This is a genomic window from Gordonia lacunae (genome assembly GCF_002149015.1).
Lineage (GTDB): Bacteria > Actinomycetota > Actinomycetes > Mycobacteriales > Mycobacteriaceae > Gordonia > Gordonia lacunae.
Map to the genome: position 1 here is coordinate 114,240 of NZ_NGFO01000001.1, position 56,709 is coordinate 170,948.

Here is a 56,709-nt window from a genome sequence, read left to right on the forward strand (position 1 = left end):
GCCGACGACGTCCTGCAAGGTGTCCATCTGCGGGATCCGCGGTGGGGTCAGCACGATGAACCGGTCTTCGGCGAGGTTGTCGTCGGTCGCGACGATCCGGACGGCGGTGGTGTCCGAGGGGAGTTCGTCGGTGTTGTACCGGAGGTTGCGCCACGACGGACGTGGGCCCGGGTCGATGAGTTCGGTCTCGCCCGCGGCTTCGAGGTCGGCGTCGCGGGTGCCGGGACCGATGGGGTCGGCGGTGTACTCGAGCATCACGTTCGGGTTGTCGTACTCGCCGGCCACCGCCATCGTGAGCAGCGGACGGTCTCGCCAGTCCGCGGGCAGCGCGTACCAGCCGGAGGTGAGGCGGGCCGGTACCTGGTCGAGCTTGGAGTAGCTGCCCATGACCGGGGTCGAGGCGGGTTCGAGGAAGAACGGGAGGGCTGCCGTGCTGCCGTTGATACCGGGTTCGGAGATCTCGCCGCCGCCGGTTCCGCCGGGGTTCGAGTTGACGATGTCGGGGGACCGCCACACGTCGCCCGACAGCACGCCGAGCGAGCCTTCGCTGGCCGTTGATTCCAGTGCCGTCGGCACGCCGTTCGGGTAGAACCCCGAGGTGGCCGGCGAGCTGTCGGGTGCCGGCGGCGGTCCGCCGAGCGGGTTGGACAGGGTGGGATCGACCGGACGGAGCATGTCGCGGTTGGGATCGGATTCCACCCAGACCTTGTCGGCCATGCCGCACGGGTGACCGGCCACGGCGGCGAAGTTGGAACGCGGGACCGAGTACGACGAGCTCTGGTGGATGCCGGCGAAGATCGCGGTGACGATCTGGAAGACGACGACCGCCATCGCGAGATAGGCGAGCGGGGCGGCTGCCATCGAGGTGATCAACCGTCGGTACCAGCGCTGATGGGCGGTGTCGTCGGCGGTCGACTCCTCGACGTGTGGATCGGTTCCGGTGAACGGCTCGCGGAAGTGGAACCAGAGCGCGACGAGCAGGAGGGCGAGTGCGGCGTACAGCAGCACGCTGCCGAGCATGATGCCGCCGATCTTGACCTGCTCGGCTCCCCACGGCATGCCCCACGCGGAGTAGTAGTAATACGAGTTCGGCGCGGTGAACGCGAGACCGCCGATGAACAGGACGAGCGCGCAGAACAGAGTGCGGTTGCGCCGGGAGTGCATCGACTGCTGGCTCGCGGCGATCGCCGCGATCGCGGCGAGGGCGGCAGCGATGCCCGCGAAGACGCCGAAGTGGTGGGTCCACTTGGTGGGCGTGAACATGAGGAAGACCAGCGACGCGAAGGTGATCGCGACGATCCGGCGTGTCGGACCGATGGCGGTGCCCGGGATGCGGTTCTTGCGGATCAGCACTGCGGCCGAGACGACCAAGCCCAGGATCATGGCCAGCACGGCGAATCGCCGAGCGATGGAACCGTCGGCGGAGAACGCGAAGAGAGCCGAGTAGCGGCCGATCTCGTTGTACCAGCTCATCGACGGCCCGAGTGCCGACTTCATGCTCGACGCCTCGGCGAACGACCGCAGGGTCAGGTTCGAGAACACGACGAAGATCACGAAGGTGCCGGCGGCCAGGATCGGCGCGATCAGCGCGACGAACGACCAGCGCAACGAGCGCCTGCGGTCATGCGCGGCGGCTGCCGGGTCTCCGGACCCCGAGGTGGCGGAATCCGATTCGGCGGAGGACAACTCGGCGACGACGCGGGCACGCTTGATGAGCGCCATGATCATCGGTCGTGCACCGGCGATCAGCGCGGCCACTGCGAGCAGACCGGTCGGCCCGGCGGCGATGCTGAATGCACCGATCAGGCAGGCGACCGCGGCCGGGAGCAGGCGTCCGGTGGCGATCGCGCGTTCGACCGAACACCAGGTCAACAGGGCGCCCAGGCAGATGATCGGTTCGGGTCGCAGGCCGTTGTTGAACGGGAACCAGCAGGCGAGGAACGCGAATGCCGCGGTCCAGGCAACCATGGGCCTGGTCAGCGCGGCGCGGCCGAGACGGGGCAGGACTTCGTGACTCACGATGAGCCAGACCAGGATTCCGCAGAGCAGGGCGGGCAGGCGCATCCATGGACTCGCCACCGATACGTGGCTGAGCAGACCGAACAGCTGGTAGTACCAGCCGAAGGGCGCCTCGGGCGCGCCGTACCAGCGGAAGTAATTGGCGGTGTAGTCGCTGTCCTGGGCGACTCGCGACATGGTCAGCAGATAGCCGTCGTCGGAGGTGTTGGGCCCGATCATGTGCCACAGGATCAGCGCCCCGATGACGACGTAGTCGCGTGCGTTGAGACGCCACCATCGGGCCGGGAAGATCCGTCGATGGCGACGACCGTCGGTCGAGTCGAGCGCGGCCAGCGCGGCCAGGGACAGCAGCGTCGACGCCACCCCGACGATCACGACCAGCCACTTCGAGATGGTGGGCGCGGTGTTGTAGCGCGAATCGATGGTGACGTGGGCGTCGAGGCCCGCAATGTCGGCGGCGGGGCCGGACAGGTCGGTGAACAGGCCGGTGACCTGGGGGCGCTGATCGGGCCAGTATTTGAAGGCCTCTTTGTCCTCCGTCGTGCCCGCGAGTGGCTCGTCTTCGCCGTGCTCGTTCTGGGTTCCGCTCGTCATGCCGACGAACTCGGCGGTCACCGCGTCGGAGTCGGCGTGCACGACGATCTCGCGGCACCCCTGGTCGCGCATGTCCTGCAGCGTCGCCGAGACCAGTGAGACGTTGCGGATCACCACCTCGACGCCCTGGCGGTCCAGGGGCGCATCGGCAGCACCGGTCTTGCGGATGAACAGGCCGCGCTCACCGGACTTCGGTGCCTGCTTGGGCGTGGTGGACAACAGCACAGACCCGCCGGGCGGCAGGTCGTTCACTGCGGTGCAGGGGATCGAGACGTCGAGGTCGACGGGTGTGTAACCGATCAGCGGCGACGAGACGGAACCGATCTGGCCGTTCTGTGGCCAGTCGATCTCGGCGGTTCGCTGTGACACGGGCATGAGTGGCGTTGCGAGCGCGAGGAGGAACCCGAGCAGTCCGGTGACGATGGCGACGATCCTCGCTCGTCGAACGGTCTGCGATGGCACAAAGAGAGATGGTAGCCCTACGGATGTCTCGCCCCGGTCGGTGGCGGTGCGGGTACGACGCCCTGGCTCCCACACGTGTGTAGGGACGTCGGAGACTCGCCGACCGGCAGGTCAGGGCCAGTAAGGTGAACGCCATGTCCGACGCCGAGGTGACCGACCGTCTGCCGATCCTGCTGCTCAACGGTCCCAATCTGAACATGCTCGGCACCCGGGAGCCCGCTGTCTACGGGTCGGACACCCTCGCCGACGTGGTCGACCTCGCCGAGCGCACCGCGGCCGAACTCGGCTTCGGGGTGCGCGCCGCGCAGACCAATCACGAGGGGCAGATGCTCGACTGGATCCACGAATCCGTCGGCAAGATCAGCGGCATCGTCATCAATCCCGGTGGATGGACACACACTTCGGTCGCCCTCGCCGACGCACTCGTCGTCCCTGACGTTCCCGTGCTCGAGGTGCACATCAGCAATGTGCACCGGCGCGAGGCGTTTCGCCATCACTCCTATGTGTCCCCGATCGCGGCCGGGGTGATCGCCGGTTACGGCATCCGCGGGTATGAGTTCGCGATCCGCCGACTCGTCGAACTCGTCGTCTGACTCATCCACCACATCGTCGACTGTGCACCGTTCTTCGTTGACTGTGCACTGCTTTTCGTTGACTGTGCACTGCTTTTCGTTGACTGTGCGCGTACAGACCGTTGGCGGGGCCTAGGCGAGTCGAGTCACGGTGACTCGACGGATGATTCGAGAGCACGGTCGAGGATCGTGCGAAAACCCCTGACCAGTGCCTGGTGGGAATGAAGCGTGCCGCTCTCGAAGCCGATCAGCAGATACATCGCCGCGGTGGCGAACTCCTCGGCTTCCTCGCGATTGTGGAGCACCTCGTCGTAGGTGGCCGCGATGATGTCGCGACGCTCTCGGTCCACGGTGTGCTGAATGGCGAGCACCTCGGGGTCGTGCGCGGCCCACACGCGGATGGCGGCCTCGGTCGCGTGCGGTAGCCGCAGGCCGATGTCGGTGAGGGCGTCGAGCCGCTCTCGTGGGTCGGCGATGTCGCGAGCACCGGCGATCAGTCGCTGGCTCTGTTCGTCGCGCCAGTGACGGATGAGGGCGGATCGATACTCGGCCCAGTTGCCGAATGCGTGGTAGAAGCTTCCGGTGGTCGTGCCGGTCGCTTCGCAGATCGCCGCCAGCTTCAACCCGGCATGGCCATGATCGGTGAGGATGCCCAGGCCGGCGTCGAGGTAGCGCCGTTGCGTGTACTCCGACGGCTTCGCTTTCTTGCCGGTGGCCATCAGTCCAGTGTGCTTCACAAATCTCGAGGTCGACGCCCGGGTGCATACCAGTCCGGGCCGCTAGCAATCAGAATGTGACCCCTTGCACATTTCTATAAGTCGACTTACAGTGACGTGGCACTCACCGAGGAGGACATGTGATGGGTAAGGCGACACGTAACCGGGGGCTGGATCCGGAGACGCAGTTCCACGAGATCTACCGGAACCTGTCGGTCTTCGACTTCCCGTGGGACATCAATCAAGCACTCAGTTTCGCCCTCTTCCGCACGTATGCGGTACCGAGTATCGGCCGGTTGCTCGACAAGACAAGGGCTTTCACGGCCGATACGCAGAAGCGCTACGACGACACCTCGCTTCTGTTGGAGGTCCCGCTCCTGGACGGATTCGACAGTGGCCGGGGCAAGTCCGCGATTCGGCGCATCAACCAGATGCACCGCATGTACGACATCACCAACGACGACATGCGTTACGTCCTGTCGACATTCGTGGTCGTCCCGAAGCGGTGGATCGACGACTACGGCTGGCGGAAGCTGACCGACGACGAGGTGACCGCGTCGGTGAACTACTACCGGGCGCTGGGCCGTCACATGGGGATCAAAGAGATTCCGGCGGACTACCGCGCCTTCGAGACCCTGATGGACGCCTACGAGCATGAGCACTTCGCTTTCGACGAGGGCGGTCGCCGTGTTGCCGATGCCACCAAGAGTCTGCTCGCGTCGTTCTATCCCAAGCCGCTCGCGCCGGCGATCGATGTCTTCAGTAGATCGCTGATGGATGACGCGTTGCTCGAGTCGTTCCGCTACCGGCGACCTGGACGTGTCGCGCGGTTGCTGTCGATCGGTGGGCTCAAGGCGCGGGCCCGGGTCGTGGCGGCCCTGCCAGCTCGTCGCACACCGCAGTACGTATCCGAGATGCAACGAATTCGCAGTTATCCGAACGGTTTCGACATCGAGAAGCTGGGCACGTTCGCGGGTGGCTGCCCGGTTCGGCACCTTCCGGCCGAGCCGGCACAGCACTCGGCTGCGGCCGGGAGCTAGGGCCGGTTTGCGTCTCCCGTATTCGTGGAGATGTTGTTTCGTTCGCTCCGGACCGTTGCGCAGCGGAGGCATAAGTGCAACCATAGGGTTGCAGTAAGAATCCGCAACGAGGGAGTACCGATGAGTGAGAACACGGATGCACACGACGTGTCCCGTTCGGCGGCAGCCGAATTCGATCGGATCGAGCGTGAGGTCTCGATCGACGCACCCGCCGATCGGGTCTGGTCTCTGGTCAGCGAGCCGGGGTGGTTCATCAACGACAAGGCGATCACCGAGCACCGGATCGAGCGGAACGGAGACTTGTCGACCATCCACGACCCGGTCCACGGCGCGTTCACGTTCCGCACCGTCGAACTCGACGAACCGCGGTACGCCGCGTTTCGTTGGCTCGCCGACTCCTCTGACCCCCAATCGGATTCGACGCTTGTCGAGTTCTGGATCACGCCGTCGGACTCCGGCGTTCTCCTCAAGGTCGTGGAGTCCGGGTTCACGTCGCTCCCGGGAACGGATGCCGAGCGGCGCGCGCGGTTCGACGGCAACAACGAGGGCTGGACCATCGAACTCGAGCTGGCGCGGACACATCTCGGCGGTGTCCATGCCTGACGTGGCTCCGGTCGAGGTCTTCGCCGCGCTGTCCGACGAGAGCCGATGGCAGATCCTCACGCGACTGGGTTCGGAACCCGCGTCCGCGTCACATCTCGCGGACGAGCTCCCGATCAGTAGGCAGGCGATCGCGAAACACCTCCGCGTGCTCACCGAGGCCGGGCTGGTGACCTCGTCACGGGTCGGCCGCGAGATCCGCTACGAAGCCGTGGGGGCACAGCTCTCCCGGGTCGCGCATCGGCTCGACGCCATCGCACGTGGCTGGGATCGCCGTCTGGCCGACATCAAACTTCGCGCCGAAGAGGGTTGAGCCGCGTTTCCGCCGCTCCCTGAGGAGCGCCTGGAGCTTGCGGTGGGCCGTGTTTCCGCCGCTCCCTGAGGAGCGCCTGGAGCTTGCGGAGGGCGCGTCACGAAGGGTTTGCCCCGCATCTCGCCAGACCCTCCGTGACGCTCGCAAGCTCGCTCCTCAGGGAGCGGGGTGACGCTCGCAAGCTCGCTCCTCAGTGTCAGCAGCCTGACGGCCGTCATGGACTACGAAAGAACACTCGTGAGCGTCCGAAATTCTTGCTCCCTGAGGTGCGAGCGAAGCGAGCCACGAAGGGTCTCGCATGGCATCTCACCAGGCCCTTCGTGGCTCGTCGCTTGCGCTCCTCGCACCTCAGGGACCAGTATGTGTGGTTCTTTCGGATTAGGGATCGGGGTTCTTGCACCCTCAGGGAGCGGGAGAGTTCAGCACCTCGTCGATCGCTCGGGCGGTGTCGGCGGCGTGGGGTGCGCGGATCATCGAGATGTGATCGCCGGAGACGTCGTGAAAGGTCACCTCGCCCGACGACATCTGCCGCCACAGATCCGGGTCGTCAGGGTTGGTGCGCGCCCGGATGACGCCGACGGGGCCGCCATAGTCCCGCGGCCGGTAGCGGCGGATCATCCTGGTGCCCAAGCGGAAGAACACGACCCACTGCACCGGCGTCGGGAGCTGCACCATCCCGGCGGTGGGGACGAGGACGGCCAGGACCACCTCCTTCACCAGTCGCTGAGGGAGGGGTTCTCTCGCGGGGGCGGGATCGTCCCCGGTGCGGTCGGGGAGGGCCGTGTCCTGGGTGTCGCCGCGTCGGGCGCGCAACCGGTCGAGGACTCCCATCCTCTCGCCGCGGACCCGGCGCGCCAGGGCCGGGTCGAACAGCGAGTCGAGGACGACGACCGGATCGCATGTCTCGCCCGCGGCGGTCAACCGCGCAGCGAGTTCCATCGCGACGAAACCGCCGAGGGAATAGCCGCCGACCTGATACGGCCCGTGGGGTTGAACCGACCGGATGTCGTCGATCGCCCGTCGTGCCGCGGCGCGAACGGAATGATCGGCGCGGCCACGCTTTTCGACGCCCCGCGACTGGATCGCGTAGACCGGACGGTCGGTCTGCAGTGCGCGGACGACCGGTGTCAGGCTCGTCGCGAGGCTGCCGGCGCCGGCGACCAGGAAGATCGGTCGGCCGGTACCTTTCCGCAGCGGGATGAGGGTGGCGCCGGAGGCATTCGCCGAACGCTCTCTGGCGGCGGACTCGATACGTTGCGCGAACAGCGCGATGGTCGGCGCCTCGGCGAGCATCGCGGTGTTCACGTCGAGTTGGAGGTGATGCTGAACCTCGGCCAGCATCTTTGCCGCGGCCAGCGAGTCGCCGCCGAGCTCGACGAAATCCTCGTTGCGGCCGATGGATTCGAGACCGAGGATCTGGCACCAGAACCGATGCAGCGCCATCTCGGTCATCCCGCGGGGCGGTTCGTGATCGGGGCGGGCGGGCGGCGGTGGCAGCGCGGCCCGGTCGACCTTGCCGCGCTCGTTGCGGGGGAGTTCGGCGAGGACAACGATGTCACGCGGGATCATCCACGGTGTCAGCGTCTTCCCGAGCTCCTGCCGGATCTCGGCCGGCGAGGGTGACCACTTCTCCGGGTCCACGGCGACGTGGGCGGTGAGTCGGGCTTCGTCGCGGTCGGCGGTGACGACCGCGTCGGTGGTCCAGGCCAGGGCGCGGATCGCGGCTTCCACCTCGAGTGGTTCGACGAGGTAACCGCGGATCTTGATCGCGTCGTCACTGCGTCCGAGGAGCGCGAGTTCGCCGAACTCGTCGAGTCGACCGAGGTCCCCTGTGTGATAGCGGGTCCGGCCGTCGGGCAGAGGGATGAAGCGCGCCGCCGTCATCTCCGGATTCCGGTGATACCCGACGGCGATGTGCGCGGAGTCGACGAGGACCTCGCCGGTGGTGCCGACGGGCAGATCGTCACCGTTCGCGTCGACGATGCGAACGGACTTGTCCGATGCCGGTACACCCACGGGTATCGCGCCCGGTTCGATGTCCCGGTCGGGCGGGAACAGGTTGAAGGCCAGGTTGCCGACCTCGGATGCGCCTGCCCAGCAACAGAAGACTCCGTCGGCGAGGATCGTGTCGCGAGCGAGCTGCACATCGGCCCGATGGGTCGGCTCGCCGCACGTGGACAGCAGACGGAGGGATCCGACGGCGTCGTCGGCCGACAGTTCACCCAGCCACGAGCGGAGCAGCGACGGGGTGCAGTGCGCGGTTGTCGCTTCCTGCGCGACCAGCCAGTCCCGCAACCCGGTGGTGGTGCGGCGGCGGACATCCCACAACAGCATGGTCGACCCGTTGAGCAGGCTCATCGCGAGCGCGTCCAGGCCGCCGCCGAAACTGAGCGGCAGCAGGACGACGGCACGATCCGCCGGCCGCATGCCGAGGAACCGCCGGCCGTCTCGGGCGTGGTTGACCGGCATCTTCTGCGACAGCACAACGCCCTTGGGGGTCCCGGTCGATCCCGAGGTGAACAGCAGGACCGCCGGATCGCTCGGTCCTGGCTCGACGACGTCCGTCGATCCGGGCACGGTCTCGGCGGACCTGTCCAGCAGCTGCGCACCGGAGCGTTCCAGCAGGACGTCGCGTCGGTCCGGCGGCAGGAACGGGTCGAGCAGGACGAGGGGTCGCCCGGAGCACAGCACGGCGAGCATCGCGATGACCGAGTCGATGTCGGACTCGATCTCCACTGCGACGGGTCGGCCCGGGTCGGCGGTCGCGGTGATGGTGCGCGCGAGGTCGTCGACTCGTCCGGCGGCATCCGCGAAGGTGATGAACTGCTCGGGCGTCCTGATCGCGATCGCATCGCCACGCGCAGCAGCCACTGCTCGCCAGCGGGCGGCAGCGGTGTGCGCGGTGTCGGTACCCGGGAGGTCGGTGACGACCGGGCCGTCGGGGCGACTCACACGTGTCTCGAGAGGGTTCTGGCTGGTCATGTCCTCAAACTTCCGCGGAGGCGGGAACGTCGACGGTCATGGACGGGCCACGGAACTCAGAAGCCCGGGCAACGGTGCCACGCCGTGCGGGACTCGGCCCCTCCTCCGGCCCCGCCAGCTTGCTAGGTAAACCTACCTTTAGTTGCGCGATGCGGCACGATCGGGAGCCTTCGCACAGCGTCGTCCATATGCCCGAGATGGCCGAATGTAGCCTGTTCACTGGTCGCTGGACAGTGTGTTCAGCCTGGCCCGCAGACGATGTCCGGGTCGTTCGACTTGGTGCGAGGAGAGATCGACGATGCAGTACGACGAAGTGATTCTGGGGCGTCGCAGCATCCGCGGATTCACGCCGGATCCGGTCCCCCGGGAGCTGATCGAGGAGATCCTCGCCCTCGCGATGCGGGCACCGTCGTCGATGAACACGCAGCCGTGGAACTTCCACGTGATCACCGGCGAGCCGCTCGATCGCATCCGCGCCGGTAACACCGAGCGCAATCTCGCGGGTGTCCCTCATTCGCGAGAGTTCCGGACAGGTGCGGAGAAGTTCACCGGCCCGCACCGCGACCGCCAGGTCCAGGTCGCCAAGCAGCTGTTCGGTGCCATGGGCATCGCGCGCGAGGACACCGAGATGCGGCAGGACTGGGTGCTGCGCGGTTTCCGCCAATTCGATGCCCCGGTGTGCGTGATCGTGACCTACGACCGCATCCTCGACGGCAGCGATGACACGCCATTCGACTGCGGCGCGGTCTCGACGGCACTGGTCAACGCCGCCTGGTCCCGCGGTCTGGGCGCGGTGATCAACAGTCAGGGCATCATGCAGTCACCCGTGGTCAGAGAACACGCGGGGATTCCGGACGATCAGGTGATCATGAAGAGCATCGCGCTGGGCTGGCCCGATGACACGTTCCCGGCCAACTCCGTCATCTCCGAGCGCAAGTCGGTCGAGGAGGCCGCCACCTTCGTGGGCTTCGAGCAGTAACGGCGAGCCGGGGTGAACGCGCCGGTGCCTTCGGCCACGGCGTCACCGGGGAATCTCGGATCGGACGGCGTCGATGCCGGCCGACTCAGCGCGACAGCGCCTCACGTGCGGCCGTGGCGACTCCGCCGCGATGGATCGGGCCGTGGCCCGGGAGCAGGATGTCGGCCTCGAGCTCGGTGAATCGTTCGACGCTGCGTCGCGCGGTCGGTTCGTCGTGCTGGAAGAGCGACGGGATGCACTGTGGGCCAGTGGTCGACGAGATCTCGTGCCCGCTCACCAGCGCATCGCCGGACACGAGGGCACGCCCGTCGGCGACGAGGTAGGCGCTGTGTCCGTCGGTGTGACCGGGACTCGCGACGGGGACGGGCGCACCCGGGAGATCGAGTGGTCGCCGCTCGTCCGTGGCGCCGTCGATGGGGAAACCCGACGCCTGTGCCAGGCCCGCCCGGCTGAGGACACCGAGCGGAGTGGTCTTGGCCAGCCATGCCCACAGTCGCGGATTCGCGACCTGCGGGGCGAGGTCGAGCACAGTGGCCTGCTGAAGGTGATGGCGAAATGCGTGATCCACCTCAGCGGGGTCCATGTAGACGTCGAACCCGTACTGCGCCTGCAGCTTCACGAGGCCGCCGAGGTGATCCACGTGGCCGTGGGTGAGCAGCGCGCCCCGCACATCCTCGGGCGTACGGCCGATCCGTTCGATGGACTCGACGACCTGACCGGCCTGCCCCGGGTAACCGCCGTCGATAAGCGTCAGTTCGCCGTCCTCCTCCAGGAGGATCCAGTTCACGACGTCGGTGGAGACGAAGTGGGTCGTCGAGGAATCCCCGTCGACCCGGGTGATCGTCATCGGACGCGAGGTGCCGAACGGGAGCCGCATCGCGATCACTTCCGGACGACGAGCACGAACGGACCGCGCTCGGTGACCTCGAAGCGCGGGTCGTCGAAGACGGTCGGGTCGAAGGTGACGGTGTAGCGCTTCACGTTCGGGTCGTTGGGATAGACGTCCTCGGCGAGGCGGAGTGTGTAACCGTCTGCGCTGTACCGGAACAGGAAGACGTTCGGCGGGGTCCACGGTGAGCGGTCGAGGGCGTCGACGAGTTGGTCGGCGTTCTCGCTCTCCGCCCATCGCGCGATCGCGGCTGCGCGCTTGTCGAACTCGGCCAGCGGATTCGCGTAGTGCGAGGTGAGTCCCTGGAAACCCCAGTAGGGGTAGATCGACAGGAACCCGAAATCGGCGGTGAGAACCACATTGTCGGTGCGCGGCTTGCCGGTCTGCTCGCCGATCAATGTGTCCAGCTCCGCGAAATACGACTCAGCGCCGGCCGGGCGGGCATCGGCGCGTTCGCCGTACCCGTCGGTGTCGGTGTAAGCGGTGGTGATCTCGGTACCCAGGTGGCCCGGGATGCCCTGTGCCATGGCGATGGCCGAGAGAACGGCGAGCGCCCCCACGACGACACGCACGTCGCCGAACCGGCGCACCGCCCAGTGCGCGAGATCGACGACACCGAAGACCCCGGCCGCACTCAGGGCGGCGACCAGGATGGGCTCGAGTCGGAACGAGAGCAGGGTGGTGCCCAGCGCGGTCATCAGCATCGACAGCAGGCAGAACAGGTAGACCGTGACGACCGTGACGCCCATCGCCAGGGCGACGGTGCGTGTGCGGAAGCGCAACAGAATCCACAGGAGGCCGATCATCGTGATGGCGCCGACGAGGTCCAGGCCGAACATCGGGAGCGGCAACACCGAACCGCGCTCGGGCAGATAGTGTTCGGCGGTCCCCCCGCTGGCGGGGGTGTTGGTCAGGCGCGCCCACAGGTAGGGTGCCCAGACCAGCAGTGCGATCAGTCCGGAGATGACACCGACGGCGGCCAGGCGACGGATCACCGCGAGCACGACTCCGCGTCGTCGGCTCCGGACGGCTGCCGACGGAGTGGCCTTGTTCGACGCGCCCAGCCAGCCCTGCACGGCGAAACAGCCGGCCAAGAGGACGGCGGTGAGGGCGAACAGGCCGGTGTAGAGCGTGTAGGTCGCGGCCGAGATGCCCAGGAACACACCGGACGCCACCACTGCCGGCCAACTCGTCGCGCCGAAGAGCGGACCCACCGGGCCGTCGGCGGCTCGGGTTCGTCCACGCAGCGCGTAGGTCAGGGTGATCAGCATCGGCACGCCGATCAGCACCAGGATCGCTGCGTACGGCTCCGGCGAGGCGTAGAGGAGGGTGACGGTCGTGACCGCGAGACCAAGCGCGACACCGCGATCCGCGCCGAACATCCGGATGAACAGGATGACGCCCACGGCTGCCGCGATCGCCATCGACACGATGGCCCACGTCTTGTAGGCCTCCCAGCCGGGTTGGCCGAGCAGGTTGGCGAAGCGGCCGCCCCACCAGAACCAACCGGCCGGGTAATAGGGCGCCAGGTCGGTGTAGGTCATGTCCGCGAGGTGTGGGCTCGACGTCATCCGGGTGAGGTATTCGGTGCGGAACTCCTGATCGACCGACAACCCGAACAGGTAGAGACGTGTTGCGCCCAGCGGCATTCCGATGGTGACGGTGACGAACCCCGACATCGCGGCCGCGGACAGCACCGGCACGAGCAGGCGTCCCTTGCCGTAGCGGTAGAGCAGCGCGGCCACCACCAGGATGGCGATGGCGAGTACCTGCCCGGCGGTCGTCAGCGACCGGGTCACGTTGGAGGAGTTGAACGCCGGCCAGTCGACGGTTCCGATGGCCGTCAATCCCGCCATCGACACCACGCCGCCGACCACCACGGCGATCAGCAGTGACAGTGCCGTCCGCCCGTAACCCTTGCGGCCGTGAGGTGCGGGCGCTCCCCCTTCCGCTCCCTGAGGTGCGGTGGGTGAGTCTCCGCCTGCTCCCTGAGGTGCGGTGGGCGCTCTCCCCTCCGCTCCCTGAGGTGCGGGCGCTCTCCCCGGTGCGGTGGGCGCTCTCCCCTCCGCTCCCTGAGGAGTCCCGGAGCTTGCGGAGGGACGTCTCGAAGGGTCAGGTCGGTTCATCACGTCCACTCAGACTCGGCGATTCAGCGATCAGATCGGCAGCTTGCGGAAGATCGGCCGCGGGATGTGGCGGAGCACCATCATGATGTAGCGGAACGGTCCCGGTACCCAGACGATCTCCTTGCCCTTGGTGGCCGCGGCCACGGCGAGGCGTCCCACGTCTTCCTTGTCGACCGTGAGCGGAGCTTCCTTGACGTGCGCCGACAACCGGGTGCGCACCTGGCCGGGGCGGATGACGAGGACGCGAGCGCCGAAGGGGCGCAGCGCCTCTCCGAGTCCGAGGTAGAACCCGTCGAGTCCGGCCTTGGTGGACCCGTAGACGAAGTTGCTGCGACGGACGCGTTCGCCGGCGACCGAGCTCATGGCGATGATCTGGCCGTGTCCCTGTGCCTTGAACTTCTCACCGAGCAGCACGCCGACGGAAACCGCCGCGGTGTAGTTGATCTCGGCTTCGGCGACGGCGAGGCCGTGATCCTGCCAGGCCTGCTCGTCGTCGCCCTGGATGCCGAAGGCGACGATCGCCACGTCGACGTCTCCGTCGGCGAACGCCTTGTCGATGACTGCCCGATGGGTGTCGGTGGCGCGGGCGTCGAAGTCGATCTGTGTGACCGAGGTGGCGCCGGCGTTCTGGGCCTTCTCGATAGCCGCGGCGGCGGTGGGGTCACCCGGCAGGGTGGCGAGGATGACCCGCGCGGGGCCCTTGCTGAGGTATTCGGCGGTGATGGCGAGCCCGATCTCCGAGCTGCCGCCCAGGACCAGGATGGACTGCGGGGCGCCCACGGCGTTCAACATGTGTGTACTCGCTTTCGATGACATTCAGGTCGGTGAGGTGCGTCGGAAAGGCCGGGGGTCAGGCGAGTTCGAGCCGCCGGCCCATGTCCGACATGAACACCCGGTTGGGGTCGATGCGACGACGCGTGGCGATCCAGTCGTCGATCTTCGGGTACATGGCGTGGAAATTCTCGGCCGAGGTGCGTGAGTCCTTGGCGGTGTAGAGGCGTCCGCCCATGGCCATCACGCGGCGGTCCAGGTCGTTGAGGAACTCGGCGAGACCGGCCTTGACCGGGAAGTCGAGGCAGACGTTCCAGCCCTTGAACGGGAAGCTCAGCGGTGCGCGGTTGCCCTCGCCGAAGAGCTTGATGACGTTGAGGAAGCTGACGTGGCCCGATGCCTGGATGTGCTCGATGAGCGCGGTGAACTCGCCCTCGTTGCCGGTCGGGACGATGAACTGGTACTGGCAGAAGCCGCCGCCGCGTCCGTAGGCGTTGTTCCAGTCACCGAACACGTCGAGCATGTGATAGAACTGCGCGAGATTTTTGACCTTGCCCTCGCTGGGCGGTCCGATCCGGTAGTAGGCCTCGCCGACCGCGGAGAAGCTGAGCTTGTTCGCCAGTCCGCGCGGGAAGATGTCGGGGAACCGGACCAGTGGCTTGTTGTTGAACGACAGCGGGTTGTCGCGGTACTTCTCCGGCAGCTCGTCGACCCGGGCCAGGTTGCCCCGGGAGAAGGTGCCGCGGCCCAGCTTGGGCGGTGCGCTGATGGTGTCGAACCAGCCCGAGGCGTACTCGTACCCGTCCTCGAAGCCGTCCTGGAGGTGCAGGTCGAGGGTTTCCTGCAGGGAACCGGTACGGGCGGTGTCGGCGATGAAGAACGCGCTCTCGGTGCGTTTCATCTGGATCGTCGCGCGCAGCACGACGCCGGTCAGTCCGATGCCGCCGATGGTCGCCCAGAACAGTTCGCCGGTGGGATCGTCGGCCGAACCGTCCGGGGTGAGGGTGAGGATCCGACCGTCGGCGACGAGGAGTTGCATCTCGACGACGTGGTTGCCGAAGCTCCCTTGGCTGTGGTGGTTCTTGCCGTGGATGTCGTGCGCGATCGCGCCGCCCACCGTCACCTGTCGGGTGCCCGGGAGCACCGGGACCCAGAGTCCGTGGGGGAGTGCCGCCTGCATGAGCGTGTCCAGGGAGACGCCGGCGTCGACGTCGACCGTGGCCGATTCGTCGTCGATGGCATAGATCCTGGTCAGGGGGGTCATGTCGATCGTGAGCCCGCCGCTGTTCTGGCCCGACTCGTTGTAGGAGCGACCGAGCCCGCGGGCGATGACGCCGCGCTTGAGGTAATCCGGCTTGTCCGCGTTGTCGTCGGCCACGCGGGCAACCGCCTCGGCGATGACCTCGGGGTACGGGGTGGACAGGACGTGACCCTCGATCGGGGTGGTGCGAGACCAGCCCACCAGCTTGCGGGTCGTGATCGGCAACAACTCTTCAGTAGACATCGCTAAAGAGGGTACCTGGGCGAGGTGCCCGCACCGACCGTCATGCCGGGGCCGGGATCGGGAGCGCGCCCGGAGACACCGGACTGTCGGTGCCATCGTTAAACGAACCATTGACTGATGGCACGATCCGTGGTGGCATGCATCACAGACGCAGTCCCGCGTACGACGAGGAGCCCGGCATGGAAGCGCTCAGAGATGTGACCCGTTCCGACGACGGGATCGACGAGGTGTCGCAGCGCCTGCTGGCATCCGCCGCGCGGCTGTCGCGTAACGCGCTGACCGAGATCGACTGGGATGCGCCGCTCGACCCGGACAAGTACGGCTGCAGCCCGGAGTGGTCGACGCTCTACGGCACGGCCTACTGGGATGAGATGACCGAGCAGCAGCGGATCAGCCTCACCCGGCACGAGACCGCATCGATCATGAGTATCGGCATCTGGTTCGAGATGATGCTGCAGGAGATGGTGATCCGGGATCAGTACCTCGGGGACTACCACCGCCCGGAGTTCCAGTTCGCCCTGACCGAGGTCGCCGACGAGTGCCGGCACTCGCTGATGTTCGCCAAGACGTCCCACAAGCTGACCGGGACGAGTTACACCCCGCACCCGCGCCTCGGGCGCTTCGGCAAACTGTTCATGCGGGTCGCGGGGAGCGAGGTGGCCTACGCCGGAATCCTTGCCGCGGAGGAAGTCCTGGATGTGCTGCAGCGTGGCTGCATGCGCGACGACCGTGTCCTGCCCCTCGTCCGGACCGTCAACGAGATCCATGTCCTGGAAGAGTCCCGCCACATGCGGTTCGCCCGCGAAGAGGTCCGCCAATCCATGCAGGAAGCCAATTGGGCTCGGCGACAGCTCAGTTCGGTGATCACCGCGATGGCGGTGTCCTATATCCTCGTCAGCCTTGTCCGTCCCAAGGCCTACGCCGACGCCGGTCTCGACCACCGCCGCGCGGTGGGGGAGATGCGCCGCAACCACCATTTCCAGTCGATGGTCCGCTCGGGGTGCGCGCACCTGATGGGCTTTCTCGACGACGTCGGCCTGCTCACGCGGCCCGCGGCCCGCATCTACCGCAAGGTGCACATGCTCTGACCTCGTGATGCGGCATCTACTCGACGGTGTCGGCCGTCACGACCGGGTGGTCGACAACACCCGTACCGCCTTCGGTGAGCTGGGCCCGCGAGGTGTCCTTGAGGGCGACTCCCGAACGTCCCAGTGTGCGGGCGCCGACGACCAGGGCCGCGGTGATGGCGGCCGCGGTCGAATAGTCGAGGCCGTCGGGCGGATGGATGTTGGAGATGCAGTTCCGGTCGGCGTCGCTGCGTCCGGGTCGGGGGAGGTGGGTGAGGTAGATCCCCAGGCTGTCGGCGACCGACAGGCCGGGACGTTCACCGATGATCACGATGACGGTCTGCGCACCGAGAGCCTCGCCGATGTGATCGCCCAGGGCGACGCGGGCCTGGGTGGCGATCACCGGGGGAGCGATCGAGAAGCGTGGACCCAGTTCGTCGATGAGCGCCGCCAGCAGTCCGCGCCCGTGGTCGATGAGCGCGCGGGGTGACAGACCGTCGGCGAGCACGATCCCGACGTCCGCGCCGGTGTCGGGGAGATGTGCGAGGTCGGCGGGCTGCCGCCCGAGGTCGGGTCGTCGGAGGTATTCACCACGGGACCCGGCTCGGCTGGAGACGTGCAACGCCGATTCGCTGCCGAGGTCGCTGATCTGCTGGGTGAGGTCGGCGACGTCGAGTGGTTCGTGAACGGCATCGCGGGCAGCGGAGTGGGCGGCCTTGAACTCGAGCACCCGCCGCGACGGCAGCGAGTTCCCCGCCCGACCGAGTCCGATGCGCGCCTGGGTGGTCTGTCGCAACTCGGCCCAGGGGTCCTGCGCCGGCTGGGAGGCGGCGTTCATCGGGCCACGGTCAGTGATCGCAGTGGCGAGGTGTCCAGGTCGACGGGCATGATGCGCCCCTCGGGGTCGACCATCCCGAGTCCGGCGAGCCAGGTCTCGAACTCCGGAGCAGGGCGAAGGCCCAGAGTGCGGCGAACGTACAGCGCGTCGTGGAATGACAGGCTCTGATAGCCGAGCATGACGTCGTCGGCTCCGGGGACGGCGATGACGAAGGCGGCCCCGGCGACGCCGAGCAGGGTCAGCAGGGTGTCCATGTCGTCCTGGTCCGCCTCGGCGTGATTGGTGTAACAGACGTCCACGCCCATGGGGAGGCCGAGGATCTTGCCGCAGAAGTGGTCCTCGAGGCCGGCCCGGATGATCTGCTTCCCGTCGTACAGATATTCGGGCCCGATGAAGCCGACCACCGTGTTGACGAGCAGAGGTTCGAGGATGCGGGCCACTGCGTAGGCCCGCACCTCCAGGGTTTGCTGATCGACGGGTTTGCCGCCGGTGCCCAGGTGTGCGTTCGCGGAGAGCGCGGATCCCTGCCCGGTCTCGAGATACATGAGGTTGTCGCCGACCGTCCCGCGATGCAACGAGCGCCCGGCTTCGTTGGCTTCGCGGAGGATGGAGATGTCGATCCCGAAGCTGCTGTTGGCGCTCTCGGTCCCGGCGATCGACTGGAACACGAGGTCGACCGGTATGCCCTGATCGATCATGTCGATCGTGGTGGTGACGTGGGACAGGACGCAGGATTGCATCGGGATCGCAAAGCGCTGCCGAATGTCGTCGAGCAGGCGCAACAGGTCGGCGGTGGCGTGTGGTGAATCGGTTGCCGGGTTGATTCCGATGACCGCATCCCCGCATCCCATCAGCAGCCCGTCCAGGGTTGCCGCAGCGATGCCGCGCGGATCGTCGGTGGGGTGGTTGGGTTGTAGGCGGGTGGAGATGTGTCCGGGCAGTCCGATGGTCGTGCGGAACGCCGCGGAGACCGTTGCCGCCGACGCGGCCAGGATCAGGTCCTGGTTGCGCATGATCTTCGACACCGCGGCGACCATCTCTGGTGTCAGTCCCGGTGCCACCGCTGCGATTCGAGCGGCGCTGTTCTCGTGTACCGCGGTTTCCAGGAACCAGTCTCGCAGGCCGCCGACGGTGAGGTGTGCGATGGGTTGGAACGCGCGGCGGTCGTGGGTGTCGATGATCAGTCTGGTGACTTCGTCTGTCTCGTAGGGAACGACGGGGTCTTCGAGGAAGGTCGTCAGCGGGAGGTCCGCGAGTTGCCATGCCGCAGCGGCACGTTCGGCATCGGACTCGGCTGCGCATCCGGCGAGTTCGTCGCCGGAACGACGCGGGGTGGCCTTGGCCAGGAGGTCGACCAGCCCGTCGAATGTGTATGTCGTGCCCGAGATCGTCTGGGTGTAGCTCATCGGAGATCTTCCTCTGCCTCGGCGAGGGCGGCGAATTCCTCATCAGGAGAGTTGGCCACCAGGTGATGACGGCTGTACAGCGCGAAGTACAGCATGAACAAGGCGAACACTCCGAGACAGCACAATGCTGCCACCACGTCGACCAGGAATGTCGCGATGACGGCGATCATGGCGACGACGAGGGCGAAGCCGGTGGTGACGACGCCACCAGGGGTGCGGTAGGGGCGATGCATGTCGGGTTCCCGCCGCCGCAGGATGATGTGACTGACCATCATCAGCACGTAGCTCGAGGCCGCGCCGAAAACGGCCATGTTCAGCAGCAGGTCACCTTTCCCGGTCAGCGACAGCAGGAACCCGATGATGCCGGGCACGATCAACGCCAGCGTCGGCGCCTTGCGCTTGTTGGTCACCGACAGCACGGGCGGCAGATAGCCGGCTCGCGAGAGCGCGAACAACTGTCGCGAGTATGCGTAGATGATCGAGAAGAAGCTCGCGATCAGCCCGGCCAGTCCGATGTAGTTGACCACCTTGGCCATCGACGAATCCCCGAGCGCCTCGACGAGCGGATTGCCCGACTCCGACATCGGCCCGGCACCCCCTGCACCGGTGGTCAAGAACAGCACGGTCACGCAGGTGACGAGCAGGACGCTGATCGCGGCGATGATGCCCCGCGGCACGTTGCGTTCGGGATCGGCGGCCTCCTCGGCTGCCAGCGGCACGCCCTCGATGGCGAGGAAGAACCAGATCGCGAACGGAATGGCCGCCCAGATGCCGAGATAGCCGAACGGCAGGAACGACGACGACCCGGTTGCGTCGGTCGGTGCGATGTCGGTGAGGTTGGCGACCTCGAAATGCCCGATGGCGGTGATCGCGAAGATCACCAGGCCGATCAGCGCGATCGCGGTGATCGCGAACATCACCTTCAACGCTTCCCCGGCGCCTGAGAGATGAATGCCGATGAAGATCGCGTAGACGGCCAGATAGACCCACCAGCCGTCGGTGATCCCGAACAGATTCAACGATTCGACGTAGGCGCCGATGAACGTGGCAATCGCGGCCGGCGCGATCGAGTACTCGATCAATATGGCTGTGCCCGTGGCGAAGCCGCCCCAGGGGCCGAGAGCGCGACGCGCGAACGTGTAACCGCCGCCGGCCGCGGGAAGGGCTGAGGACAGTTCTGCCATTCCCAGTACCAGGCACAGGTACATGGCCGCGATCACCACCGCGGCGATCGCGAGCCCGCCGAAACCACCTTGTGCCAGGCCGAAATTCCAACCCGAATAGTCGCCGGAGACCACATAACTCACGCCCAGTCCGGCGAGCAGCAACCACCCCGCGGTCCCGCCCTTGAGCTGGCGTCTTGCCAGGTAGTCCGGAGACTCCGCATGACTGTCCGCACCTCCGGCGTGGTGCGCACTCGCCGAATCGTCGATGGCCACGATGGCCTCCCTTTGCTCAGGGGCCAGCCACTCGGTGCTCCGGGCAATACTGGTCCAAGAAAATGTGACGCCCGACACTAAGTCGTGCAACGTTGCAACCGAGTTGGCCAGGGTGGTCACCTATCCGACCGGCCAGGTCGACCGGCCTGCTCACCCAGCCCGGGGCACGGTCCGACCGCCGGGCCCACCCGCTCCGGCGGCCCGGAGTCGACGACCGCGGAGATCAGGAATCGTGGTGCGGGGGAGTGATGATCGCGGCGTTGACCAACGACAGCAGGTCGTCGATTCCGGTGCCGTCGGGCAGTTGGTCGGCGAAGTCGGTCTCCAAGGCGGCCAGGCCGTGCGCCATGGCGAAGGTCGCGACCGCGATGAGGTTGCCGGGCACGCCGCCTCCCCAACCGTGGTCGGCCGCGTCGGCGACCGTGCGCGTGTGCAGCTCCCATCCGCGCGCGCGTGCTGCGACCAGGTCGGGAGCCTTGTTGTCGACGAGACGTGAGCCCATCATCAACGTGACCGTCGCTCGGTTCTCGCGTGCGAACCGGACGTAGACCTGCCCGAGTGTGGCGACGGCTTCTCCCAGCGGCGCGTCGTCGGGCAACTGCTCGAGAGCGCGCATGTGTTGGGCGTGCATGTTGTCGAAGCCGCGCACCGCGACCGCGGTGAACAACGCCCGGCGATCGGCGAAGTGGTGGGCCACCGACTGGTGGGTGATACCGACCCGGCGGGCGATGGCGCGGAGGCTGGCGTTCTCGGGTCCGGCCTCGTCGAGCTCGGCCACGGCCGCGACGAGCAGCGCTTCGCGGACCTCGGGTGCGGTCCGGCGTCGGATCGGGCAAGCCGGCTTCTGCATGTTCGCGATTATGGCTCACCGCGCCGATCGGCATCCGGAGTCGGCGTTCGCAGACGCCTGACGAGGGCGATCCCCCTGCACGTCGGGGTGGAGCCGACGCCCTCGTTGACGACCCACTCCATTAGGTTAGGATTCGCTAACCAACAGGTCGGGGTAGTCCGGTGCCGCTCGGGTGGCGCCGTCGTGAAAGGGCTTCGTTATGCGTGCGTCTGGAATCCGACGTGGGGTCGTGGTGATCGCGGCGATCGTCGTGGGATTGGCGGGGTGTTCATCCCAGTCGGGAGACGAGAGCAGCTCGGCTGCCGGTTCCGGGACCCAGCGCGTGGAGCACGCACGCGGCGCTGCCGAGGTCCCGTCGAATCCGCAGCGGGTCGTCGTGCTGGAGCCGGTGGAGTTGGACACCGCGGTCGCACTCGGGGTGACGCCGGTGGGCGCCGCGGTGGCCAGCAACGTGGCGGGGATCCCGAAGTACTTGGGCGCGAGTGGCATTGAGGCGGTCGGGACCGTACCGGAACCCGATCTGGAATCCATCGCCGCACTGAAGCCGGACCTGATCCTGGGTACGGAGTCGCGCCACTCCAAACTGTATGACCAACTGGAGTCGATCGCGCCGACGGTGTTCATGGCGTCGCAGTCCGATCCGTGGCAGGAGAACGTCCTGCTCGTCGGACAAGCGTTGGGCCGCAAGGACAAAGCGCAAGAGCTGCTGGACGGCTTCAACGCCCGGTGTGCGCAGATCAAGAACACCTACGATGTCGAGGGACAGACGGCCAATCTGGTCCGTCCGCGAGATGAGTCGACGCTGAGCCTGTACGGGCCGGTCAGCTTTGCCGGCGGAACCCTGCAGTGCGTGGGCTTCACCATTCCCGATCGCACGTGGAAAGACGGCCTGCAAGCGGACATCTCGCCGGAGAACATCCGGGAGGCGGCGGCCGACTCCGTGTTCGTCACGACGAGCGACGTCGACGACCCGTCGACGATTCCCGCTGCCATCACCCGGAACCGGGAGGCGTTCCCCTCGGTGACGCTGGTGGACACCAGCTACTGGGTCTCGGGAGTGGGACTCAAGGGCGGCGCACTCGTCCTCGACGACATCGAGCGGTTCCTGCAGAACCCTTGATGTCCTCGATCGATGCGACCGTCGGCACCAGCCGCGGCTCCGCGGTGTCCGACCGGGCCCTGCGGACTCTGGCCGGTCTGCTGGGGGTGGCTCTTCTTCTCATTGTCGCGGTGGCGTTGTCGCTGATGGTCGGGTCGAACTCGATCGCACCGGGTGCGGTGCTCGATGTTCTCCGCGGCGGCGGTTCTGCCGAAGCCCGTGACGTGGTCATGGAACTGCGGATCCCACGCACGGCCGTCGGTCTGGTGGTGGGGGCTGCTCTCGGCGCGGCCGGCGCGCTGATCCAGGCATTCACCCGCAATCCACTCGCTGATCCGGGCATTCTCGGCGTCAACGCGGGCGCTGCCTTCGCAGTGGCGGTCGGGGTGGCGTTCTTCGGGCTGCGGAGCATTCTCACCTCGGTCTGGTTGGCGCTTCTCGGGGCGTTGGTGGTCACGCTCGCGGTCTATGTCATCGGCTCGTCGGGCCGCGGTTCGGCCGATCCGGTGCGCCTGACCCTGGCCGGGGTGGCGCTGGGGGCGGTGTTCGCCGGCATGACAACCGGTATGACGCTGAGCAATCCGGATGCCTTCGAGCACATGCGCTCGTGGAACGCGGGGTCGTTGGTCGGCCGCGGGCTGGACGTGCTGGTCCCGATCCTGCCGCTCGTCGCGGTCGCGCTGCTCGCGGCGTTCGTGCTTGCCACCGGGTTGAATGCCCTGGCGCTGGGCGAGGATGTGGCTCGTGCGCAGGGCGCGAACGTGATCGCCATCCGGATCGGTGTCATCGCATCGGTGACCGTTCTCGCCGGGACGGCGACCGCTCTCGCCGGGCCGATCGCGTTCGTGGGCCTGATGGTTCCGCATGTGGCGCGATGGCTGTTCGGTGTCGATCAGCGCAGGATCCTCGCCGCATCGGTCGTCGTGGCGCCGGTGCTCGTCCTGTTCTCCGATGTCCTCGGGCGAGTTCTGATCTCACCGTCGGAGATCCCGGTGGGAATCGTCACGGCGTTCGTCGGGGCTCCGGTGCTGATCCTGTTGGTTCGTCGGCAGAGAGCGAGCACCCTGTCATGACCGGCACCGGGTTGATCGACGTCGGCTACCGCAGGCGGGTGATCGGCATCGGAGGGTGCGCGATACCGGTGCGGGCGCGCAGCGTGGGCGTGGGCATCGGACTCGGTCTCGCCATCCTCGTTCTCGGTGTCGTCGCCCTCGGGCTGGGGACCTATCCGCTGTCACCGCGCGCCGTCGTCGAGACGCTGCTGGGCGGCGGTGATGCGCTCGACCGCACCGTGGTCTTCGAATGGCGCCTCGCGCGCACCGCGGCGGCGATCGCTCTCGGCGGTCTGCTGGCGGTGGCCGGTGCGATCTTCCAGACGGTGACCCGAAACCCGTTGGCCAGCCCGGACATCCTGGGCCTGTCCAACGGGGCGTTCACCGGCATGTTGCTGACCGTGGTGGTGTTCTCGGCGAGCTGGTCGCAGATGACCGCCGGAGCGGTGATCGGTGGTGTGTTGACCGCCGCGCTGATCTGGGCCCTGGCCTACCGAGGCGGACTCCAGGGTTTCCGGCTCATCGTGACCGGGATCGGGGTGGCGGCGATCCTCGCGTCGCTCAACACGTGGATGCTGCTGGAGGTCGAGCTCGACACCGCGATGTTCGCCTCCGCGTGGGGCGCCGGGAGCCTCAACGGCGTCACTGCGGCGCCGCTGATCGGAGCAGTGGCCGTGGCGGTCGTCCCGATGGCGGTGTTGGTGGTCCTCACGCCGCGACTGCGGCAACTCGACCTCGGTGACGATGTGGCCGCGGCCACCGGTGCTCGCCCCGCGCTCGTTCGCACCGTGGTACTGCTCAGTGCGGTCACCCTCGTGTCCGCGGCGACCGCGGTGATCGGGCCGGTCGCCTTCGTCGCACTCGCGGCCCCGCAGATCGCGCGTCGCTTGTCCGCGACTCCGTATCTGTCACTGACGATTTCGGCGCTCGTGGGGGCGCTGTTGCTGTTGGCGTCCGATGTGATCGCCCAGCACGTCCTACCCGTGGCGCTGCCCGTCGGTGTGGTCACCGTCTCGGTGGGGGGCGTGTACCTCGTCGTCATCATCATCCAGGAGATCCGTCGTCGTGCCTGACCATCACACTGTTGCCTCGAGCAACCCGCACACCTCGACCCGGGAGCCGGTGCGGCTCCGCGCCGACGACGTCACTCTCGGCTACGACGGCAGACCGATCATCGCCGGGCTGAGCGCGGCCATCCCGGACCGGTCGTTCACGGTGATCATCGGTCCGAACGCATGCGGCAAATCCACACTCCTGCGCGGCTTGTCGCGTCTCCTCGCTCCGACGTCCGGGCAGGTCGTCCTGGACGGCAAGGCGATCTCCAGCCGTCCCGCGAAAGACGTGGCCAGGCGTCTCGGCCTGCTCCCGCAGTCGGCAGTCGCCCCGGACGGGATCACGGTCGCCGATCTCGTCGCCCGGGGGCGGTATCCGCACCAGGGTCTTTTGCGGCAGTGGAGCAACGACGACGAGCAGGCAGTCTTCGATGCGCTGAAGGCAACGGGGACTGTCGATCTCGCCCCGAAGCGCGTCGACGAACTCTCGGGCGGCCAGCGTCAGCGCATCTGGGTGGCGATGGTGTTGGCGCAGGAGACCGACCTCCTCCTCCTGGACGAGCCGACGACGTTTCTCGACATCGCTCACCAGGTCGAGCTCATGGAGTTGTTCGCGCACCTCAATCGGCAGGGGCGCACGATCGTCGCGGTACTGCACGACCTCAACCACGCGGCCCGCTACGCCGATCACATCATCGCCATGCGCCGCGGCGAGATCCTCGCGGCCGGGCCACCGTCGGAGGTGGTCACCAGCGCCCGGGTCGAAGAGATCTACGACCTGCCCAACGTCGTCATCGCCGACCCGATCACCGGTGGGCCGCTGGTCGTGCCCCGCCCGATGCCCGTCGGAACAACGCAGGACGAGGAGGCGACGCCGTGACCCGGTCGGCCGAGTCGGTGCGGCCGTGGGAGTACAGCGCATTTCGCGTGACAGTCGCTGGGACGCAACGGATCGCACCGCACTTCATCCGTGTCACCCTGGCCGGCTCCACACTGAGGCATTTCGCTCCGTGGGGCCTCGATCAACGGATCAAGCTCGTGCTGCCGATGGCCGACGGCACCGAACCCGACTTCGGCCTGCTCGAGGAGCCGACTCCGCACCCCAAGCAGTGGTACGCCCGCTGGAAAGCGCTCCCGTCGGACCGCAGGAACGAGCTGCGCACCTACACGCCGTCGGCCGTTCGTCCCGACGCAGGCGAGATCGACGTCGACGTGTTCGTGCACGAGCCGGCCGGCCCTGCCTCGCGGTGGGCTCTGACCTGTTCGGCCGGCGATCGGCTGGTGATCACCGGGCCCGACATCCGAGTCGGCGACACCGGTTACGGCATCCACTACCGACCACCCCGTGCGCCTGGACGATTGCTCCTGATCGGCGACGAATCCGCGATGCCGGCGATCGCCAACATCCTCGCCGCGACTCCGCCCACCACCCGCACCGATGTGCTGCTCGAACTCGCCGACCCGCTCGACGACATCGTGGGCGCCCGCCACTCACATGGTCGGATACAGCACGTCATCCGCGGCCGCGACACGGGCCGCCGGCTCGACGATGCGGTCCGTGACTGGGGCGCACAGTACGCAGTCGACTTCCGGGATGACGTCCCAGCCGCCTACGCGTGGATCGCCGGCGAGGCGACCGCAACCACCCGGATTCGTCGCCACCTCACGAAGGACCTGGGGATCGACAAGGACCACGTCGCGTTCCTGGGGTACTGGAAACTCGGTGGGCCTCTTGTCGGATGAGGAACGACGACGGGGACACCGCGCCGGGAGCCGCAGTCCAGAGCCGGAGGCCGCAGTCCGGTAGGGACGACGCGGGCGGGTGGGTTTCAGCGGGTGGTCTGCTGGGCACGCGGCGGACACGACCCCCACGACAGGAGCGCCGCAGATGAGTCACCAGCCACCCAAGGACGTCCAGGAGGCAGCCCAGCGCGCGGTTCGATGGATCGACGAGGGCAAGGCGGGGTCGGGCTTCACCGACACCGGGCGCCACCGGGCCCATCAGCTGGCGGACGGCGAAGACGTCGACGACGACCAGATCAAGAAGATGCGTAGCTACTTCTCCCGCCACGAGGTGGATCGGGACACCACCGGATTCACCAACGGCGAGGAGGGCTTCCCGACGGCCGGCCGCGTGGCCTGGGATGCGTGGGGTGGCGATCCAGGACGTCGGTGGGCGAACTCGCAGAAGATCGAGGGGGAGTGATCCGCCGGGGCGGTGCCCCGAATCACCGTCCCATCGAGTAGAACTCGCTGTTGGGTGCGATCGCGGTCAGGTGTGCGAGCCGGTTGGAGGCAGCGAAGAACGCGGTGATCGCGCCGACGTCCCAGATCTCGTCGTCGGTGAGCCCTGCCGAACGCGCTCGGGCCATGTCGCTGTCCGCGAACAGCTCTGGTGTCCTGGTGAGGGCGAGGGTGAGGTCGACGATGGCACGCTGCCGACCATCCAGGAGCGCTCCGGCGGGATTGGTTGCGACGTGGTCGGCGAGGTGCGCGTCCTTGGATCGCACTCGCAGGATGGCGCCGTGGGCGACGACGCAGTAGATGCATCTGTTGGCGCCGGACGAGGCCACCACGACCAGTTCGCGTTCGGCTTTCGACAGTGGTCCGGGCTGGTCCATCAAGACATCGTGATAGTCCAGGAAGGCTCGCAACTCATTCGGTCGGTGTCCCAGCGCACGGAAGATGTTGGGGACGAAGCCCGACTTCGACGCGATGGGTTCGATCCGTTCACGAAGGTCGGGTGGCAGGTCGGCAAGTTCGGTCAGGGGGAACCGACTCGTATTCATGGGCAACGCCTTCCGTCACAGGGGGCAGACTCTGTTCGCTGCTCGACAAGCCAATGCTCGCGCCCGGTGACGTGACTCACCACCCCCGGAAGAAGGGGTTGCGGCCACACCCCTCGTGCTGCGTGGTCCCGGAAGCGCGAGGACTCCCGGACGAGGCGATCACTCGTACGCTTCGACCCGGACGTCCCGATCCGAGATGGAGAACGCCATCAGGTCCTCGCCGACGGTCAACGGGCCGTCATACGTCTCGCGAGTGCGATCGACCATCACGTCGAGAGGAAGATCCGGAATCCGGGGCGGTGCGCCGTTCACGATGTGGGAATACGCGGCCATCGCCGGCTTCGTGCGAGCAAAGATCTCGCCGGCCTGCTGGGGATTGGTGTGGTGCGAGTAGACATTCTGCAGAACGGGAACCGACGGATCGACGAAATCTGCGACTTCGTGGATGAGCAGATCGACGTTCTCCCCGTACTGGAGCACCTTCGGCGTGGGGCGCGTGTCTCCGCTGATGAGCACCGAACTGTCACCGACGTCGATGCGGTACCCGACGGCCGGATCGATCGCGCCCGCGGCGTCATGCTCGACCTCGAACATTGTCACCCGGACACCCTGCTCGTCGAAGATGACGCCCTCTCGATCGAACTCGTGGGGAGTGATGGCCGCGGTGTCGCGAGGCATGTTCTCGTCCGCGACGCGGACATCGATGTCGTTGCGGTGAGTGAGCAGCAGCCCGTCGCTGATCTGCTTGACGCCCGGAGGGCCGTACAGGTGAAAGGAGCCCTTCCGGCCACCAAGGGCCGTGATGTAACCGGTCATCCAGAGATCGGCGAGCCCGTTCACGTGGTCCGAATGGAAGTGGGTGAGAAACACCCCATCGACGTCGCCGAGCGGAACGTCCAACTGGTTCAGTCGAATAGCGGCCCCGCGGCCTGCGTCGAAGACGAGGTTGAGCCCGTTCGCCTGGACCAGCGTCGAATTGCCGAACCTCTCCGCGCTCGGAACGGGACTGCCCGTGCCCAGTAGTACGACTTTGATAGCCGCATCGTTGCCGATGGCACCATCGTCTCCGGCTGTGGCCGACGACGGGACCGGGGTGGAGGCACCCTCGCCCACGGCCGGTTCCGGCGCGCCGCAGGCAGTGAGTGCCAGGCAGAGCGCGCCCATCACGACATGGGGAAGGCCTAGGCCTACTCCGACTCGCATTCTGTTCCTCTCGCTCGAACGTTGACTGTGCGCACAAGCGTGCGATGGTGCGATCGGGCAACGGCCGGTATTCGGACTGGTCGGATACTCGCCGACGCGCGATGACGATCGTTCGCGGCTTCTGAATCGAAGGCCTGCGCGGGTGTGCACGCATGGCCCGGCACTCGCGGAACCTTGCCAACGACCGATGTCACATATAGAGTCCCTGCCACTGGCAGGCTGAGCGCGGTTCGATCGGGGAAAGTCCAGGTCGAACCGTGCGAGACCTGATGTCGATGGGGGTCCGATGAAGAAATCCGGTGCGCGCAGGAGCTCGTGGTGGATCGTTCTGGTGGTCGTCGCCGTGATGGCGGTGTCGGCGTTCTACGTGGGCACATTGCGCTTGAGTGAGATCCCGGACCGGGCGATCGGCCACTCGCCGCCGGCGCCCGAGGCGGGCGTCGTGCGCGACAAGTCGATCGAGTACGTCGTGACCGGCCCGGAGGGATCGTCCGCGCGGGTGTCCTACATCGAGCCGGGGGGACGGGTCGTCGAGGACAAGGTCTCCGTTCCCTGGCGCGTGGTGCTCCGAACGCGGGAATTGACAACGTCTGTCGGTGTCCTGACGCAGTCGTCGGGCCGCGGCGCGGTGTCCTGTGCGGTTCGGGTCAACGGATTCGAGCGTGTACGCCGGGCCGGTTCGGGTGCCGACGGCAGCACGGTCGCCAATTGTCTGGTTCCGGTGGCGTAGATGAGCACCGACGACGGGGAGCGGCAGATGGCCACCACACGTGAGCGGTTCGCTCGACTCCGACAGGGGCTCTCCGCGGAGATCCGGCAACCGGTACGCCGTGAGGTGCTGCGCGACAGGGCATCGTCGAGGCCGCGGTTCGCACGCTTCCTGTACGCCTGTTCGCTGCCGGTCATCGTCATCTGGCTGCTCATCGCCGGTGGTCTCAACATCGTTGTGCCACAGTTGGAATCGACGGTCACCGAACATGCGCAGTCGTTCTTGCCCGACGAGGCGTCGTCGGTGCAGGCGCTGGTCAAGATGGGGGAGTACTTCGGCGGCGGGGGCAGCAACAACTTCGTCTACGTCCTGATGGAGGGCGACGAACCCCTGGGACCCGAATCCCGAACCTATTACAACGAGTTGCTCGCCGAACTGACCGCGGACACCGAGCACGTCAACTCCGCGATGGACCTGTGGTCGAACCCCGATCTGGCTCCGGCGGCACAGAGCGCCGACGGTCATGTCGCCTACGTGCTGGTGAACCTCGCCGGCAACATGGGCACCGCCCTGGCCATGGAGTCGACCCAGTCGGCGCGTGACACGATCGCCGCGTCGACGCCACCGCCCGGCGTCGACGTGCACATCACCGGACCGTCGGCCGTCGTCAACGACGAGATGGTGGCCATCAACGATTCCATCATCCTGCTGGTGTCGGTGTGCGCGTTGCTGGTCGGTGCCGTGCTGCTGCTGGTCTACCGATCTGTGATCACCGCGTTGGTCCCGTTGCTCGGGGTGGGGCTGGCGTTGGCCGTGGCCCGCGCCACCATTTCCTTCTTGGCCGAGAACGAGGTCATCAAGGTGTCGATCTTCGCCGCGGCGCTGTCGGCGGTGATCGTCCTGGGCGCGGGCACCAACTACGGGATCTTCCTGGTGGGCCGCTACCAAGAGGCCCGTCGGAAGGGGCGCGACCGGGAAGACGCCTATTACGACGCACTGGCCGGTGTGCAGCACATCGTCGTCGCCTCGGCGCTGACCGTCGCGGGCGCGATGGCCTGCCTGGCCGCCACCCGGCTCGCGATGTTCAGCACCTCCGGATTGCCCTGCACGATAGCGATTCTCATCACCCTCGCCGCGGCGCTCACGCTCGGTCCCGCGGTCCTGGCCGTGGCCACGCGACTGGGCTTCGTGGAAGCGCGGGAGTCGGCGTCACCGCGACGGTGGCGCCGGATCGGCACCACCGTCGCTCGCTGGCCGGCCCCGGTGCTCGCGGCCGCACTCGCGGTGCTCGCGGTCATGATCATCCCGCTCGCCATGTACGCGCCGAGTTACAACGAACGCCGCGCCCAGCCGGCGGACTCACCGGCAAACGTGGGTTTCGCTGCGGCGGACAGGCACCTGCCGCCCAACATCATGGCGCCGAGCGTGCTCATCGTCGAGTCCGACCATGACATGCGCAATTCGGCGGATCTGATCGCCCTTGCGCAGATGACCGACGCGGTCGCCTCGATCGACGGTGTGAACGCGGTGCAGGGGATCACCCGACCCCTCGGGCAGACCCTCGACCAAGGGACCCTCACCTCGCAGGCGGGGTACATCGGCAACCGCTTCGGGCAGATGACATCGCTTCTGCGCGATCGGATCACCGATCTGGACGCGATCGGCGCAACGGTCGACCGCCTCGACACCGCCATCGACGGTGTCGACGCGGCGCTGCGGCAAGGGGCGGCCGGCGCGGGCTCGCTGTCCGACGCCACTGCGCAATTGCAGCGCACGACCGATTCGACGCTCACCAAGGTCGACGAGCTGTCGGCGGGGATCGAGCCGATGCGTGGACTCGTCGGGTCGATCCCGCAGTGTCAGGATGTCGCCGCGTGCCGCACCGCCCTGACCGGGCTGTCTGTTCTCGACGATGTTCCCGCACTGCGGGAATCGGTTCGGGATCTCGCCGGCGGCACCCGGTCCCTGAGTGGCGCGTTGCCCACCGCCGCCGCGCAGATCCCGACGCTGCGCGCCACGGTCACACAGATCCGCGACCTGATCGGGCCGTTGCGCACGACGCTGGGGGCACTCCTGCCGCAGGTGGGCGAGATCACCGACTTCCTCGACGAGGTCAGTGGCGCCTACTCGGCGGGCAGTCCCGCTGCCGGCGGATTCTTCCTGCCCAGCCAGGCATTGGAGAGCCCGCTCTTCCAGAGCGGCATCCCGTACTACTTCTCCGACGACGGCAAGGCGACGCGGATGATCGTCACCCCGCAGCGCGAGGGCTTCAGCCGCGACGCGATGGACGTCAGCGCCGAAGTGATCCCCACCTCGCTGGCGGCGATCAAGAACACATCGCTGGCCGGATCCACGATCAGCATCGGCGGGCCGGGTGGCACGCTCCTCAACATCGAGTCGTTCGCGCACGAGGATTTCATCGCGATCGTCGTCGCTGCCTTCGCCTTCGTGTTCTGCGTCGTGTTGTTCCTGCTGCGCAGTCTGGTCGCGGCGCTCGCCGTGATCGGGACGGTCGCGCTCTCCTACCTGTCCGCGATGGGGGTGTCGGTGTTCCTGTGGCAGGGACTCATCGGCAATCCGCTGCACTGGTCGGTCGCGCCCATCGCGTTCACCTTCCTGGTGGCGGTGGGTGCCGACTACAACATGTTGCTGGTCAGTCGTTTTCGGGAAGAGTACGGGGCCGGCGGCGGCACCGGCCTGATCCGCGCGATGGTCGGCACGGGAAGTGTGGTGACGCAGGCTGGTCTCACGTTCGGGATCACGATGCTGGCCATGCTCGCCAGTTACGCGCACAACGTCGCGCAGATCGGCACGACCGTCGCCATCGGACTCCTCATCGACACCCTGATCGTCCGGACCCTGGTCATGCCGGCGATCGCGCGCCTGTCCGGCCGGTGGTTCTGGTGGCCGACGCCGTTCGTGTCGCTGCCCGCGGGGAGAGTGCCGCAGTCGACGGCGACAACCGCGGAGCCCGTGCCCGTCGACGAGGTGCGGGTGTGATGGTCAGTGGGGCGACGCAAGGGTCTCCGCACCCAGGACCGCGGCCGCGGCGTTGCGGCCCGGGATGCCGCTGACCCCGCCGCCGCGGCGAGCGCCCGCGCCGCACAACAGGACCCGCGGGTGCGGGGTCTCGACACCCCACCGGCCGGCCTCGGACGCGGTCTCGGCCCACGGCCACCGCAACGGCCGATGGAAGATGTGCCCGCCGGGTAGTCCGACGGCGTCCTCGAGATCCTGCGGCGTCTTCGCCTCGATGCATGGCCGACCGTTCAGATCATGCGCGATGACCGACTGAACAGGCTCTCCGAGTACGGAATTCAACGACGCGAAGGTCGCACCGACGGCGTGTTCGACGGCACCCGGTTCGTCGAACACCTCGGGTGGCATGTGTAGGCCGAACAGTGTCAGCGTGTGTTTGCCCGCCAGTTCCGGCCCCAGGATCGACGGGTCGGTGAGGGTGTGGCAGTAGATCTCGCACGGTGGCAGTTCGGGCACCTCGCCGCGATTCGCCTGCCGCCACGCATCGTGGAGTTGGGTTGCGGTCTGGTTGATGTGGAAGGTCCCGGCGAATGCCGCGGCCGGCGAGACCGACCCGTCGCGGAGTCGTGGCAACCGGTCGAGCAGCAGATTGATCTTGAGCTGGGCTCCGCGCACGTCGGGTTCGCAGGGGATCGGCGCCCCGTCGAGGAACGTGTTGAAGACCTGCGGCGCGCACGCCGCGTAGAGCATCGACCCGCGAAAGGTCCCGCCCGTCGTCTCGACGGTGCCGTCTGCCGGATCGACGCCGGTGATCTCGACTCCCGTCACGAATTCGGCACCCGCCGAGGTCGCCGCCTGATAGAGCGCTCCCGACACCGCACCCATCCCGCCGACCGGAACGTCCCAGTCGCCGGTCCCGCCGCCGATCACGTGGAAGAGGAAGCAGATGTTCTGGCGCAGGGACGGATCGTCGAGGTCGGCGAAGGTGCCGATGAGTCCATCGGTCGCGGCGATACCGCGGACCAGATCATCGTCGAAGTACTGGCGCAGGAGCGTGCCCAGCGGCAGGGTGGTGAGTGCTTCCCACAGTTCGGCTGTCGAGGTGTCGGTGGTGAACCTTTCTGTGGTGAGCCTTTCTGGGCCGACGACGAGGTCGTGCATCTCGGCGGCGGTGCGTAGCGGTTGCGTCATGGTGGGGAAGACGCGGTCGGCGACCACGCCGAGCCGCTGGTAGAACGACCGCCACGCGGTGAAGTCGAGGTCGGACCCGGTCACCTGACGGAACGACGCGGCCGTCGCGTCGTCGTCGAGGTTGTCGACCAGGATGCCGCGTGCCGGATCGGCCGGCAGCGGTGTGTACGACGAATAGCGCCGGCGGACGAGCGAGATGTCGAGGTCGAGGTCGGTGATGATCTCGCGCGGCATCAGCGAGACCAGGTAGGAGTACCGCGACACCCGCGCGGACAGACCGTCGAACGGTGTCGCGGACACGGTGGCGCCGCCGACATGGTCGGCCTTCTCGAGGACCAGCACGCGGCGTCCGGCGCGGGCGAGGTAGGCGGCGGCGGTCAGGCCGTTGTGGCCTGCGCCCACCACGATGTCGTCGTACGACGCGTCGTCTCCGATGCCCATCGGTCCAGCGTTCCAGATCGACACACGACGCAGGATGTGGTTGTCGACATATCCTGATGCGGTGGACATCCCCTCGGTCGAGCTCAGCAACGGAAACTCGATCCCCCTGGTGGGGCTCGGCACCTACAACATGCTCGGCCGGCCGTGTGTCAGTGCCGTCGGATCGGCCATCAAATCCGGCTACCGGCTGCTCGACACCGCGCCCCGGTACAGCAACGAGCTGAGTGTCGGAATGGGCCTGCACGGCACCGGCGTCCCGCGCGAGGACATCGTGGTGCAGACCAAACTGGGTGGCGGCGACCAGGGTTTCGACGAGGCGATCAACGCCGCCAAGGAGAGCGCGCGACGGCTGGGCGTCGCGCACATCGACGTCTACCTCATCCACTGGCCCTGCCCGAGCCTCGGTCGCACCGTCGACTCGTGGAAAGCGTTGCTCACGCTCGCCGACGAGGGCTACGTCCGGACGCCCGGGGTCTCGAACTTCAAACAGCATCACCTGCAGATGCTCTTCGACGAGACGGGGCGGTGGCCGGTCCTCAACCAGATCCAGTGCTCACCCGTTCTGCCACGTACTGAATTGCGGGAGTTCATGGCCAGCAAGGGGATTCACGCGCAGGCGTGGCACCCGACCGGCCGCAAGGAAGGTCTGCTCGCCGACCCGATCATCCTTCGGATCGCGCGCAAGTACGGTAAGTCGCCCACGCAGATCGCGCTGCGATGGTCGGTGCAGAACGGCATCGGTGTCGTCCCGAAGTCGTCGCACACCGGCCGGCAGGTCGAGAACGCCGACCTGTTCGACTTCGCCCTCGACCCCGCGGACCTGGCCGAACTCGCCACCCTCGACCGCGGCGAGCGTGCCGCCCGCGACTCCGACGTCGACGAGGAGTTCTGACCCGCCCGTCGACTGTGCGTCCGTTTTCGTCGACTGGGCGTCCGATCTCGTCGACTGGGCGTCTGTTCTCGTCGACTGGGCGTCGGATCCCGTCGACCGTGCGTCTGTTCTCGTCGACTGGGCGTCGGATCCCGTCGACCGTGCGTTTCCGGGTCAGCGGATCTTGAAGATGACCATCCGTTGGACGACGAAGTTGATGACCGTCGCCGTGCCCTGGGCGACGACATACGCCGCGAAGCTGTACAGCAGCGTTTCCTGCCATGCACGTGACAGGGCCGTGTAGATGCCGACGTTGACGAAGTAGGTCACCACGTAGAGGGCGACGACCGACACGAACCGCGCCATGCTCGGTTCGGCTCGGAACGTCCATCGACGGTTCAGCAGATACGCGACCGTGGTGCCGAGAATGAACCCCGCGGATTTCGCGGGCCAGAACGGCAGGTCGAGGCCGTATTGCAGGAGGATCGTCAGCCCGAAGTCCAGGAGCCCGGAGAACCCGCCGGTGATGACGAAGCGCACGAGCTGGGTCTTCAGACCGACGTTCGTCGACGCCTCTTCGTCGTCGAGGGGCAGCTCGATCGGCATCGGCGCATGCCGCGTGGCGAAGTCCTCGTGGCTCGGTTCTTCGTCATCGCGGACGTGGTCACCAGGGTCGGGTCGAGACACGCTGACACCCTAGCCGACGATGTTCTGGGAGCGCCGACGGCCGCGAGCGGACCCGGGGCCGGCGAGGGACGCACGGTCGACGGGATCCGACGCCCAGTCGATGAAGAACGACGCACGGTCGACGAGATCGGACGCACGGTCGACGAGATCGGGCGCACGGTCGACGGGTCAGGCCCGTTGCGGCACCTCCGGCGGGATGGCCGCGAGCAGCGTGCGGGTGTACTCGGTCGCCGGGTCGTGCAGGATCTCCGACGCGGGTCCGCTCTCGACGACCTTTCCGTCCTGCATCACCGCGACGGTGTCGCTGATCTGCTCGACGACGGCCAGGTCGTGCGCGATGAACAGGTAGGTCAGACCCTTCTGACGCTGGAGCTCGGCGAGCAGGTCGAGGACGCTGGCCTGTACCGACACGTCGAGCGACGCCGTGGACTCGTCCAGGATCAGCACCTCCGGGTCGGACGCCAGCGCACGGGCGATGCTCACCCGCTGCCGCTGGCCGCCGGACATCTCGTGCGGATAGCGGTCGAGGAACGACGGGTCGAGGCTGACGTCGGCGAGCAACTCCTCGGCACGACTCCGCGTTGCGCCTCGGCCGTCGGTGAGACCGTGCGTCCGCAACGGCTCGGCGATCGACGCCGCGACCGTCATCCGGGGATCGAGCGAGGCGGCCGGGTCCTGGAACACCATGGCGACACGGCGACGGAGCAGGGCTTCGTCGGCGCCCCGCGCCCCGATGGCCTCGACCCGTCGACCGTCGAGAGTGACCGTCACGCTGCCCCGCACCGTGGTGCCCTGGCCCGAGGTGATGAGGCCGGTGATAACACCGGCAACTGTCGATTTGCCCGATCCCGATTCGCCGACGATCCCGAGCGTCCGGCCGCGGGCGACCTGCAGGTCCACCCCGTCGACCGCGTGCACCACCTGACGCCCCGACGGGCCGCGCACCACATAGTCGACGCCCAGCCCGGTGACACGGAGCAGTGGGTCGGCGTCGACTCGCTTCTCGAGGGCCGGGATGTGGCCGCGTGCGGTCACCTTGCTGAGCAGCGGTCGTGAGTCGAGCAGCGTGCGGCTGTAGTCGTCCTGTGGATCGTCGAACAGCGTTGTGACGTCGCTGCTCTCGACGATCCGCCCGGATCGGAGGACCATCACCCGGTCGGCGATCCGCCCGATGACGCCGAGATCGTGACTGATCCACAGCACCGCCATCCCGCGCTCGCGCTGCAGCTTCGCGACGAGGTCGATGATCTGTGCCTGCGTGGTCACGTCGAGCGCGGTGGTGGCCTCGTCGGCGATGAGGAGTTCGGGATCGCAGGCCAGGGCGATCGCGATCATGACGCGCTGCCGCTGGCCGCCGGACAACTGATGGGGGTATGCGCGCAAACGGCTTTCGGGGTCGGGCAGGTTCACATCGCGGAGCAGGGTCAGGGCCCGTTCGCGTGCCTCGCCCCGCGAGAGGCCGAGATGCCGGCGAGGTCCTTCGGTCAGCTGCTGTTCGACGGTGAGCAGGGGGTTGAGGCTCGACGACGGGTCCTGGAAGACGAAGCCGACGCGTGAACCGTGTAGGGCCCGGAGTTTCGCCGGTGTGGCGCCGACGATCTCGGTGTCGCCGAGACGTGCCGATCCGCGGACGTAGGCGCTGGGCGCATCGAATAGTCCGGTGGCCGACAGCACACTGAGCGACTTGCCCGATCCGCTCTCCCCGACGATCCCGAGCGTCTCTCCCGGCGCGACCGAGAAACTGATGCCGTGCACGATCTCCCGCGGGCCGACACCGACGACGAGGTCTTCCACGCGTAGCACCGAGCCGTCGGGGTCGACATGTTTGCCGGTCGGCGGCGTGGTCACCGTCGACGATTTCCGTTCGTACCCGCGGTTGCGCAGCAGCGTGCGCTGACGCGGATCGAGCACATCGCGGACACCGTCGCCGATGAGGTTGAACGCGAAGACCGTCACGAGGATCGCCAGACCGGGGAAGACGCCCATCCACCAGGCGGTGGTGATGAACCCCTGGGCGTCGAAGAGCATCCGGCCCCACGACGGGTCCGGCGGCTGGACGCCCAGACCGAGGAACGACAGGGCCGCCTCCGACAGGATCGCGAACGCGAGCGAGATGGAGGTCTGGACGATGACCGGACCCGAGATGTTCGGGAGCACATGCCGCATGAGGATGGCCGGGGTTCGTACGCCCATGGTCCGTGATGCCTGGACGTACTGGGTCTGCCGGACCCGCAGGGTGTCGGCGCGCGCCACCCGGGCGAAGATCGGGATGTACACGACACCGATCGCGATCATCGCGGAGGTGACGCCCGGCCCCAGGATGGCGACGATGGCCAACGCCAACAGCAGCACCGGGAACGAGAACACCACGTCGACGATTCGCATCAGTGCGGTGTCGAGGACGCCGCCGGCGAAACCCGCGACCATGCCGAGGATCACGCCGACGGTGAGGGAGATGGCCACCGCGATGACCGCGACCCGCATGCTCACCGATGCGGCGAGGACGACCCGGGAGAAGACGTCGCGACCCAGGTCGTCGGTGCCGAACAGGTGCGACCAGCTCGGCGCCTGCAGCGCGTTCGGGACGTCGATCTCGTTGGCGCCGTACGGAGCGATGAGCGGACCGAAGATCGCGCACACGAGGACGATCGCGATGATGATCAGCCCGATCACCGATGTGCGATTGCGCAGCAGCAATCGCCAGGCCGTATCGGTCGATGCGTCGCCGTTGAGCTCGGTGTCGGCGCCGGGCTCCGGCGGGTCGGGTGAGGTGAGGGTCATGACAGCCGAATCCTGGGGTCGATGACGGCGTAGAGGATGTCGACGACGAGGTTGACGACCAGGAAGATCACTGCGATGAGCAGAATCGCGCCCTGCAGCACCGGGTAATCGCGCGCGGCGACCGAGTCGTAGACCAGCAATCCCAGTCCCGGCCAGGCGAACACGACTTCCACGACGATGACGCCGCCGAGCAGGCCGGCGAACTGGATGCCGGAGATGGTCAGCACGGGTACGAGTGCGTTGCGGCCGACGTGGTCGAGCAGCACGCGTCTGGTGCTCAACCCCTTCGACTCCGCGGTCGTCACGAACGGCGCGTTCACCACATCGAGCACCGACGAGCGCACGTACCGGGTCATGATCGCGCCGGTGACTACCCCGACGGTGATCGCCGGCAGCACGAGGTGTTCGAACCAGCCGAGCGGGTCGTCGGCGAAGGGTTGGTACCCGGCCGAGGGCAACCAGCCGAGTGCGGTGGAGAACAACCCGATGAGCAGGATGCCCATCCAGAAGTCCGGTACGGAGATCCCGAACTGGCTGACGACGCGAATGACGTTGTCGGCCAACCGGCCCTCGCGCAGCGCGGCCCAGAAGCCCAGGGGCACGGCGATGAGCAACGCGACGACGATGGCCGCGGTCGCGAGTGTGATCGTCGCGGGGAGCCGTTCGAACAGCATCGTCGTGACCGGTTCGCTGTTTCGGAAGCTGACGCCCAGGTCGCCGGTGAATGCATTGCCGACATAGCTCATCAGCTGTGATGCCAGCGGTTGGTCGAGACCGGAGGCGCTGCGCAGCGCCTCATACGATTCCGGGGTGTAGCGGGTGCCGAGCGCGATGCGGACGGGATCGCCCGGCACGACCTGCATCAGGAAGAACACCGCGACGATCACGCCGAGCAGCACCGCGACGGTGTAGAGCAGGCGCACGAGGATGAAGCGCACCAGCGGTGAGTGCAACGCGGTCATCTCAGCTCCTCTCCAGTCGGGCGTCACGGAACCGAATGGCTTTGTCGGAGCGCACGACGTAACCCTTGAGCTGTGTCACGAAAGCCTGCGTCGACGAGGGGTTGTAGAGGTACAGGTAGCTCACGTCGTCGGCGATGATGCTCGCGGCCTCGGCGTAGATCCGCTTGCGGGCCTCGACGTCGAGTTCGGTTCGGCCCCGGTCCAACAGCGCGTCGACCTCGGGGTTCGAGTACTTCTGGGCGTTCGAGGTGCCCTCGGAATGGTGTTGGGCGTAGTAGAAGTCCTCCGGGTCGATGTTGCCCAGCCAGCCCAGCAGTAGCGCGTCGAAGTCGCCGGCGGCCTGGCGGTCGAGCCAGGCGCCGAAGTCGAGTTGTTCGATCTTCACGTCGATTCCGATGTCGGCGAGATTCGACGCGATCACCTGTGCCGCCGTCACCGTCTCGGGGTACTCGGTGGTCACCATCAGACGCATGTCGAGTCCGCGGATGCCGGCCTGCCGGAGCAGCTCTCGCGATTTCGCGACGGCGGCGTCGCGATCGAGTCCAGCGGTATAACGTTCGTACGGTGCGAACCAGGGACTGGTCGGCGGAATCGCGAGTTCGTTGGGCGTTGCGGTCCCGTATCCGACGACCTGCGCGATCGAGTCCCGGTCGATCGCGTACGCGACCGCCTGGCGGACCCGGGTGTCGTCGAACGGCGCGGCGTCGAAATTCATCGTGACGTACCAGTAGTCGTTGGCGACCACGGTGCCGACGTCGAGCGAGTCGTCGCGACGCAGGATGCTCAGCTGCTGAGCGGGTATCGCATCGGTCCAGTCGATCTCACCGGACCGCAGCGCGGACACCGCGGTGGTGCCCTGTGAGATGAAGCTGTAACGGACTCCGTCGACGGCGGGTGCGCCGCCCCAGTAAGCGGGATTGGACGCCAGCACGATGGATGCGCCCGGCGACCGGGAGACGAACGAGAACGGCCCGGTCCCGATCGGCCTCGTTGTGATCTCACCGGATTCGACGTTGCGCCGGTTGACGATGGCCAGCCCCTTGAATCCGCCGATGCTGGTCAGCAGATTGGGAGTCGGCGCGCTGACGGTGAACCGGACGTGACGATCGTCGAGCGCGGTGATCGACTCGATGGCCTCGAGTTTGTATGCGTTGGACAGCTCTTCGTCGATGATCCGCCGAAAGGAGTATTCGACGTCGGCTGCGGTCAGCGGGTCGCCGTTGTGGAACGTGACCCCGTCGCGCACCGTGAAAATCCATTGCAGGCCGTCCTCGCTGACCTCCCAGCTCTCGGCCAGTGCGGGACGCATCTGTAACTGCTCGTCGGGTTCGACGAGGGTGTCGAAGACGTTCTCGAGTACTTCGAAGGTGAAGTAGGAGCTCGACTTCTGCGGATCGAGCTGGTCGGGCTCGCCTGCGATGGCGGCCTTGATGGTGTTGGCGGTGTCCGCCGATCCGCCACCGCACGCGGCCAGCGCGGACGCGCCGAGAAACGCGGTACCGACGACACCGGCCACCCGGAAGAACCCGCGCCGATCGAGGTCGCCGAGGCTAGGCCCCGGAAGTCGTTCGCGCGCCGACCGATACGCCGACTCGCTCGGCGAACCGGTCATCGCTGTCCTCCCACCCGGCGAGTGCTCGCCTCGGGTTCTCACCGCACGTCCGGGGCGATCCCCACGTGCGGGGCGCCGTGCTGTGCAGTGTGCCCCAGCGGTACAGGTGGTGCAACCGTGCCGCACCCCAGGGTGGGGGCGGAAAGTGCCGAGAAAGGGCCGGATGGTCAGCCGTTGACCTTGGCGATCACGTTGTCTGCGTACCAGTTCAGATGGTCGATCTTGGTCTGCAGCGGTTCGGTGTCCTCGCCCATGACATAGGGCAACCGGAAGCCGACGATGACGTCCGTGATGCCCTTGTCTTCCAGACGCTTACAGCCGTCGACGGTGTAGGCGTCCATGGAGATCACGTGGATCTCGAACGGATCGTTCGTCTTTCCCTCCGCCTTGCGGATCTCGTTGATCCGGTCCAGCAGCGTCTCGAGCTCCTCGGGCGGCCCACCGCCGTGCATCCAGCCGTCACCGCGGATGACCGCACGACGCAGCGCGGCGTCGGCGTGCCCGCCCACCAGCAACGGGATGGGTTCAGTGGGCGCGGGGGTCATCTTGATCTTCGGGATGTCGTAGAACTCGCCGTGGAACTCGAAGTACTCGCCGGTGGTGAGCCCGCGGATGATGTCCATGCACTCGTCCATGCGCTTTCCGCGGCGTTTGAAGTCCACGCCCATGAAGTCGTAGTCCTCGGGCCACGGACTCGTCCCGACTCCCAGCGCGAATCGATTGTTCGTCAGGTAGGCCACCGAACTGGCCTGCTTGGCGACCAAGGCCGGCGGGCGGACCGGGAGCTTCACCACGAAGGGGGTGAAACGGATGGTCGAGGTGACCGCGCCGAGCGCTGCCGCCTGGATGAAGGTCTCGATGAAGGCCTTGCCGTCGAGGAACTCGCGATTGCCGTCCGGGGTGTACGGGTACTTCGCGTCGGATTCCTCGGGATACGCCAGCGAATCGGGAATGGTGAAGCCGGCGTACCCGGCGGCCTCGGCGGCCTGCGCGAGCGGCGCGTAGTACGACGGATCGGTCATGGCCTCGGCATACGTGAACCGCATCATGCTCCTCGGGACGGCAGTGGAACTCCCATCACAGTAGAACACGTTCTAGTTCGGTGGCATGCAGTTCGGCATCGTCGCAGGTCCTTCCCGCTTCTCATCGAGAACGCAGCAACTTCTCCTGCTCCCTGAGGAGCGCTCGGAGCTTGCGGAGGGCGCGTCACGAAGGGTCTTCGCAACTCGCCTCGCCAAGACCCTTCGAGGCTCGTCGCTATCGCTCCTCGCACCTCAGGGAGCAGGGGCTATGGGCTTCATTCGAATGAGGGAGCGTGTCCCTCACAGGGCTCCGGGCCTCCGCGGGGAGTGTTGTGGCTCTTGCCGCCGGCGGGCTCGGGTCAGCGACGCCCGGCGAGCGGATTGTCCGCAGTCGCGCCAGGCCCCGGGTGTACGCGGAGTTCGCCGGTTCCGATTCGCTCGCCGCACGCCGAGCAGGTCGGTTCGACGGTCATCGTCTGGCCGCATGAGTGCGTCGACACCACGGGTGCCCCGTTCTCCGCGGTCCACCGGTCACCCCACTGACGTAACGCGGCCAAGACCGTCCAGAGGTCACGGCCCTTCTCGGTGAGCCGGTAGTCGTAGCGCACCGGGTTGTCCTGGTATGGCTGCTTCACCAGGACGCCGTGCTCCACGAGGGTGTCCAGGCGCTGGGTCAGCACGTTCCGCGCGATGCCGAGCCGAGACGAGAAGTCGTCGAACCGTGTCACGCCGAACATCGCGTCCCGAACGATGAGCAGCGTCCACCATTCGCCGACGATCTCCAGTGTCTGGGCGATCGAGCAGTTCATCTCGGCGAACGAGGCGCGGCGCATGGAGTCGAGAGTAGTGGGTTGCGTGATGCAACTCAACCTGCTTGCATGAGTTGCGTGAAGCAACTCAGCAGGCAAGGCGCCATCGACGACGGATTGTTGGATAGTTTCGGAGCGCGCCCGACCGGGGACGGTCGATGGTCGGCGACCATTGACCGCTCGTGGTGGGGATGGTCGGGCCCCCACGGCGGTGCCATCGCGGCGCTGGCCGTCCGAGTCGGGGCCGATGCGGCGCCCGGCACGTCGGTGCGCGCTCTCGATCTGCGGTTCGTCGGCAAGCCCGACGGTGCGGAGTTGTTCCTGGCGCCGTCGGTTCGGGAAGTCGGTCGGCACACGAGAATCGTCGACGTCTCGATCACGCAGGCGGGCGTCGAGATCGCGTCGGCCTCGGTCACGGCCGGGCGGGTCGGCGAATCCGGACCGACGGATGTCGTCGACCGGAGCGCGAGTGTTCCGGGCCCGGAACGGCTGGATTCCTTCATGATTCCACCGGAGATCGTGCCGATGGGTGCGCACCTGGATCTGCGGCCGGTCGACGGGCCGCTGCCGCTCACCGGCGCCGACGAGCCATGGATGCGAGCGTGGATCACCTCCCGAACCCCGATGGCCGTGGACGCCGGCTACCTCGCCCTCCTGGCGGACTGCCTGCCGCCCGCGGTCTTCCCGACTCTGACAGCGCCGCTCGCGCTTCCGACGGTCGCGTTCTCCATGCACGTGACATCGCCGCTGGACGACGCCACGCCGGCGCCGATTCTCGTCCACACGCGCAACATCTCGACATCCGGCGGCTGGTCGGTCGACGACACCAGTCTGCGCGACCGCGGCGGTCGGCTTCTCGCCTGCGCACGCCAGAGCCGACGCGTTCTCGGATGGCCGGTCCGATGACCGTCACCCGCAACGGCCCCACGACGCCGGCGCCGGCAGTCGCGCGGCCCGGCCTCGTCCTGCTCATCCTGTCCGGGGCCGCGTTCATGGCCAGCCTCGACGTGTTCATCGTCAACGTCGCCTTCGACGACATCGGCGCCGACTTCGCCGGCGCGACGCTGTCCCAGATGTCGTGGATCCTCAACGCCTACGCGATTCTGTACGCGGCACTGCTGGTGCCGGCCGGTCGGATCGTCGACCGGTACGGCCGCAAAGGTGGCTTTCTGCTCGGTCTCGCGATATTCACGGCTGCGAGTGCCGCATGCGCTGCGGCCCAGGATGTCTGGTGGTTGGTCGCATTCCGTGCGCTTCAGGCGGTGGGTGCGGCGATCCTGACGCCCGCGAGCCTCGGCTTGGTGGTGGCGACGTTGCCGCCGGAGCGTCGTGCCCGATCGGTGCGCATCTGGGCGGCCACCGGCGCCCTTGCCGCGGCCTTCGGGCCGGCCGTCGGCGGTCTTCTCGTCGAGGCGTCGTGGCGGTGGGTGTTCCTCGTCAACGTGCCCGTCGGCGTCGCGGCGATCATCGCCGGCGCGATTGTGCTGTCCCGTCCCCGAAACGTCTCTGCGAGTGGCTTTCCCGACGCGCTGGGTGCTCTTCTCCTGGTCGTCTCGGTGGGGGCATTGACACTCGCTCTGGTCCAGGGGAGTGAGTGGGGCTGGACAGACGCGCGGATCACCGGCGCCTGGATCATCGCCGGAGTCGCCCTCGTCGGCTTCGTCCTCAGCTCGGCGCGCCATCCCGAGCCGGTGATCTCACCTGCGCTGCTGCGGATCCGGGCCTTCTCCGTGGCCAATCTGACGATGCTGCTGTTCTCCATCCCGTTCGCCGGCGCACTTCTCGCGAACATCCTGTGGCTGCAGCAGGTCTGGGGCTTCTCGCCGATCGCGACGGGTCTCGCGGTGTCGACCGGACCGCTGATGGTCCCGATCTTCGCGGCGGTGTCCCATCGCCTCAGTGCGCGGGTCCCGGTGGGGAGACTCGTCGCCTTCGGATGTGTGCTCTTCGGGCTCGGGTCGGCCCTCATCGCCCTGTCGGTCGACGCCACTCCGGACTTCGCCACCGAGTTCCTGCCGGGCTGGCTGATCGGCGGTGTCGGAGTGGGATTCGCGTTGCCGTCGATTCTGTCCTCGGCGACCGCCGACCTACCCGCCGACCAGGCCGCCACCGGAAGCGCGGTGGTCAACATGAGTCGACAGATCGGCATGTCCCTCGGGGTCAGTCTGCTGGTCGCGATCATCGGAACCTCGGCCGTGTACGCCGATGTGCACGACTCGTTCCTGACCGCGTGGTGGGTACTCGCAGGAATCGCTGCGCTGGGTGCGATCTCGGCGTTGGGGATGACCCCGCGTGCCCGCCCCTCTGCTCCCTGAGGAACGTTCTCCTCAGGGGGGGCGGGCCTCCTCAGGGACGCGTGAACCGCTCCCGGCGACCGAGGCCGCGGAGGCGTACCCACTCGGCGAAGCCCTTCGGATCACGTTGCTGTACAAGGAAGAACCAGCCGAACCGGGCGTACTCCTGGGGCAGCAGCTTCCGGAGTCCGGGCTGGCTCATCAGGTAGCCGCGGTTGCGGTAGGTGAAGAAGCGTTTGGTCTCGTTGTCGGGGTACTGGGTGTGCATGCGACCACCCAGGATCGGCCGGAATTCCGCCGAGCCGTCCGGGTGGAGGTAACCGGCGCGCAGACACGTACCGAACTTGACCCCCGAGCGGACAAGGCGGCGGTGTACCTCGACCTCGTCGCCGCGGAAGAACAGGCGTAGGTCCGGAACCCCTACCTGCTCGAGGCAGTACGCGGAGAACAGCGCGCCGTTGAACAGTGACGCGATGCCGGGCAGCAAGTCATCCGACTGGGCGTCACCGTCGGTGACATTCGACCCGCTCGCTTCGCTCCCGGCGTCGGCGAAGAGCTCCGATCGCTTACGGCGCCAGACGAGGCCACGTCGCAGCGGGAAGGCGAGCGTGTCCGGGTCGTCGAGGTTGGCGACCACCGGCGACACCTCGTCGAGATCGTGGCGTGCGGCGCAGTCGAGCAGCGTCGAGAGCACCGTCGGGCCGTCCGGGCGTCCGTCGTCGTCGGCGCACCAGACCCAGTCGGCGCCGAGGGCGAGCGCGTGCAGCATGCCCAACGCAAAGCCGCCCGCCCCGCCGAGGTTCCGTTCCGACCCGAGGTAGGTCGTCGGAACAGGTTGTGCGGCAACGAGTTCGGCGACCTCGGGTTCGTTCGCATTGTCGACGACGATCAGGTGATCGACGGGCCGGTCCTGACCGGCGACGACGGCCAGCGACTCGGCGAGCAACTCCACGCGACGGTGCGTGACCACGACCGCGATGACCTTCGGAGCGACGGCGCCCTGGGTCACTCCGGGGTCCCCTTCTTGTCCGCCTTCTCCAGGTCGGCGATCACCTTGCGGACATGAGCCGCGGCGTCGGGACCCTCGTACGCGCCGACGACCTCCTCGATGCCGCCCTCCATCCGGATCTGGCCGTGGTCGATCCACAGGGCGCGGTCGCAGAGTTGGGCCAGGAACTCGTTGGAATGGCTGGCGAACACCAGGATTCCCGACCGTTCCACGAGCGCCTGGAGCCGGCCCCGCGCCTTGCGCATGAAGTCGGCGTCGACGGCACCGATGCCCTCGTCGAGGATTAGGATCTCGGGATCGATGGAGGTCACCACGCCGAGCGCGATCCGCACGCGCATACCGGTGGAGTAGGTGCGCAACGGCATCTGCAGGTAGTCACCGAGTTCGGTGAACTCCGCGATGTCATCGATCTTCTTGAGCATCTCCTTGCGGGTCATGCCCAGGAACATGCCGCGGATGATGATGTTCTCGTAGCCGGAGATCTCCGGGTCCATACCGACGCCCAGGTCGAAGACGGGTGCGACGCGGCCGTGCACACGACAGGCGCCGCGAGTTGGCTCGTAGATGCCCGAGAGCAGACGCAGCAGCGTCGACTTGCCCGCGCCGTTGTGGCCGACCAGTCCCACGCGGTCGCCGTGCTTGAGGTGCAGGTTGATGTCCTTGAGCGCCTCGACGACCACGACGTTCGACTCGGTGGAGCCGATCACACCGCCCGCAGCCCCGATCACCGACTTCTTGAGCGAGCGCGTCTTGGCGTCGAAGATCGGGAAGTCCACGCACGCGTCCCACGTGTCCACGCGGACTCGGTTGTCGCCGAGATCGTTGTTTCTGGCCATCGATTCCGTCCCTACACCCAGTACGCCACGCGGGCCCGGTAGTTGCGCATCACCAGCATCGCCAGCACCCAGCCCACGGCGGTGCACCCCAGGACGACGGCCCAGTGGTAGAACTCCACCGGCTCGCCCAGCAGCGGCCCACGCGCGATCTCCAGGTAGTGGAACATCGGGTTCAGCTCGACGAGCTTCAGCCTCGACGACGTCTCGCCCGTCGAATTGCCCAGGCTCTGGGTGGTCCAGATGATCGGTGTCATGAAGAACACCAGCTGCACCACCGTGGTCAGCAGCTGACCGATGTCGCGGAACCGCGTCGACAGGATGCCGAAGACGATGGTGACCCAGATCGAGTTCAGCACGTAGAGCACGAGCGCCGGGACGATCAGCGTCACTGTCCAGTTGAGTGGCGGTGGGAAGATCAGGAACAGGATGACGATGATCACGACGTTGTGCGCGAAGATGATCAGCGCTCGCCACACCACTCGGTAGACGTGCACGCTCACCGGTGCGGGGAGCTGCTTGATCAGGCCCTCGTTCTTCGAGAAGACCTCTGAGCCCTCGAGGATCGAACTCGAGATGAAGTTCCAGAAGATGAAACCGAGTGCGACGTAGGGCAGGAACACCTTGATGTCCATGCCGAAGAGTTCGCCGTAGAGCAGGCCCATCGCGATGGCGGTCACACCGGTCGCGATGACGATCCACAGCGGTCCCAGGACCGAGCGCCGGTAGCGCTGTTTGATGTCCTGCCAGCCCAGATGGAACCACAGCTCACGGCTTGCGAAACCGTCGCCGAGGTCCTTGACCGCGCGCGCGAAGCTGCGCGAATCGGAGCCCTCTGGACGCGCGGGGATCGCGTCGTCGTCTACTACCGCTGACACGAGGAGTCAGCGTACCCGCCGCGGTTTCTGTTGCTCCCCGCTGGTTGAGCTGGTGACGAGCGAAGCCGCCGGGCCGAGCGAGCGACGACGGAGCGCGTCGAGGTCGGGGAGCCATGTCGAAGCCACAGCCGCCCCCACCCGCCGGGATCAGAGATATTGCCCCGTGCTGTGACCGGGCCCGCCGGGGGCGGGCATCCCGGGCGGGAGGGCGCCCTGACGCATCTGCTCGAGCTGGGCGCGGGCGGCCATCTGCTGGGCGAACAGTGCGGTCTGGATGCCGTGGAACAGGCCCTCGAGCCAACCGACGAGCTGGGCCTGTGCGATGCGGAGTTCGGCGTCCGACGGGGTGCCCTCGTCGGAGAACGGCAGGGCGAGCCGTTCGAGTTCTTCCCGCAGCTCCGGCGCGAGACCCTCTTCGAGTTCTCGGACCGACGACTGGTGGATCTCGCGCAGGCGGTTTCGCGACGCGTCGTCGAGCGGGGCCGCGCGCACTTCCTCGAGCAGCTGCTTGATCATCGTGCCGATCCGCATGACCTTGGCGGGCTGCTCGACCATGTCGGCGACGCTGGTCGATTCCGATGACTCGTCGCCCGTCTGCGCGTCCGTCCCCGCGCCGACGACGATGACGTTGTCGGAGTCGCCGGCCGAGCCGAACGGTCCTGGGGTCGGGCCGGGTCCTGGAGTGCCTTCGTTAGCCATGGGCTCCATTGTGCCCGGACACCGCGAATCGGCAGATCGCCGACGTCTATCCTCGTGCCCATGGCTTTCGACGTCGCCTATGTGCGTGGATTGATTCCATCGCTCGGCGACGGCTGGATCCACCTCGACCCGCAGGCCGGGATGCAGATCCCGGACTCGGTCGCGACCGCGGTGACCACCAGTTTCCGTTCGCTCTCGGCCGCCCCGGGCGGGGTGTACCCGTCGGCTCGGGCGAGCGCCGAGGTGGTCGACGGCGCACGCCGTGCGATCGCCGACCTCGTCGGCGGCGATGCCGCGGGTGTGGTCCTCGGACCGTCGCGGTACGCGCTGTTGTCCGGTCTCGCCGAAGCGCTGGCGCCGCACGCGTGGCTGCGCGGCGATGTCGTCGTCACGCGCCAGGACGACGAACCGAACATCGTGCCGTGGCTCCGCGCCGCCGATCGGTACGGCGGCCGAGTTCGCTGGGCCGAGGTCGATGTCGAGACCGGCGGGCTCCCGGCATGGCAGTTCGGCGATCTGGTCACTCCGGAGACGGAGGTCGTCGCGGTGACCCTCGCGTCGTCGACGACGGGGGCGATCACCGACATCAGTGAGATCGCGCCCCTGGTCCGCGAAGCAGGAGCGCTGCTGGTCGTCGACGCCACGAACGCTGCGCCGTACCTCAGTCTGGACATCCACGATCTGGGTGCCGATGTGCTCGTCGTCTCGGCCGAGCGTTGGGGTGGTCCGCGGATGGCGGCCATGGCATTTCGTGAACCCCACCTGATCGAACGGTTGCGGCTGATGGCGATGGACCCGGCCGCGCGCGGGCCCGCCCGGCTCGAACCCGAACCGCACCAGGGCGCGATGCTCGCGGGGCTCGTCGCATCGGTGGAACATCTCGCCGGGCTCGACGAGTCCGGGATCGGCAAGCGCCGACGCCGCCTCGTCACCTCGATGGACGGTGTCTACGAATATCTCCAGCGCCTCACTTACTACCTGGTGACGACGCTCTCCCAGCTCAACCATGTGAACCTCGTGGGCACCGAGGACAATCGGATACCGCTGGCGAGTTTCACCGTCGAGTCCGTCGGTGCGGACAAGGTGGTCCGACGCCTGGCCGACAACGGAGTCTGCGCACTCGCCGACCTTCCCAATCGCGCGCTCGCGCGCATGGGCGCACCCGACTTCGGCGGTGCCGTGACGGTTGGGCTGGCCCCGTACTCGACGCCGTACGAGGTCGACCACCTGGTGCGCACGTTGGGATCGCTCGCGTGAGAGTTCACCGTAACGGTGGCGATATTCACTATGGTGTTGTTTGAGTTAACGAGAATGTATGTTGTCATGCTGTGTCGGCAAAAACGATTGATGGTCCAGAGAAGGGCCCGCCCCGGTCGCTCACCGCTGCGGAGGCCGAGAGCTGGATGAACCTCGTCGACGGCGGTTGGGCACTCTTCGCCCGCGTCAACGACGAGTTCGCGAAACGGGGACTCTCGGTATCGGACCTGCGCATCCTCGAAGCGGTCTCGACCAGTCGGCAGTTGGGTGTCAGCGAAGTCGCCGACGCGGTGCACATGCGCGTGAGCACCGTGTCCCGGATGATCGCGCGACTGAGCGATGACGGCAACATCCACCGTTTCGAGTCGAAGGCCGACGGCCGGCACCGACTCGTTCGTCTGACCGATCAGGGCCGGCGCACGCTCGCCGACCACGTGAGCGTTCGGGACCAGGTGATCCGGCGGTTCGTCGTCGACGCGCTGACGCCGGAGGAGTTCACCGCTCTCGGCGTCGCGTTCCGCAAGATCGGCGAGGCCGTCGACGCCGCGGAACCGGCAGCATCCGACTGAGCCGTCCTGCCGCTGTTGCGCAGGTGACGAGCGAAGCGGGGCCGTCCTTCTGCTGGTTGCGCAGGTGACGAGCGAAGCGAGGAGCCGTGTCGAAGCCACCCGCCCGCACCTCGATCAGTCCCCGACGCTCAGCAGCACCTTCCCGATCACGTCACCACTGTTCAGGTGATCGTGCGCGGCACCGGCGTCGGCGAGAGGGAACACGCGGTCGACGACGGGTACGACCGTCCCGGCCTCGATGAGCGGCCAGGTTCGGGTCAGCGTCGACGCCACGACCTCGGCTTTGCCGCCGGGGCCGTGCACGGGCCGGGCGCGCAGCGTCGTGCCCATCACCGACAGTCGCTTGGCCAGCAGATGTCCGAGATTGATCTCGGTGGTGGTGCCGCCCTGCATGCCGATGATGACCAGGCGCCCGTCGGTACGGAGCGCCTTCAGATTGGACGCCAGATACTTCGCGCCGATGATGTCGAGGATGACGTCGGCGCCGCCGGCGTCCTTGAGGACCTCGGCGAAGTCCTGGCTCGAGTAGTCGATGAGGATGTCGGCGCCGAACTCGCGGCATCGGTCGAGTTTGTCCTGGGTGCGGGCGGTCACCGCGACCCGCGCGCCCATCGCATGGGCGATCTGGGTGGCGTGGGTGCCGATGCCGCTGGAACCACCGTGGATCAGCAGGAGTTCGCCGGTGGTGAGGTGCGCGGTGTCGAAGATGTTCGACGACACGGTGCATGCGACCTCGGGCAGCGCCGCCGCGGACACCAGGTCGACGCCCGCGGGAACCGCGAGGACCTGCTCGACCGGAACCGCCACCTTCTCGGCGTACCCGCCGCCGGCGAGCAGCGCGCACACCTCGTCGCCCTCCGACCAGCCGCTGACCCCGTCGCCGAGAGCCGAGATCCGGCCGGAGACCTCCAGGCCGAGGGTGTCCGACGCCCCGGGCGGCGGGGGATAGTTGCCTGCACGCTGCAGGATGTCCGCGCGATTCACCCCGGCCGCGACCACGTCGATCACGACCTCGCCGGAAGCGGGAGTCGGGTCGGGCACGTCGGAGAGGGACAGGTTCTCGGATTCGACGACGATGGCTTTCACCTCTTCGATGGTGTCACAGCGCGCCGGAGTGCCAGCCGAGGTCCGCTCCGGCGTCGCTGTGTAACCTTGCTCGTCAGGGAAGCGTGGCAGAGCGGCCGAATGCACTCGCCTTGAAAGCGAGCGTGGGTAAAACCACCGGGGGTTCAAATCCCTCCGCTTCCGCATCGGCTCCTCGCCTGTTTGCGCAGGTGGGGAGCTTTTTGTTGCCCGGTGGGGCCAAGTCCATACTCGCTGCACACGATGTGCACATCACCCGCCGCAAGCGCCGCGTGATGTGCTGCGGCCCGACGGTGTCGAGATCGTTGTTGAACAGGTCGCTGTAGGCGTCGAGAGTCAAGGCCGCGTAGGCGTGTTCGAGCATCCGCCGCAGGGGCTTCATGTTCACGCCTGGCGGACGTGGCGAGGCTCGTTGCGGTGTGGGTCGTGGATCGCCACCCGGAAGGGGCCGACCGTTCGACAGCGCGAACCGACAAAGTCCTCGTCGGGTGGAGGCTGCTGTGACCTCGCGCATAACGCACAGTTTCGTGAGTGCGAGAGGTACGAAGGCGGGTACTTCGTCAACCGCCGAATCTGCGGACAAGTTGGTGGAGAGGGTCTTTACGTCGACAGAATCATCATCTCGGGAGAAGGAACCAGCGGTGGTAGCGCACACATTCGCCATCACATCCAAGCCCCCGATGGCAGCAACAGCACCGACTTTGAACAGGATGTGCGTGCGGGATCATTCGAACACGAAATTCCCATCAACATTTACATGGAGCCCGGGAACTACAAACTGTGGTATCAGACGCTCGATGTAAACGGAGATTGGTCCGGGTGGGACTCGGTGGACTGGGAAGTGAAGAGGGCGTGACTGGAAAAATGAGCGTCAAGTCTGTCTTCGTCCGGTGGGCGTGTGTGGGCCTGGTTCTTGGTCTTGTCACGATCGGGATTGGGTATACGACGCGTTCCCCTAATGCTGTGCTCGTCGCGTGGCGAATCTGGGAGTTCGCTCGGCGTGAACCTCGTCACCGAACCCGTGCTGCTGGCGATCCCCGTCCTGTTCGCTCTCGGTTACGGTCTGACGGCAGCTCTTCTGGCGGTCCGCAAACCTGGCGTTGGGAGGTTGATCCGTTGGGTCTCACCGATTGTGCTGGTCATTCCGGTCGTGGTTTGTCTGCTGGCTCTACCGCGACACTACGAACTCGTTGCTTCAGGTGAGCCGGGGCACTATCCGCAGACCCCTGCGGCGGTGGTTGCGATAGCGATCGTCATTGTCGCGCCTGCGGTATCGGTGGTCCGCGGGTTGCGTGACAGAGACAAGAATTTGACGCCCGCGCAGAACGACTGAGAGGTCAGGGATGACAGCGATTGGTTGAGATGCCCGGGTGTACGGATGTCTGCGGGCGTCTCATGATCGGAACAGCGGACGTCAATCGGAACGCGAAAGACGGCAGCCAGGTGAGTAAGAGGAAGACTCTCGACTCACGTCGCCTATGGGCGATCGTCCAGATTGCGGCTGGACCCTTCATTGCAAGTCAGCCTTACCACGGGTGGATCGCCTGGTGGCGCGGCGAGATCGACCCGAGCGGCGGCAAGATTGTGTAGTTGTCAGCGTCATCGACGATATTGACGGCGAAGAGCTGCAGGAAGCGGTAACGGTCATATTCGGCTTGGACGGTAAGCAGTACGAGTTCGACACGTCGCCTTCCAACTCCGATAAGTTCCGTGCCAGTCTGGCAAGTACATCGAAGCGTCACCATGCGCGGGAATCGCTCGCGGTTCGAAGGATCGATCTCGGAGCCGACGCCCGGCTGAGCAGAACCAGGCGATTCCTCACTGGGCGAAGGCGAATGGCTATGAGATCGGTGACCGGGGGCGTATCCCCGTGGAGATCGTTGCGGCCTTCGAAGCCGCACACTGAGCCGGCCAGTCCAGTCGGTGCGCCGCACGTCCACATTCCGTCACAGGCAGCCTGCACAGCGCGGTATTACACTCCTCGCGAGACGACAACTCTGTCGCCAGATGGTCGGTCACGGGCGGGGTCGAGGCCGTGGAAGGAGCGCGGCCGATGCATGGTGGCGCGTGGCGGTTGGAAGTCGATGTGGAACTCGGCCACCGGATTACGAATGTCGGGGATGACGCACATGATGTGGCGATCCGGACACGTGGCCTGATCCTCGACGGGCACGAACCCGGTGTCCGTCGGCACATTGCGTTTGTTGCGCGTGGAGAGTCGGTCCCCGTCGTTTTGCGGGCCGTTGAGAGTGCGCGTACGGGGCATCTGTTGATTACGTGGCGGCAGAACGGCGATGAACTCGCTGATGTCATTGCCGTTGAACTGGAGCTCTGAGTAATCGGTCCTGCCGAGGGCGTGACCGGGAGGCTGATGCTGATGGCGGATATCGATGTGAGCGCTTCGGCGGCAGTGGTGCTCTGGTGGATACCAGTAGGCGCTGGCGGGCGGGTTGTGCGCCACACGAGTCGGTGGTGGGAGCTGATCCAGGCACGGTTGGCTCGGCGTGATCCCCGTCCACTTTTTCACGCCGCGATGGAGGCGACTGTCGGCGACGGCACGCGATACGTGATCGAGATGGCGCCGGCGTGGAGTGCACCCCTGGGACTGGACCGCGGTGTGGCGGTCAGCGGACCCGTGGGACTACGGGCTTTGGGACGCTGGCGACTGTTTCGCTACGAGGTTCGGTGCTGGGCCGACGGGACGATCCCCGACCGGTCCTACGCGGTGGGCGGGCCGGTAGTGCTCACGACTGACCGCATGAAGTCGCAGGCCCTCGTCAGCAGCGTTCGGGACGTGCCTTCGCTGACCTGGGGACGAAATGTCGGAGCCGTCAGCGATATGTGGAATTCGAACTCTGTGGTGTCCTGGCTCCTGGTCATGGCTGACATGACGGTTGACGGCGTGGTTCCGCCGCAGGGCGGTTGGGCGCCGGGGTGGCGAGCCGGGATTGCGCTTGCGACCTCACGGCGGCACGACTCGAACTGACGGAGCCGGCGGGGAGCGCTATCCAGGCGGCGCCGCCCGGCAAGACGTGATCTGCTATTTCACAACTTCCGTCATGATTCGGGTGCACGTAGCCCTATCCGAGCAGTCGGCCGGAGACCCGACTGCTCTCCTGGCAAATGACGACATGTCGTGCGTGGTCGCTGGTCCATTTCGAGGACAACGGTTCGACGCCCAGCGGCAGGGCAATACGTTGATATCAACTGTCAAAGGAGAGATTGTCAATCCTGTGCTACGGTCCGTCACAGTGCGAACTTGGGGAGAGTTCGCGCATGAGCGTTCAGAGGGGGACGTATGGCGCGGCAGACAGTCGTGAAGTTCGTCGACGATGTCGACGGAAAAGAGCTGGACGAAGCAGTGACTCTGACATTCGGTGTCGACGGAAAAGAATACGAGTTCGACACCTCGCCGGCCCACGCCGAGCAGTTTCGGGCGAGCCTGGCCAAGTACCTGGAAGCGTCACGACGCGCCGGCATCGCTCGCGGTTCGAAAAGCCCCGCGGAGAGCCGGCGTCCGGCCGCGCAGAGCCGGGCGATCCGTCACTGGGCACAGGCGAATGGCTATGAGATCGGTGATCGCGGGCGTATCCCCGTAGAGATAGTCGAAGCCTTCGAAGCTGCCCACTGAGCCGGCATCAGGTCGACGAGACACCGAGCGCCCATCCATCGCACTGGGCGCCGGGATTGAGAAGCACCTGATTTAGTCTTGCCACTGAGGTGTGCGCGCCGGGTTGCGTCGGCGCCGACGGGCTTGTGTGGGCCCGAAGACCGCGGAAGGCAGGAAACATGGGCACCGGTGGATTCACCGTTGCATCGTTCAACGTCAACGGGATCCGGGCCGCGCGTCGTCGTGGCTTCGACGCCTGGCTCGCCGGGCGGCAGCCCGATGTGGTCGGACTGCAGGAGTTGCGGTGTGGCATCGACGACGTCGGCGACTTCGACGGCTATCACGCCTCGATCGATGTCGGCTCCATCGCGGGACGGAACGGCGTCGCGGTGCTCACCCGAAGCGAACCGGCCGCGGTGCGCACGTGGGCAGCCCACCCGCCCAAGGCCCGCGGACTGCCCGCCTTCGCTCACGAGGGCCGCTACATCGAGGTCGACCTTGCCGATCACCCGTTGACCGTCGCCACTCTCTATCTGCCCAAAGGTGGGCTACCGGCCGAGTTGCAGCGCGCCGGATCGTTGCGCGAACAGCCTGACGGCGGCGCCAAATACGCGCGCAAGCAACGCTTCCTGGCCGGGTTCACCCGCGAGCTGGAACGCAACCGGCTCGCCGCGCGCCGCGCGGGCCGGGAGTTCCTCCTCCTCGGTGACCTCAACGTGGCGCACCTCGAACACGACGTCACCAACTGGCGTGCGGCCCGCAAGATGGAGGGCTTCTTGCCCGAGGAACGCGCCTGGTTCGGCGAGATCACCGGTCCGCGCCGGTTGGTGGACGTCGTCCGCGCGCTGCACGGTGACCGCCCCGGACCATTGACCTGGTGGAGTTGGGCGGGGGAGTCCTTCATCAAGGACGTCGGGTGGCGGATCGATCACCAGCTCGCCTCGCCCGCGCTTGCCCGGCGGGCGCGCTCGGTGGCCGTCGACAAGGAGGCATCGCCGGACGCTCGGCTGTCCGATCACGCCCCGCTGGTTGTCGAGTACGCCGATCTGTGATCCGGTGCCGCGACTCCCGCGTCCCGTGACCGGTGGTTGTCGCCGAGTGGCTTCGACTCGGCGCCTCGCTGGCGCTCGGTGCCGGCTCAACCAGCGGGAACGGCGTGGCCCCCGCCTCACCCGACCGTCAGCACCGCGCGGAGGTACTCCCACTCCATCCGTCCGTCGGTGAGGTGACGGTCGGCGTGGGCGGCGATGGCGGCGTCGAGTTCGTCGACGCGCGCGGGGTCGTCGCCGACGTTGCGGTACGCCATGATGGTCGGTCCGTAGTGCGCCTTGAAGAAGTCGCGGAACGCCGCGCCGTCGTCGAACTCGCTGATCTCCACGGTCTCGGTGACGAATTCGTGATCGGTGACACCGGTACCGAACAGCGACCGCACGTGGTCGGCATCGCCCCAGAGCGGCCCCGGTTGTGCACCGGGCGGCGGTGGCGGGGCGTACGGCTTCATGACCGCGAACAGTTCGCCGATGAATCCCGTTGGCGTCCAATTGATCAGACCGATCCGCCCGCCGGGACGCACGACGCGCACGAGTTCGTCGGCACACCTCTGGTGATTCGGCGCGAACATGACGCCCACGCACGACGTCGCGACGTCGAAGTCGTCATCGTCGAACGGGAGATCTTCGGCATCGGCGGTGCGCCAGGTGATCGGCAGGTCGCGGTGCCGGGCTTCTCCCACGGACAGGAGTTCGGGCGTGAGGTCGCTGGCGACGACGTGTCCGCCGGCTTCGGCCGCGGGCACGGCAACGTTCCCCGCGCCGGCGGCGACGTCGAGGATCTTGTCCCCGGCGGTGATGTGCAGCGCGTCGACGAGGCGTCGGCCCAGCGGTGCGATGAGGTCGGCGACGGCGGGGTAGTCGCCGGACGCCCACAGCTTGCGGTGGCGAGCCTTGATCTCGGCGTCGAACGGGGTCGGGTGGGTCGTGGTCATGATGGAGGTCCCTCGGGTCGTCGGCTGGCTGTCGTCCGTGACCGGACACACCGAGCATCCGACGAAG

The 56,709-nt window shown here is 67.1% G+C and carries 50 protein-coding genes, 1 tRNA gene and 1 pseudogene (1 of these 52 cut by a window edge); 25 read left to right on the plus strand and 27 right to left on the minus strand.

Features of this window, described 5'->3' with window-relative positions:
- Positions 1–3,075, minus strand: the 5' portion of a protein-coding gene (locus CA982_RS00465) for an arabinosyltransferase domain-containing protein (protein ID WP_086533392.1). It extends 354 nt beyond the left edge of the window; 3,075 of the gene's 3,429 nt are visible here — the first part of the coding sequence; the start codon lies at positions 3,073–3,075; its stop codon lies beyond the left edge, outside the window.
- A gap of 134 nt (positions 3,076–3,209) precedes the next feature.
- Between CA982_RS00465 and aroQ the strand changes: the two genes are divergently transcribed.
- Positions 3,210–3,668 carry a type II 3-dehydroquinate dehydratase gene (aroQ, locus tag CA982_RS00470; RefSeq protein WP_086533393.1) on the plus strand — a complete coding sequence of 153 codons (459 nt, stop codon included), beginning with the start codon at positions 3,210–3,212 and terminating at the stop codon, positions 3,666–3,668.
- A gap of 125 nt (positions 3,669–3,793) precedes the next feature.
- Here the strand turns inward: aroQ and CA982_RS00475 are convergent, their stop codons facing one another.
- Positions 3,794–4,366: a TetR/AcrR family transcriptional regulator gene (locus tag CA982_RS00475; RefSeq protein WP_167383310.1), complete on the minus strand. Its 573-nt coding sequence runs from the start codon at positions 4,364–4,366 to the stop codon at positions 3,794–3,796.
- Between the two features lie 140 nt (positions 4,367–4,506).
- Here CA982_RS00475 and CA982_RS00480 point away from each other — a divergent pair, with 140 nt between their 5' ends.
- The 3 genes from CA982_RS00480 to CA982_RS00490 all read left to right on the plus strand — a co-directional run bounded on the left by CA982_RS00480 (position 4,507) and on the right by CA982_RS00490 (position 6,316).
- On the plus strand, positions 4,507–5,403 hold the full coding sequence (locus CA982_RS00480) for an oxygenase MpaB family protein (protein WP_086533607.1): 897 nt from the start codon (positions 4,507–4,509) through the stop codon (positions 5,401–5,403).
- Positions 5,404–5,523: 120 nt separating this feature from the next.
- Positions 5,524–6,006, plus strand: a complete 483-nt coding sequence (locus tag CA982_RS00485) for an SRPBCC domain-containing protein (protein ID WP_086533395.1) — start codon at positions 5,524–5,526, stop codon at positions 6,004–6,006.
- Entirely contained in the window at positions 5,999–6,316 is a 318-nt protein-coding gene (locus tag CA982_RS00490; protein ID WP_086533396.1) for an ArsR/SmtB family transcription factor, read from the plus strand. The genes CA982_RS00485 and CA982_RS00490 overlap by 8 nt, the downstream gene beginning before the upstream one ends.
- A 402-nt stretch (positions 6,317–6,718) precedes the next feature.
- On the opposite strand, the gene CA982_RS00495 is transcribed toward CA982_RS00490, so the two are convergent.
- A complete protein-coding gene (locus tag CA982_RS00495) occupies positions 6,719–9,298 on the minus strand; it encodes an alpha/beta fold hydrolase (RefSeq protein WP_086533397.1) in 2,580 nt (859 codons plus the stop codon).
- Positions 9,299–9,596: 298 nt separating this feature from the next.
- Between CA982_RS00495 and CA982_RS00500 the strand changes: the two genes are divergently transcribed.
- On the plus strand, positions 9,597–10,277 hold the full coding sequence (locus CA982_RS00500) for a nitroreductase (protein WP_086533398.1): 681 nt from the start codon (positions 9,597–9,599) through the stop codon (positions 10,275–10,277).
- A gap of 85 nt (positions 10,278–10,362) precedes the next feature.
- Here CA982_RS00500 and CA982_RS00505 read toward each other — a convergent pair whose 3' ends face one another.
- From CA982_RS00505 to dprE1, 4 genes are read right to left on the minus strand one after another with little or no spacing between them, the layout of a single operon-like run.
- Positions 10,363–11,154: an MBL fold metallo-hydrolase gene (locus tag CA982_RS00505; protein WP_086533609.1), complete on the minus strand. Its 792-nt coding sequence runs from the start codon at positions 11,152–11,154 to the stop codon at positions 10,363–10,365.
- 5 nt (positions 11,155–11,159) lie between these two features.
- The gene (locus CA982_RS00510) at positions 11,160–13,292 is read right to left on the minus strand and encodes a galactan 5-O-arabinofuranosyltransferase (protein WP_279627951.1); all 2,133 of its coding nucleotides are present in this window, start codon (positions 13,290–13,292) and stop codon (positions 11,160–11,162) included.
- A gap of 30 nt (positions 13,293–13,322) precedes the next feature.
- Positions 13,323–14,084, minus strand: a complete 762-nt coding sequence (gene dprE2 / locus CA982_RS00515; RefSeq protein WP_086533399.1) for a decaprenylphospho-beta-D-erythro-pentofuranosid-2-ulose 2-reductase — start codon at positions 14,082–14,084, stop codon at positions 13,323–13,325.
- A gap of 58 nt (positions 14,085–14,142) precedes the next feature.
- Positions 14,143–15,567 carry a decaprenylphosphoryl-beta-D-ribose oxidase gene (gene dprE1, locus CA982_RS00520; RefSeq protein WP_086533400.1) on the minus strand — a complete coding sequence of 475 codons (1,425 nt, stop codon included), beginning with the start codon at positions 15,565–15,567 and terminating at the stop codon, positions 14,143–14,145.
- A gap of 179 nt (positions 15,568–15,746) precedes the next feature.
- Here dprE1 and CA982_RS00525 point away from each other — a divergent pair, with 179 nt between their 5' ends.
- Positions 15,747–16,655 carry an AurF N-oxygenase family protein gene (locus CA982_RS00525; RefSeq protein WP_086533610.1) on the plus strand — a complete coding sequence of 303 codons (909 nt, stop codon included), beginning with the start codon at positions 15,747–15,749 and terminating at the stop codon, positions 16,653–16,655.
- A 16-nt stretch (positions 16,656–16,671) separates the two neighbouring features.
- Here CA982_RS00525 and eutC read toward each other — a convergent pair whose 3' ends face one another.
- From eutC to CA982_RS00545, 4 genes are all read right to left on the minus strand, one after another.
- Complete coding sequence (gene eutC, locus CA982_RS00530; protein ID WP_086533401.1) at positions 16,672–17,472, minus strand: ethanolamine ammonia-lyase subunit EutC; 801 nt, start codon at positions 17,470–17,472, stop codon at positions 16,672–16,674.
- A complete protein-coding gene (locus tag CA982_RS00535) occupies positions 17,469–18,878 on the minus strand; it encodes an ethanolamine ammonia-lyase subunit EutB (protein WP_086533402.1) in 1,410 nt (469 codons plus the stop codon). Before CA982_RS00535 ends, eutC begins: the two co-directional genes overlap by 4 nt.
- Positions 18,875–20,317, minus strand: a complete 1,443-nt coding sequence (gene eat, locus CA982_RS00540) for an ethanolamine permease (RefSeq protein ID WP_208617843.1) — start codon at positions 20,315–20,317, stop codon at positions 18,875–18,877. Before eat ends, CA982_RS00535 begins: the two co-directional genes overlap by 4 nt.
- Before the next feature lie 223 nt (positions 20,318–20,540).
- The gene (locus CA982_RS00545; protein ID WP_086533403.1) at positions 20,541–21,167 is read right to left on the minus strand and encodes a TetR/AcrR family transcriptional regulator; all 627 of its coding nucleotides are present in this window, start codon (positions 21,165–21,167) and stop codon (positions 20,541–20,543) included.
- Between the two features lie 199 nt (positions 21,168–21,366).
- On the opposite strand from CA982_RS00545, the gene CA982_RS00550 reads away from it, so the two are divergent.
- The 6 genes from CA982_RS00550 (at position 21,367) to CA982_RS00575 (ending at position 26,576) form a co-directional block, all read left to right on the plus strand.
- On the plus strand, positions 21,367–22,287 hold the full coding sequence (locus CA982_RS00550; protein ID WP_086533404.1) for an ABC transporter substrate-binding protein: 921 nt from the start codon (positions 21,367–21,369) through the stop codon (positions 22,285–22,287).
- Positions 22,287–23,339 (plus strand): FecCD family ABC transporter permease, encoded by a 1,053-nt coding sequence (locus CA982_RS00555; RefSeq protein WP_086533405.1) that lies wholly within the window; start codon positions 22,287–22,289, stop codon positions 23,337–23,339. Before CA982_RS00550 ends, CA982_RS00555 begins: the two co-directional genes overlap by 1 nt.
- Positions 23,336–24,391, plus strand: coding sequence for a FecCD family ABC transporter permease (locus CA982_RS00560; protein WP_086533406.1), 1,056 nt, complete (start codon positions 23,336–23,338; stop codon positions 24,389–24,391). The genes CA982_RS00555 and CA982_RS00560 overlap by 4 nt, the downstream gene beginning before the upstream one ends.
- On the plus strand, positions 24,384–25,250 hold the full coding sequence (locus CA982_RS00565) for an ABC transporter ATP-binding protein (protein ID WP_208617844.1): 867 nt from the start codon (positions 24,384–24,386) through the stop codon (positions 25,248–25,250). Before CA982_RS00560 ends, CA982_RS00565 begins: the two co-directional genes overlap by 8 nt.
- Complete coding sequence (locus tag CA982_RS00570; RefSeq protein ID WP_086533408.1) at positions 25,247–26,113, plus strand: siderophore-interacting protein; 867 nt, start codon at positions 25,247–25,249, stop codon at positions 26,111–26,113. Before CA982_RS00565 ends, CA982_RS00570 begins: the two co-directional genes overlap by 4 nt.
- A gap of 145 nt (positions 26,114–26,258) precedes the next feature.
- Positions 26,259–26,576 carry a hypothetical protein gene (locus CA982_RS00575; protein ID WP_086533409.1) on the plus strand — a complete coding sequence of 106 codons (318 nt, stop codon included), beginning with the start codon at positions 26,259–26,261 and terminating at the stop codon, positions 26,574–26,576.
- Between the two features lie 22 nt (positions 26,577–26,598).
- Here CA982_RS00575 and CA982_RS00580 read toward each other — a convergent pair whose 3' ends face one another.
- Entirely contained in the window at positions 26,599–27,159 is a 561-nt protein-coding gene (locus CA982_RS00580) for a peroxidase-related enzyme (protein ID WP_086533410.1), read from the minus strand.
- A gap of 159 nt (positions 27,160–27,318) precedes the next feature.
- On the minus strand, positions 27,319–28,362 hold the full coding sequence (locus tag CA982_RS00585; RefSeq protein WP_086533411.1) for an MBL fold metallo-hydrolase: 1,044 nt from the start codon (positions 28,360–28,362) through the stop codon (positions 27,319–27,321).
- A 286-nt stretch (positions 28,363–28,648) separates the two neighbouring features.
- On the opposite strand from CA982_RS00585, the gene CA982_RS00590 reads away from it, so the two are divergent.
- Together CA982_RS00590 and CA982_RS00595 are read left to right on the plus strand one after the other, a co-directional pair.
- Positions 28,649–29,092 (plus strand): MmpS family transport accessory protein, encoded by a 444-nt coding sequence (locus CA982_RS00590; protein WP_086533412.1) that lies wholly within the window; start codon positions 28,649–28,651, stop codon positions 29,090–29,092.
- Complete coding sequence (locus CA982_RS00595) at positions 29,093–32,071, plus strand: MMPL/RND family transporter (RefSeq protein WP_244176072.1); 2,979 nt, start codon at positions 29,093–29,095, stop codon at positions 32,069–32,071.
- A gap of 3 nt (positions 32,072–32,074) precedes the next feature.
- Here CA982_RS00595 and CA982_RS00600 read toward each other — a convergent pair whose 3' ends face one another.
- Positions 32,075–33,682 carry a phytoene desaturase family protein gene (locus CA982_RS00600; protein ID WP_086533613.1) on the minus strand — a complete coding sequence of 536 codons (1,608 nt, stop codon included), beginning with the start codon at positions 33,680–33,682 and terminating at the stop codon, positions 32,075–32,077.
- A gap of 61 nt (positions 33,683–33,743) precedes the next feature.
- Here CA982_RS00600 and CA982_RS00605 point away from each other — a divergent pair, with 61 nt between their 5' ends.
- Positions 33,744–34,574, plus strand: a complete 831-nt coding sequence (locus CA982_RS00605) for an aldo/keto reductase (protein ID WP_086533413.1) — start codon at positions 33,744–33,746, stop codon at positions 34,572–34,574.
- 153 nt (positions 34,575–34,727) lie between these two features.
- Here the strand turns inward: CA982_RS00605 and CA982_RS00610 are convergent, their stop codons facing one another.
- The 6 genes from CA982_RS00610 to CA982_RS00635 all read right to left on the minus strand — a co-directional run bounded on the left by CA982_RS00610 (position 34,728) and on the right by CA982_RS00635 (position 42,450).
- On the minus strand, positions 34,728–35,240 hold the full coding sequence (locus CA982_RS00610) for a GtrA family protein (protein WP_086533414.1): 513 nt from the start codon (positions 35,238–35,240) through the stop codon (positions 34,728–34,730).
- 168 nt (positions 35,241–35,408) lie between these two features.
- Positions 35,409–38,021, minus strand: a complete 2,613-nt coding sequence (locus CA982_RS00615; RefSeq protein ID WP_086533415.1) for an ABC transporter ATP-binding protein/permease — start codon at positions 38,019–38,021, stop codon at positions 35,409–35,411.
- Positions 38,018–38,983, minus strand: coding sequence for an ABC transporter permease (locus CA982_RS00620; RefSeq protein ID WP_086533416.1), 966 nt, complete (start codon positions 38,981–38,983; stop codon positions 38,018–38,020). Before CA982_RS00620 ends, CA982_RS00615 begins: the two co-directional genes overlap by 4 nt.
- 1 nt (position 38,984) lies before the next feature.
- Entirely contained in the window at positions 38,985–40,595 is a 1,611-nt protein-coding gene (locus CA982_RS00625) for an ABC transporter substrate-binding protein (RefSeq protein ID WP_244176073.1), read from the minus strand.
- A 167-nt stretch (positions 40,596–40,762) separates the two neighbouring features.
- Positions 40,763–41,641 (minus strand): TIGR03619 family F420-dependent LLM class oxidoreductase, encoded by an 879-nt coding sequence (locus tag CA982_RS00630; RefSeq protein ID WP_086533615.1) that lies wholly within the window; start codon positions 41,639–41,641, stop codon positions 40,763–40,765.
- A 335-nt stretch (positions 41,642–41,976) separates the two neighbouring features.
- Positions 41,977–42,450, minus strand: a complete 474-nt coding sequence (locus CA982_RS00635) for a winged helix-turn-helix transcriptional regulator (RefSeq protein WP_086533417.1) — start codon at positions 42,448–42,450, stop codon at positions 41,977–41,979.
- Between the two features lie 54 nt (positions 42,451–42,504).
- On the opposite strand from CA982_RS00635, the gene CA982_RS00640 reads away from it, so the two are divergent.
- Both CA982_RS00640 and CA982_RS00645 read left to right on the plus strand, forming a co-directional pair.
- Positions 42,505–43,332 carry an acyl-CoA thioesterase gene (locus CA982_RS00640; protein ID WP_086533418.1) on the plus strand — a complete coding sequence of 276 codons (828 nt, stop codon included), beginning with the start codon at positions 42,505–42,507 and terminating at the stop codon, positions 43,330–43,332.
- Positions 43,317–44,741, plus strand: coding sequence for a DHA2 family efflux MFS transporter permease subunit (locus CA982_RS00645; protein ID WP_086533419.1), 1,425 nt, complete (start codon positions 43,317–43,319; stop codon positions 44,739–44,741). The genes CA982_RS00640 and CA982_RS00645 overlap by 16 nt, the downstream gene beginning before the upstream one ends.
- 31 nt (positions 44,742–44,772) lie before the next feature.
- On the opposite strand, the gene glfT1 is transcribed toward CA982_RS00645, so the two are convergent.
- The 4 genes from glfT1 to CA982_RS00665 all read right to left on the minus strand — a co-directional run bounded on the left by glfT1 (position 44,773) and on the right by CA982_RS00665 (position 48,139).
- Positions 44,773–45,729 carry a galactofuranosyltransferase GlfT1 gene (glfT1, locus tag CA982_RS00650; protein WP_086533420.1) on the minus strand — a complete coding sequence of 319 codons (957 nt, stop codon included), beginning with the start codon at positions 45,727–45,729 and terminating at the stop codon, positions 44,773–44,775.
- The gene (gene wzt / locus CA982_RS00655; protein WP_086533421.1) at positions 45,726–46,565 is read right to left on the minus strand and encodes a galactan export ABC transporter ATP-binding subunit Wzt/RfbE; all 840 of its coding nucleotides are present in this window, start codon (positions 46,563–46,565) and stop codon (positions 45,726–45,728) included. The genes glfT1 and wzt overlap by 4 nt, the downstream gene beginning before the upstream one ends.
- Before the next feature lie 11 nt (positions 46,566–46,576).
- Positions 46,577–47,440: a galactan export ABC transporter permease subunit Wzm/RfbD gene (gene wzm / locus CA982_RS00660; RefSeq protein ID WP_086533422.1), complete on the minus strand. Its 864-nt coding sequence runs from the start codon at positions 47,438–47,440 to the stop codon at positions 46,577–46,579.
- Positions 47,441–47,587: 147 nt separating this feature from the next.
- On the minus strand, positions 47,588–48,139 hold the full coding sequence (locus CA982_RS00665; RefSeq protein ID WP_086533423.1) for a bacterial proteasome activator family protein: 552 nt from the start codon (positions 48,137–48,139) through the stop codon (positions 47,588–47,590).
- Positions 48,140–48,199: 60 nt separating this feature from the next.
- On the opposite strand from CA982_RS00665, the gene CA982_RS00670 reads away from it, so the two are divergent.
- Both CA982_RS00670 and CA982_RS00675 read left to right on the plus strand, forming a co-directional pair.
- The gene (locus CA982_RS00670) at positions 48,200–49,396 is read left to right on the plus strand and encodes a cysteine desulfurase-like protein (RefSeq protein WP_086533424.1); all 1,197 of its coding nucleotides are present in this window, start codon (positions 48,200–48,202) and stop codon (positions 49,394–49,396) included.
- 146 nt (positions 49,397–49,542) lie between these two features.
- Positions 49,543–49,965 (plus strand): MarR family winged helix-turn-helix transcriptional regulator, encoded by a 423-nt coding sequence (locus CA982_RS00675; RefSeq protein ID WP_086533425.1) that lies wholly within the window; start codon positions 49,543–49,545, stop codon positions 49,963–49,965.
- 114 nt (positions 49,966–50,079) lie between these two features.
- Here CA982_RS00675 and CA982_RS00680 read toward each other — a convergent pair whose 3' ends face one another.
- Positions 50,080–51,051: an NAD(P)H-quinone oxidoreductase gene (locus tag CA982_RS00680; RefSeq protein WP_086533426.1), complete on the minus strand. Its 972-nt coding sequence runs from the start codon at positions 51,049–51,051 to the stop codon at positions 50,080–50,082.
- A gap of 77 nt (positions 51,052–51,128) precedes the next feature.
- Here CA982_RS00680 and CA982_RS00685 point away from each other — a divergent pair.
- The 4 genes and pseudogenes from CA982_RS00685 (at position 51,129) to CA982_RS27140 (ending at position 52,954) form a co-directional block, all read left to right on the plus strand.
- Positions 51,129–51,213: transfer RNA gene (locus tag CA982_RS00685), tRNA-Ser, on the plus strand.
- Positions 51,214–52,048: 835 nt separating this feature from the next.
- On the plus strand, positions 52,049–52,381 hold the full coding sequence (locus CA982_RS00690) for a hypothetical protein (protein ID WP_086533427.1): 333 nt from the start codon (positions 52,049–52,051) through the stop codon (positions 52,379–52,381).
- 145 nt (positions 52,382–52,526) lie between these two features.
- Positions 52,527–52,712, plus strand: a pseudogene (locus CA982_RS27135) (hypothetical protein); the annotation flags it as partial.
- Between the two features lie 149 nt (positions 52,713–52,861).
- Positions 52,862–52,954 (plus strand): Lsr2 family DNA-binding protein, encoded by a 93-nt coding sequence (locus tag CA982_RS27140; RefSeq protein ID WP_425269015.1) that lies wholly within the window; start codon positions 52,862–52,864, stop codon positions 52,952–52,954.
- Between the two features lie 66 nt (positions 52,955–53,020).
- Here CA982_RS27140 and CA982_RS26525 read toward each other — a convergent pair whose 3' ends face one another.
- Entirely contained in the window at positions 53,021–53,509 is a 489-nt protein-coding gene (locus tag CA982_RS26525; protein ID WP_158097784.1) for a hypothetical protein, read from the minus strand.
- Positions 53,510–54,346: 837 nt separating this feature from the next.
- Here CA982_RS26525 and CA982_RS00710 point away from each other — a divergent pair.
- Together CA982_RS00710 and CA982_RS00715 are read left to right on the plus strand one after the other, a co-directional pair.
- Positions 54,347–54,679, plus strand: a complete 333-nt coding sequence (locus CA982_RS00710) for a histone-like nucleoid-structuring protein Lsr2 (protein WP_086533429.1) — start codon at positions 54,347–54,349, stop codon at positions 54,677–54,679.
- A gap of 158 nt (positions 54,680–54,837) precedes the next feature.
- Positions 54,838–55,710, plus strand: a complete 873-nt coding sequence (locus CA982_RS00715; protein WP_086533430.1) for an exodeoxyribonuclease III — start codon at positions 54,838–54,840, stop codon at positions 55,708–55,710.
- Positions 55,711–55,826: 116 nt separating this feature from the next.
- Here CA982_RS00715 and CA982_RS00720 read toward each other — a convergent pair whose 3' ends face one another.
- Complete coding sequence (locus CA982_RS00720; protein WP_086533431.1) at positions 55,827–56,642, minus strand: class I SAM-dependent methyltransferase; 816 nt, start codon at positions 56,640–56,642, stop codon at positions 55,827–55,829.
- Between the last annotated feature and the right edge of the window lie 67 nt (positions 56,643–56,709).

What these genes read in the sequence shown, in the direction of transcription:
- CA982_RS00615 (WP_086533415.1), bottom strand. Translation starts at nt 38,021, where the DNA reads ATGACCCTCACCTCACCCGACCCGCCGGAGCCCGGCGCCGACACCGAG.
- CA982_RS00620 (WP_086533416.1), bottom strand. Translation starts at nt 38,983, where the DNA reads ATGACCGCGTTGCACTCACCGCTGGTGCGCTTCATCCTCGTGCGCCTG.
- dprE2 (WP_086533399.1), bottom strand. Translation starts at nt 14,084, where the DNA reads ATGTTGAACGCCGTGGGCGCCCCGCAGTCCATCCTGGTCCTGGGCGGC.
- CA982_RS00500 (WP_086533398.1), top strand. Translation starts at nt 9,597, where the DNA reads ATGCAGTACGACGAAGTGATTCTGGGGCGTCGCAGCATCCGCGGATTC.
- CA982_RS00485 (WP_086533395.1), top strand. Translation starts at nt 5,524, where the DNA reads ATGAGTGAGAACACGGATGCACACGACGTGTCCCGTTCGGCGGCAGCC.
- CA982_RS00560 (WP_086533406.1), top strand. Translation starts at nt 23,336, where the DNA reads ATGACCGGCACCGGGTTGATCGACGTCGGCTACCGCAGGCGGGTGATC.
- CA982_RS00720 (WP_086533431.1), bottom strand. Translation starts at nt 56,642, where the DNA reads ATGACCACGACCCACCCGACCCCGTTCGACGCCGAGATCAAGGCTCGC.
- CA982_RS00715 (WP_086533430.1), top strand. Translation starts at nt 54,838, where the DNA reads ATGGGCACCGGTGGATTCACCGTTGCATCGTTCAACGTCAACGGGATC.
- CA982_RS00600 (WP_086533613.1), bottom strand. Translation starts at nt 33,682, where the DNA reads ATGGGCATCGGAGACGACGCGTCGTACGACGACATCGTGGTGGGCGCA.
- CA982_RS00645 (WP_086533419.1), top strand. Translation starts at nt 43,317, where the DNA reads ATGGCCGGTCCGATGACCGTCACCCGCAACGGCCCCACGACGCCGGCG.
- CA982_RS00665 (WP_086533423.1), bottom strand. Translation starts at nt 48,139, where the DNA reads ATGGCTAACGAAGGCACTCCAGGACCCGGCCCGACCCCAGGACCGTTC.
- dprE1 (WP_086533400.1), bottom strand. Translation starts at nt 15,567, where the DNA reads ATGTCTACTGAAGAGTTGTTGCCGATCACGACCCGCAAGCTGGTGGGC.
- CA982_RS00525 (WP_086533610.1), top strand. Translation starts at nt 15,747, where the DNA reads ATGGAAGCGCTCAGAGATGTGACCCGTTCCGACGACGGGATCGACGAG.
- CA982_RS00555 (WP_086533405.1), top strand. Translation starts at nt 22,287, where the DNA reads ATGTCCTCGATCGATGCGACCGTCGGCACCAGCCGCGGCTCCGCGGTG.
- eutC (WP_086533401.1), bottom strand. Translation starts at nt 17,472, where the DNA reads ATGAACGCCGCCTCCCAGCCGGCGCAGGACCCCTGGGCCGAGTTGCGA.
- CA982_RS00625 (WP_244176073.1), bottom strand. Translation starts at nt 40,595, where the DNA reads ATGACCGGTTCGCCGAGCGAGTCGGCGTATCGGTCGGCGCGCGAACGA.
- CA982_RS00495 (WP_086533397.1), bottom strand. Translation starts at nt 9,298, where the DNA reads ATGACCAGCCAGAACCCTCTCGAGACACGTGTGAGTCGCCCCGACGGC.
- CA982_RS00670 (WP_086533424.1), top strand. Translation starts at nt 48,200, where the DNA reads ATGGCTTTCGACGTCGCCTATGTGCGTGGATTGATTCCATCGCTCGGC.
- CA982_RS00630 (WP_086533615.1), bottom strand. Translation starts at nt 41,641, where the DNA reads ATGCGGTTCACGTATGCCGAGGCCATGACCGATCCGTCGTACTACGCG.
- CA982_RS00585 (WP_086533411.1), bottom strand. Translation starts at nt 28,362, where the DNA reads ATGCGAGTCGGAGTAGGCCTAGGCCTTCCCCATGTCGTGATGGGCGCG.
- wzt (WP_086533421.1), bottom strand. Translation starts at nt 46,565, where the DNA reads ATGGCCAGAAACAACGATCTCGGCGACAACCGAGTCCGCGTGGACACG.
- CA982_RS00490 (WP_086533396.1), top strand. Translation starts at nt 5,999, where the DNA reads ATGCCTGACGTGGCTCCGGTCGAGGTCTTCGCCGCGCTGTCCGACGAG.
- CA982_RS00550 (WP_086533404.1), top strand. Translation starts at nt 21,367, where the DNA reads ATGCGTGCGTCTGGAATCCGACGTGGGGTCGTGGTGATCGCGGCGATC.
- aroQ (WP_086533393.1), top strand. Translation starts at nt 3,210, where the DNA reads ATGTCCGACGCCGAGGTGACCGACCGTCTGCCGATCCTGCTGCTCAAC.
- CA982_RS00575 (WP_086533409.1), top strand. Translation starts at nt 26,259, where the DNA reads ATGAGTCACCAGCCACCCAAGGACGTCCAGGAGGCAGCCCAGCGCGCG.
- CA982_RS00510 (WP_279627951.1), bottom strand. Translation starts at nt 13,292, where the DNA reads ATGAACCGACCTGACCCTTCGAGACGTCCCTCCGCAAGCTCCGGGACT.
- CA982_RS00635 (WP_086533417.1), bottom strand. Translation starts at nt 42,450, where the DNA reads ATGCGCCGCGCCTCGTTCGCCGAGATGAACTGCTCGATCGCCCAGACA.
- CA982_RS00580 (WP_086533410.1), bottom strand. Translation starts at nt 27,159, where the DNA reads ATGAATACGAGTCGGTTCCCCCTGACCGAACTTGCCGACCTGCCACCC.
- CA982_RS00710 (WP_086533429.1), top strand. Translation starts at nt 54,347, where the DNA reads ATGGCGCGGCAGACAGTCGTGAAGTTCGTCGACGATGTCGACGGAAAA.
- CA982_RS00675 (WP_086533425.1), top strand. Translation starts at nt 49,543, where the DNA reads ATGAACCTCGTCGACGGCGGTTGGGCACTCTTCGCCCGCGTCAACGAC.
- CA982_RS00475 (WP_167383310.1), bottom strand. Translation starts at nt 4,366, where the DNA reads ATGGCCACCGGCAAGAAAGCGAAGCCGTCGGAGTACACGCAACGGCGC.
- CA982_RS00545 (WP_086533403.1), bottom strand. Translation starts at nt 21,167, where the DNA reads ATGCAGAAGCCGGCTTGCCCGATCCGACGCCGGACCGCACCCGAGGTC.
- CA982_RS00590 (WP_086533412.1), top strand. Translation starts at nt 28,649, where the DNA reads ATGAAGAAATCCGGTGCGCGCAGGAGCTCGTGGTGGATCGTTCTGGTG.
- CA982_RS00480 (WP_086533607.1), top strand. Translation starts at nt 4,507, where the DNA reads ATGGGTAAGGCGACACGTAACCGGGGGCTGGATCCGGAGACGCAGTTC.
- CA982_RS00535 (WP_086533402.1), bottom strand. Translation starts at nt 18,878, where the DNA reads ATGAGCTACACCCAGACGATCTCGGGCACGACATACACATTCGACGGG.
- CA982_RS00595 (WP_244176072.1), top strand. Translation starts at nt 29,093, where the DNA reads ATGAGCACCGACGACGGGGAGCGGCAGATGGCCACCACACGTGAGCGG.
- CA982_RS00505 (WP_086533609.1), bottom strand. Translation starts at nt 11,154, where the DNA reads ATGCGGCTCCCGTTCGGCACCTCGCGTCCGATGACGATCACCCGGGTC.